We start from the raw sequence: 57,671 nt of genomic DNA, 5'->3' as shown, positions 1-57,671 counted from the left end.
GCAGCGGCACCGAGGTTTTGGCGCTTAACGCATCAACCAATAACAGCGCCTTGCTCGCGGTGCGGTTGGCTAACGTGATTGACGCCGGTTGTTCGGTCGCCAGCGGCAACAACACACCGCGCGCCGCGCCGCCCGCTCCCAGCACCAGTATGCGCAAGCCGGTTAGCGAGCGATGGCGCAGCAAGTCCGCCACCAACCCGGCGCCATCGGTGTTATCGCCAAGCAACGAACCGTCCTTGCGCACCACCAGCGTATTGACCGCACCGGCGGCGGCGCGTTCGGTCAACTCGGAAGCCAGTTCATACGCGGCCTCCTTGAATGGCACGGTGACGTTACAACCTCCACCGCCCGCCGCCACAAAGCTGCGCACGGTGCCATCGAAGTCTTCCAGCGGTGCCAGCAGTCGCTCATAACTGAACGGCGCCAGAGCAAACTGGGCGGCGAAGGCGGTGTGGATTTGAGGGGATTTGCTGTGGGCAATCGGGTTGCCGATAACGACGTAGCGCATGGTGTATGGGGAGAATAAATCAGAGGTGAAGTGTGATTATGAAAGACTGGTGACGCGGTCCTGTCCAGTGCGGCAAGCGAAGGGTTTGACGCCTTGGGTTCATCCCCAGCGCCTCACCCATCTCGCTTTTAACATCCCGGGTTATCGGGATGCCCGTTACCCTTGAACCCAAGGCAAACCGCGACCTTTCCAGCCGTTTCTCTTGCCGCGATGTTGTTGCTCGTCCTTGTCACCCTCAAATCCTTCGAGGATGTTGTAGACCTCGCTGTAGCCGTGTTTGGCGGCCAGCACCGCCGCATCGTGCGAGCGCGCGCCAGAGCGGCACATGAACAACACCACGTTTTGCGGATCGACCTGCGCTTTTAACTGGGTGAGAAACTCCGGATTCAAAGCCATGTCGGGATAACGTTTCCATTCAATCAGCAAGGCATCGGGCACCACGCCCACAAACTGCCATTCCGCATGGGTGCGCACATCCACCACTTTGGTGCCTGGCACCTCGTGCAGCAGCGCAAATGCCTCATCCGGCGTGAGTGCGCCCGAATAAGCAAGACCCGATTCGGCCGCTCTCTGGCGGGCTTTTTCCAGAATGGTGCTAACGGTACTCATGGCTGATTCCTTTGCGTTGACTCTATCTCGTTTTCAAAACGTCAACTGGAGTGGTCCGGGCCAGCGCCATTTGCCAGCCGTGCCACCCAATTTTTTCATGCCGTTTTCTGCATTCTAGCCCTGTTGCGCAGCGCCTGCGTGATTGTGACACGGTGCACGGCATGCACAGATTTGCCGCAACAAAACGCACCATAACGGTGCCTTTCGTTGAATTGCGCACCAAATCGGATTGCATAGGTAAAACCCGCAATAGCCGATTTCTTGTGGCACAATGGCTGTCGGCGGGGTTAACACCCTGGCACACTTTCTGCTTCATAGCGTTCCGACCCGAGCCGGTCTTACTCGAACAAACCTTGCATGGCCGGCGACGAGACAACACTCACTTCAAACTATCTCTTGCACCAAGGAGAGCTCAGATGGCGGTAGCCGACGTACTCAAGCTGATCAAGGAAAACGACATCAAGTTCGTTGACCTTCGTTTCACCGACACTATTGGTAAAGAACAGCACGTAACTGTGCCGTCGCATGTAGTCGACGAAGAATGGTTCGAAACCGGCCACGCATTTGATGGTTCGTCCATCACCGGCTGGAAGGGCATTCAGGCTTCGGACATGCTGCTGATGGCTGATCCGGCCACTGCCAACATTGATCCGTTCTACGACGAACCGACCGTGTTCATGACATGTGACGTGATCGAGCCAGCTACCGGCAAGGGCTATGACCGCGACCCACGTTCGCTGGCCAAGCGCGCTGAAGCCTACCTGAAGGCTTCGGGTATTGGTGACACAGCTTACTTCGGTCCAGAACCAGAATTCTTCATTTTTGATAACGTTCGCTGGAACGCAGATCTGTCCGGTTCGTTCGTCAAGATCGGTTCGGAAGAAGGCGCCTGGGCTACTGGCCTGGAATTTGAAGGCGGCAACATGGGCCACCGCCCACGCCTGAAAGGCGGTTACTTCCCGGTTCCTCCGGTCGACAGCCATCAAGACATCCGCGCCTCCATGGTGCTGGTACTTGAAGAACTGGGCATCCCGGTTGAAGTGTTCCACCACGAAGTGGCAAACGCTGGCCAGAACGAAATCGGCACCAAGTTCAGCACCCTGACCCAACGCGCTGACTGGACTCAAGTTCTGAAGTACGTGGTGCATAACGTTGCTCACCAGTACGGAAAGACCGCTACTTTCATGCCAAAACCTATCGTTGGCGACAACGGTTCGGGCATGCACGTGCACCAGTCGATCTGGAAAGATGGCAAGAACCTGTTCGCAGGTAACGGCTACGCTGGCCTGTCTGAAACTGCCCTGTTCTACATCGGCGGTATCATCAAGCACGCTCGCGCACTGAACGCCATCACCAACCCGGGTACCAACTCGTACAAGCGTCTGGTTCCGCATTATGAAGCACCGGTGAAACTGGCTTACTCCGCCAAGAACCGTTCTGCTTCGATCCGTATCCCGCACGTTGCGTCCGACAAGGGCCGTCGTATCGAGACTCGCTTCCCGGATCCATTGGCCAACCCGTACCTGTGCTTCGCTGCACTGATGATGGCTGGTCTGGATGGTATCCAGAACAAGATCCATCCTGGCGATCCTGCAGACAAGAACCTGTACGATCTGCCGCCAGAAGAAGACAAGTTGATCCCGACCGTGTGTGCATCGCTGGACGAAGCACTGGACGCACTGGACAAGGATCGCGAGTTCCTGACCCGTGGCGGCGTGTTCACAGACGAATGGATCGACTCCTACATCGAACTCAAGCAGAACGATGTGAACAAGATCCGTATGTGGACTCACCCGGTCGAATTCGACATGTACTACAGCCTGTAATCAGCTTGATGTCTGTCTCTGGACAGGCGCAAGCAGGCTACCCAACCCGCTCAAGGCTTTGCCTGGGCGGGTTTTTCATTTTTTGCGCTCAAGACATTAGCCAGCCTCTTGAGTCCTATGACATTTTGATATTCACTAGCTATTCAATGCGCGCCAAAGCCGGGAGCCACCGCCATGAATGTCGCTTTGCAAAATCTGAAAACAGAACTCGAACAATTTGGCCAGGCCAACGATAACGACCAGAGCGAGCGCCCCAAACGCATGCTCAATATCACACGCGATACCGGCGAGTTTCTGGCCGTGCTGGTACTGGCTATGCAAGCGCGCAGAGTGCTGGAGATTGGCACCTCCAATGGCTATTCAACGCTGTGGCTCGCTGAAGCTTGCGGCGAAACTGGCGGCGTAGTCACTACCGTGGAACATGCGGAGCATAAAGTGGCCATGGCGGCGGAGAACTTCGCCCGGGCCGGACTGGAAGGATCAATCAATCTGGTACATGACGACGCCGGACGCTTTCTGGCCGACGCCCACCCGGCCACCTACGATCTCTTGTTTCTGGATTCTGAACGCAGCCAGTATGTGGCGTGGTGGCCGCACCTAAGTCGGGTTTTACGCCCGGGTGGGCTACTGGTGGTGGATAACGCACTCTCCCACGCCGATGAAATGAACGCGTTCAGCGAACTGATCAAAGCCGATATTGAGTTCAAGACCAGCCTTGTGCCGGTGGGCAAAGGCGAATTGCTGGCAGTAAAACTATTGGACTAACAAGGCCGGTTTGGGATAACTGGCGGATTACTTGCTGCTTTCGTCCGAACACAGGAGACACACCGCCTGTCGTTGGTTATGCTCTGAGCAACTTATTTGGCCCGTACTGCATGTTCACACTCAACCTGCCCTCGCGCTCACGACAGCGCTTCTTTTTGCCTTTGATTCTGGCCTGGGTCCTGACCGGCTGGTTGAGCGTGGGCGCCGCTGCGATCCCGGGCGACAACGTGGCCGCCATCTGGCTGCCCAGCGGCGTTGGCGTTGTGGCGTTGTTGGTGCTGGGACGGGCCGGTTTGCTCTGCGTGTGGCTGGCCAGCCTGCTGGTCACCATTCCTGCCACTGCGCAATTGCTGGATCTGAACACCTCCTGGCGCATGGCGATACCGGCGGCGGCGCTGGACGCCCTGCAAGCCTATCTGGCCATGCGGGCGTGGCGCCTGCACGAAGCACGCTATCACGCCAACTTTCTGCGCCAGCCGCAAGATCTACCCTGGTTCTGGCTCTGGGTCTGCCTGGTACCGGTTCTGGTGACCGCGCCCTTGATGACGCTGTTGCAGTGGTTCTGCCACGCGCTGCCCGATGCCTCTACCGCCGGCATCATGCGGCATTGGCTGATGCTGGTGACTTCCAATACCGCCGGCATTTTGCTGATTGCACCGTGTTACGTAATCTGGCGCGATCGCAGCCGCTGGTCACTGCGCTTTTCCTCGATCCACCACTGGTGGTCAATCCTGCTGGCACTGATGATTCTGGCCGGCGCACTGTTGCTGTATCCGCCAGCTCTGGTGCTGCTATTGCCGGTCTTGCTGGCAACCACCATCCGTTATCGCTTGCCAGGGATGGTGATCGCGATCCTGATTTGCGCCATGGCCACGGCACTGGCCACGGCTTATCGCCTCGGTCCGTTTGTGCATGCCAATCCGACCATTTCGTTCGTGAATCTGCAGTTATTCCTGTTCTCGACCACGGTCATGTTGCAATACCTGGCGCTGGCGCAAGAACTGATCAAACGTCACCGCATCCAGCTGGAGTCGGAAGTCGCCGCGCGCACCGAGGCACTGGCCCAAGCCAACGAGCGTCTGAAAGAATTGGCCACCACCGATGAACTGACCGGCGCACCCAATCGTCGCGAGTGGCAGCGCCGCTGCGCCCAAGCCGTGCTGCTGGCCCGACGCCAGGACACGCCGTTGTCGATCTTGCTACTGGATCTGGACCACTTCAAACAGGTCAACGATACCTACGGCCATTTGATTGGCGACCTGATGCTGCGCGCAGTCACCCACGCTTGCCGCGAAAGCCTGCGCGCCAGCGACAGCTTTGGGCGTTGGGGCGGCGAGGAATTTGTGGTGGTGCTGCCAGACACCCCATTGGGTGACGCGCAGCAGGTCGCCGAAAAGTTGCGGCTGGCGATTTCAGCCACGCATGTCCCGCTGGATGGTGGCGAGTACGTGCGCATTACCGCCAGCATGGGCGTGTCGCGCCTGCGCCCCAGTGATGTTGATCTGGACGACCTGCTCACCCGCGCCGATCACGCGCTGTATCACGCCAAAGAATATGGCCGCAATCGGGTGGTGCTGGAAACCGAATTGCCCGCCAATGAATTGCCCAAAAAACACGCCTGACCTGGGCGGGTGCCTGCGGCTACATCATCCGGGCATCCTCACCACGCCAGTTCAGACCTATCCCGGCTACAATGTAACTCCAATTCTCTAATTCCTTCGCCACTTTCGCCCCTCCATGACCATACGTGCTGTCGTTTTTGATTTCGGTGGTGTTCTGTTTGACTGGAACCCGGATTACCTCTACCGCAAACTGATTAGCGACGATGTCGAGCGCGCCTGGTTTTTGCAGCATGTTTGCAATGGTGAATGGAATCTGCAGCAAGACGGTGGCCGTTCTATCGTCGATGCCACGGCCAGCAAGATCAAAGAGTTTCCCGAGCACGCCGAATTGATCCGTGCGTTCTACGAACGCTGGCCGGAATCGCTCAAAGGCACGCTGGTCGAAGGCATCAAACTGATGGAAGACTTGGAACACGCCCAGGTGCCACTCTACGGCCTGACCAACTGGTCGGCCGAGACCTTTCCCTACGCATGGGACAACTACCCTTTCCTGCGCCGCTTTCGGGACATCGTCGTCTCTGGCCGACTTGGGCTAATCAAACCCGACGCAGCCATTTATCACGAGATGTTCCGGCGCATCGCCCGTGATCTGCCCGACTTGCAACCCCAAGAACTGGTATTTATTGACGACAACCAGGCCAACGCCCGGGCGGCGAGTGCGTTAGGTTGGCATGGCATTCATCACACCAGTGCGGCAGCGACCGAAGCCGCGCTACGGACCTTGGGTGTCGCGTTTTGAATCAGGAGCAACCAATGACCGAAATCAGCGCCGGGCCTGCCACACCGCGTGTGAGTATTCGCTATTGCACCCAGTGCAACTGGTTATTACGCTCGGCCTGGCTGGCGCAAGAGTTGCTCAACACTTTCGCCGAAGAACTGGGCGAGGTGGCATTGCAACCCGGCACTGGCGGGATTTTCCTGGTGCATTGCCAGGATCAGGTGATTTGGGATCGCAAAATTGAAGGGCGCTTTCCCGAAGCCAAAGAATTGAAACAACGCGTGCGTGATTTGATCGCACCAGATCGACCACTCGGTCATAGTGACCGGCCGGCTTGAGGCCCGCTGTGGTAAGGTTCCGTCCCATGTCTATTTGTCGTTTGCTACCCCGTTTTGCCGCCATTGTCACACTGAGTCTGCTGGCCGCGTTCGCGCACGCAGATATCTATAAATATGTTGATGCCGATGGCCGGATCACGTTTTCCAATCTGCCTATGCACGGTGCGAGCCGGGTATATACCGACCCGATCCCCATGGGCAATAAAGCGCGCGGCAAAGGCACTGGCGCATCCGGCACCCGGGTTACAGCGCCCAGTCCGGCTGACTTTCCTCGCGTCGACAGCGCCACCCAGAAATCGCGCGATTCCAACCGCAAGCAGATTCTGCAAGACGAGCTGAATACCGAGCAGCAAGCGCTGGCCGACTCCCGCCGGGCGCTCAGCGATGCTCAAGCCAGCCCGGATGCCCAAGCCAATTCCGCCAAATACCAGGATCGGGTGAGTCGCTTGCGTGACAACGCCACGGTACATGAAAAGAACGTGGCCGCGTTGCAACAGGAACTGGCACGCAGTAAATAGCGCTGTCAGGCTGGGCGCACAGAAGTAGCGCCTTCCAGCCGCGGCCGGTTTTATCCGCTTTGGGCATTCAACCAGCCTGTTATCTCCATTCGCGTCGCCAGCTCCATCGCCGTCAGCCATCGTCACCGGCTAGCCCGCGCCGCGATTTGCCCCATCCTGATCAATCCACTGATCTGTTTTTGCGGTGTTAGCTCCCCATCACGGGGCAGTGCACCACAACGACACCTATAATGCACCATATGTGTGCAATACCCAGGTTTCTGGTCCTCAAACCGCCTTGTGCATGCCATCTGCAAGCTGGCCCGCTAATTGCTTGGTTAAGCCGCATGAAAGAAGCCGCGGAACCGGCACACGCCACCACGCATGCTTTACGCCTTGTTCGACGCACGTTTTACATAGACCGCACCCTATGACAAAAAGCCCTACTCCTGCCACGTTCGCTGGACTGGAATTTCTCGATGCTGCGGTATTGGCCACACGCGAAGATGGCGCGCTGGTCTATTACAACCCGACTGCGGCCGATCTGCTGGGTCTGCGTGACGACTGCCTGGGGATGTCGCTGACCGACTGCCTCGGCCCGGACAATCCGGTCGCCCAGGCGTTGTACAACGCCAGTCGCGATAACGTCAGCCTCACCGAACACGAAATCGCGCTGAACACCTCGCATGGCGAAGTCTACGTTTCTCTCACCGCCAGCCCGATTGAAAGCACCGAGGCTGCGGCGCTGGCGGAAATCCGCCAGATTGACCAGCAACGCAAAATCGCCAATGAAGAGCGCCTGCAAGCGCAGCAACAGGCTAATCGCGAGCTGATCCGCAATCTGGCACATGAGATCAAAAACCCGCTGGGAGGCATTCGCGGTGCCGCGCAATTGCTGTCGCGCGAATTGCATGACCCGCAACTGAAGGAATACACGCAGGTCATCATTGAGGAATCGCAACGCCTGCAAAGCCTGCTGGATCGGCTGCTGACGCCGCATCGCTTGCCGCAACTGGCCGAATTGTCGATTCATGAAGTACTGGAGCGCGTGCGCTCGTTGATGCTGGCGGAAACACCCAATGGCTTGGCGATCAAGCGTGACTATGACACCAGTCTGCCCACGCTGATTGGCGATCGCGAACAACTGATCCAGGCCGTACTCAACATCATGCGCAATGCCATTCAAGCCATGGATGGTGTGGGCGAAATCATGCTGCGTACTCGCGTGGCGCGGCAGGTCACGCTCAATCGGCAACGCTACCCGATTGCCATCCAGTTGCAGATTATCGATAACGGCCCGGGGATTCCGGATCACCTGAAGGACACTTTGTTTTATCCGCTGGTGTCGGGTCGTCCGGGTGGAACCGGCATTGGCCTGCACCTGGCGCACACTTTTATCAACCAGCACCACGGCTCCATCGATTTTGACAGCCGCCCGGGCTACACCTGTTTCAACATGCTGCTACCGCTCAATGGTTGGCAGGATTTCGACAAAACCAAGAACAACTAAACCAACCGCTCTGGGAACACCGTTTGCTCATGTCCTGCCCGCAACACGGGCTTTGAACAAGCGGAACCCCAGTCACCACAAGTTACGGAGAATCCATGAGCACTGTCTGGATTATTGATGACGACCGTTCCATCCGCTGGGTCTTCGAGAAAGCGCTGGCACGAGAAAACATTGCCCACGCCGCGTTTGCCTCGGCGACCGAAGCACTCGCCCGGCTGGGCCGCGAAGTTCCTGAAGCCATTGTGTGTGACATTCGCATGCCCGGTGAATCGGGGCTGACCTTTCTGGATCTGGTCAAAAAGGATTATCCCGGCCTGCCCGTGATCATCATGACCGCCCATTCCGATCTGGAAAGCGCGGTGTCGGCATTCCAGGGCGGCGCGTTTGAGTATCTGCCCAAGCCGTTCGATGTTGATGCTGCCATTGCGTTGATCCAGCGCGCGCTGCAGGAAGGTGCCCGCCAGGTCGGCGGCGAAGAGGCGCCGGTAACCAACCCGGATATCCTCGGCCAGGCACCCGCCATGCAGGATGTGTTCCGCGCCATTGGCCGCTTGTCGCAATCGGCCGCCACGGTGATGATCACCGGCGAATCCGGCTCCGGTAAAGAACTGGTTGCGCGCGCTTTGCATCGCCACAGCCCGCGAGCCGCCAAGCCGTTTATTGCCATCAATACCGCTGCGATCCCGAAGGATTTGCTGGAATCCGAATTGTTCGGTCACGAGCGTGGCTCGTTCACTGGCGCAGAAGCGCGGCGCCAGGGGCGGTTTGAACAAGCCGAAGGCGGCACGCTGTTTCTGGATGAAATTGGCGACATGCCTTCCGACCTGCAAACCCGTTTGCTGCGGGTCTTGTCGGACGGCTATTTCTATCGTGTTGGTGGTCAGGCGCCGATCAAAGCGAATGTGCGCGTCATTGCCGCAACTCACCAGAATCTGGAAGAACGCGTCAAACTGGGCGGCTTTCGTGAAGACTTGTTCCATCGTCTGAATGTGATCCGCCTGCGTTTGCCTGCCCTGCGGGAAAGGCGCCAGGATATCCCTTTGCTGGCCAAACACTTCTTGTCGCGCTCGGCTGCGGAACTGGGCGTCGAAACCAAACGCCTATCGGAAGACGCGATGGCGGCACTGAGCGGCTTTAGCTTTCCGGGCAACGTGCGCCAGTTGGAAAACCTGTGTCACTGGATGACCGTGATGGCACCGGGAGCCATTGTTGAAGCGGGCGATTTGCCGCCGGAAATCAGCGAAAGCAATGACACTACCGACGGCATCAGCATGGTGAGTGGCGACTGGCGTGCCGCGCTGGCCTCGGATATCGGCAGTCGTCTGGCCAAAGGCGAAAGCCGGATTCTGGATCAGATCATGCCGGCATTTGAGCGCACGGTGATCGAACGCGCGCTGGCCCACACCGGCGGCAAGCGGATCGAAGCCGCCGAATTGCTGGGTTGGGGCCGCAATACGCTGACCCGCAAGATCCAGGAACTAGGCATGGACAACGAAGTCTGACATAGCACATCTGTAAATCAGGCACCTGCCAGTGCCTGATAAAAACAGATCTTTCGATTTACTCTCTTTGCTCTTTTGTGTTCATGCTCGAATACAGGGCGGCTACCGCAAGGTGGCTGCCCTTTTGTTTTGTTATTGCGCTGCCGCGCCCCGCGTCTTTTCTCCGAATGGCTCTCCCGAGCGGGCCTGGCGCTGGCACTTCCTCGCCTGCATCGCGCCCACCACGGCAACGCGGTATCATGGCGGGCTTGAAAGTCCGGATTACCCCGGACGCAGGTAAAGGACACCCCAAAATGGCAGGACTCACCCCGGCCAGCGCGCTTCCAGTTGAAATCCGCTTGCATAAAGCCTCGCGAACGCTGGAAATCGCCTTTGACGATGGCGCCCGTTTTTCATTGCCGTGCGAGTATCTGCGAGTCAATAGCCCGTCCGCCGAGGTACAGGGTCACGGTGTTGGCCAAGGCGTCTTGCAGACCGGCAAGCGCGATGTGGCGATTACGGGCGTCGAACAAGTGGGCAATTACGCCGTAAAACTGGTGTTCGACGATGGCCACGACTCAGGCCTGTATTCCTGGCAATATCTGTACGAGTTGGGGCGTGACCACACCGCCCGCTGGCAAGAATATCTGGCACAACTGGCTGTGGCCGGGGCCAGCCGCGATCCTGCGGCACATTGAATTGACGAGACTGTGAGCACGCTATGAGCGAAAACACCACGCACTTCGGTTACAAGACGGTCGAGGAATCGGAAAAGGCGCAAAAAGTGGCCGAGGTTTTCCATTCCGTCGCGCAGAAATACGACGTGATGAACGACTTGATGTCGGCCGGTCTGCACCGCGCCTGGAAGTTCTTCACCATCGAGACCAGTGGCGCCAAGGCCGGTGACAAGGTGCTGGATATCGCGGGCGGCACCGGCGATTTGTCCAAAGCCTTTATCAAGAAGGTCGGCAAAACCGGCCAGGTGTGGCTGACCGATATCAACAGCTCCATGCTGGGTGTTGGCCGCGATCGCCTGCTTGATGCCGGTATTGCGACGCCAGTTGCGCTGTGTGATGCAGAGAAACTGCCGTTCCCGGACAACTATTTCAATATCGTCTCGGTGGCGTTTGGCCTGCGTAACATGACGCATAAAGACGCTGCGCTGAAAGAGATGTATCGCGTCCTCAAGCCCGGCGGCCGCTTGCTGGTGCTGGAGTTCTCCAAAGTCTGGACGCCGCTCAAGCCGGCTTACGATATTTACTCGTTCAAGTTGTTGCCATTTATGGGCAAGCTGGTGGCCAACGATGCCGACTCCTACCAGTATCTGGCCGAGTCGATCCGCATGCATCCGGACCAAGAAACCCTCAAAGCCATGATGCTGGATGCGGGTTTTGGCAAAGTCGATTATCACAATATGTCGGCGGGTGTGGTGGCGCTGCATAAGGGCATCAAGCTGTAACGCCCTGCCCGCTGCGCCTTGCTGGATGGATTGTGAATCGCTTTCAACAGACCGGAGTTTCGCCTCATGCTCGCCAGAATCCTGAATCGCATGCTCTCGCACGATGCTGCTGCAGCTGCCGCGCTGGCGAAGTATCCGGGGCGCGTGGTGCGGCTGGTGCTGCCGGTCTTGTCCGGCACGCTCACCATCCAGCCTGACGGCACTTTTGATCGCGCCAGCGGCCCGGCCGAGGCGACCATTACCTTGTCGCCAACGTTCTTTACCACCTGGCTCTTCGACCGTGACGCCGCCAGCAAAAAGGCCGGCCTCAATGGCGACACTGAACTGGCCGCTGCGGTTGGTCAGGTATTGGCCGGTTTACGTTGGGATATGGCGGAAGAATTGTCACAACTGGTCGGCGATGTGGCGGCCCATCGCATTACCTGGCTGGCGGGCAAAATTGGCGGAGTCCCGGGCGCCATTGGCTCGCGGCTGTTGATCGAACTGACCGAATACTGGCGCGATGAAGCACCGCTGGTAGTGACCAAGCGGCACGTCGATGATTTCTGTGACGGAGTAGATACGCTGCGTGACGACCTGGCCCGGCTGGAAGCGCGACTGGAACGGTTGTCGATCAAATCGCTGTAACTGCCGGGCCGAACCTGACCCGCGCAATCAATACTTTTCCCGAGTCGCACTCCTAACGTTACTGACGGCTCAACCCAACAAAATGGATACCCATGCGGATATTCCGCCTCTTTAAAATTGCCCGCGTGGTGGTGCAATACGGTCTGGACGAGTTCTTGCTCGGTCACGAGCGAGTGCATGGTTTGCACAAGCTGGCCAACGTACTGTTCTTCTGGCGCAAGCTCGAGCAACCGCGCGGCGTACGTTTGCGCCTGGCGCTGGAAGCCTTGGGGCCGATCTTCGTCAAATTCGGCCAGGTCCTGTCGACCCGACGCGATCTGTTACCGGAAGACATCGCCAACGAACTGGCGTTTCTGCAAGACCGCGTACCGCCTTTTCCCGGCGATATCGCCGTTGCCGTCATCGAAGCCGGCCTGAAGCGACCACTCACCGAGCTATACGCCGAGTTTGATCGCACACCGGTGGCATCGGCATCCATTGCGCAAGTGCACCGGGCGCGTTTGCCCAATGGTCGTGATGTCGCGGTAAAGGTATTGCGTCCGTCGATTTTGCCGATCATCGAAAGCGATCTGGCGCTGTTGAAGGTCATGGCCGGCTTGGTCGAGCGCCTGTTTGCCGATGGCAAGCGCCTCAAACCGCGCGAAGTGGTGGCCGAGTTCGACAAATATCTACATGACGAACTCGATCTGATGATCGAAGCAGGCAACGCCTCGCAACTGCGGCGCAATTTTGCCAATTCCGACATGCTGATCGTGCCAGAAGTCTTCTACGACTGGTGCGCGCGCCAAGTGCTGACGCTCGAATGGATGGATGGCATTCCGGTCGGGCGCGTGGATGAATTGCGCGCCAGCGGCATCGACCTGAAAAAACTCTCGGTCTACGGCGTGGAAATTTTCTTCACCCAGGTATTCCGCGACGGGTTCTTTCACGCCGATATGCATCCGGGCAATATCTTTGTCGCGCCCGACAACCGCTACATTGCGCTGGATTTCGGCATTGTGGGCACGCTGTCGGAAAGCGACAAACAATACCTGGCGATCAACTTCCTGGCGTTCTTCAACCGCGATTACCACCGCGTTGCCGCGGCGCATATCGAATCTGGCTGGGTGCCCAAAGACACGCGGGTAGAAGAACTGGAAGCCGCCGTGCGCACGGTGTGCGAGCCCATCTTTGACAAGCCGATCTCACAGATTTCGTTTGGCCAGGTGTTGCTGCGGCTGTTTGAGACTTCTCGCCGCTTCAACGTAGAAATCCAGCCACAGTTAGTGCTTTTGCAGAAAACACTACTAAATATAGAAGGGCTGGGGCGACAGCTTGATCCGGATCTGGACCTGTGGAAAACCGCCAAGCCATTCCTGGAACGCTGGATGCACGAGCAGATTGGCTGGCGTGGTTTATGGCGTAATATCAAGCACGAGGCACCGCTGTGGGCCGCCATGTTGCCCACGCTGCCGCGCAAACTCAATGATCTGGTCAGCCAGAATCCGGTTGATCTGATGGTCGCAGGTTATCAGGGGATGATGTGGGAGCAGAAAAAGCGCAACTGGCTGCTAGCCGCCATTGTCGTGTTGCTGGCCACCCTGGTCGCCACCTTGTGGTGGCGTTAACCGCATGAGCGAGGGTTTGCGCTTTGATGCTGCGGGCTGGTGCGCACAAGCGCGTCAGGTGCCCAGCCCCAATTGCGATGCCCGACCTGCGGGCGTTGCCACCGATTTGCTGGTGGTCCACAACATCAGCCTGCCGCCCGGTCAGTTTGGCGGTCCCGCCATTGAACAGTTGTTTACCAACACCATCGCCCCCGAAGACCCGCTGTTTGCTGATCTCGGTTCATTGCGGGTGTCGGCGCATATTCTGATCCGCCGCGATGGCGAACTGGTGCAGTTTGTCCCCATCAGCCTGCGTGCGGCGCATGCCGGCGTGTCTGACTGGCAAGGGCGCGAGCGCTGCAATGACTTCTCTATCGGTGTGGAACTGGAAGGCACCGACCACGTGCCTTTTACTGAATCGCAATATCAATCTCTCATTAGTCTGATTCAGGCACTACAGTTGAACTACCCCCTGCAAGCGGTGGTGGGGCACAACGATATCGCGCCATTGCGCAAGACCGACCCCGGCCCGTGTTTTGACTGGCGGCGTCTCTATGTTGCGTTGCCGCACCTGAAACCGGATTGTTCGGGTGTACAGATATAGGGCGGGGCTATAATCGCGCCGCTTGTTCTTTATGCAATTTTTATACTAATTACCGTTTACGAGACTCTCGCAACATGGGCGCAAATCATAGCCAGGCACCTTCCGCATCCCGCATGGCCGGGCTAACGATGGGTGCGATTGGCGTGGTGTACGGCGACATCGGTACCAGTCCGCTTTACACCCTCAAAACCTGTCTTACCGCGCACGGCAACCTGCCGATCAACCCGGAAAACATCCTGGGTATTTTGTCGCTGATTTTCTGGGCCATCATGATCGTGGTCTCCGCCAAGTACGTGGTGGTGATCATGCGGGCCGATAACCGCGGTGAAGGCGGCATTCTGGCGTTGATGGCGTTGGCCCTGCGCGACATGGACACGCGCTCGCGCAAAGGTCTGCTGCTGATGGGGCTGGGTATTTTCGGCGCCTCGCTGTTCTATGGCGACGGCATCATTACCCCGGCGATTTCAGTGCTATCGGCGTTCGAAGGTATCAGCGTTATTTCCCACACGCTTGATCCATACATCGTGCCGCTCACCATTATTGTGCTGGTGGGTCTGTTCGCCATCCAGCGCCACGGCACCGCCAAGGTCGGCAAACTGTTTGGCCCGATCATGGTGTTCTGGTTTCTCACGCTGGCGGTGATGGGCATCCGCAGCATCGTGCATGCACCCGAGGTGTTTGCCGCGATCAACCCACTCTATGGTGCGCGTTTCGTCATCGACTTCCCGTGGCGCGGCTTCATCATCATGGGCGCGGTGGTGCTGTCCGTGACTGGTGGCGAGGCGCTGTATGCCGACATGGGCCACTTTGGCCAGAAGTCGATCCGCATCGCGTGGTTTGGGTTGGTCTTGCCGTCTTTGGTGCTGTGTTACTTTGGCCAGGGTGCACTGCTGTTGCATAACCCGGCCGCCATCAAGAACCCGTTCTTCTTGCTGGCGCCGCAATGGGCTTTGGCGCCGCTGGTGGTATTGGCTGCAGCGGCAACCGTAATCGCCTCGCAGGCGGTGATCTCTGGCGCGTTCTCCATGACCAACCAAGCCGTGCAACTGGGTTATTGCCCGCGCGTGGATATTGATCACACTTCGGACCAGGAAATCGGCCAGATCTACGTGCCGCAAATCAACTGGTTCCTGATGGTGGCGGTGATTCTGCTGGTGCTGGCCTTCCGTACTTCCGATAACCTGGCGTCGGCCTATGGCTTGTCTGTGTGCGGCACCATGGTCATGACCACCTTGCTGGCGTTCAATGTGCTGGCCAAGGGTCGTACCAAGGGCCGCAAGGTATTGTTCTGGGTGGTGCTGACCGGCTTCCTGGTGGTCGACATGGTGTTCTTGTCGTCCAACATGCTCAAGTTGCCCGATGGCGGCTGGGTTCCGCTGGTGATTGGTCTGATCATCTTTACCATGATGACCACCTGGAAACGCGGCCGCGTGTTGCTGGGTGACCGGCTGCGTGAAGGCGAGTTGCCGCTGCAAGGCTTTGTGGAAAGCCTGGAAGCCTCACCACCGCAACGCGTGGATGGCACCGCCATCTTCATGACCACCAGCTCGGACTCGGTGCCCCATGCCCTGCTGCATAATCTGAAGCACAACAAGGTGCTGCATGAAAAGGTGGTGTTCCTGACCATCCGCACTGCGGATATCCCGTTTGTGGCCAAGCGTGAGAAGGTTGTGGTGCCCAAGCTGGGCGAGAGCTTCTATCAGGTGATCGCGACTTACGGCTTTAAGGAAGAGCCATCTGTACCTGGCATTTTGCGGCAGGTGGAAGAACTGCAACCAGAGCTGGATTTCGACCCGATGCAGACCTCGTTCTTCCTGTCGCGTGAAACCATCGTCGAGGGCAAGTATCCGGCGATGGCGTGGTGGCGTCGCAAGTTGTTCTCCTTGATGACCCGCAATGCCACGCGCGCGACCAGTTACTTCAAGATTCCGCCTAACCGGGTGGTGGAAATGGGGATGCAAGTCGAGCTGTAACTGTTCGGCGTTGCATGAAAAAAGGGCGCTCATCGGCGCCCTTTTTGTTTTCTGTATTTCTGTATCTTTCAGATCAGCAAACCACGGTTAACGCATCTCAAAGATACCGCCGGTGTTGGCGACATCCAGCGTTGCCCGCACTGGCTCCGGAATGTTGCTCAATACAATGCGCCGTCCGGCTGAGCGTTCATGCAGCAACAGCAACATTCCCAAGCCGGCCGAATCCATGCGCTCCACTTCAGCCAGATCAAAATGCAGTTCGGTGATCGCGCCATTCGCCAGCACTTCTTGCGTCACTTGCTTGATCTCGCGCTGCCCTTCCCACGTGAAATTGCCTTTCAACTGGATCTGCGCAATGTGCTGATCCAGGTTCAGTATTGCCTGCACACCATTCTCCATAACGTCTGATTGTTCTAGCGGGTACGAGCCGGTTTCTGGCCGGGCTTGACGGGTAGCTATGCCGCAGCGGGCGGCTGGGCTTGCTGGCCAGCATCGATACCAAACCGCGTACGAGTGCGCCGCAGTGCGTCAGCCAGCTGCCGGGCCTTGCCATTGGTGGGATCGAGCTTGCGTGCCCGCACCAGATAGCTTTGCGCCAGTTCTATGTATTGTTCATTCCAGCCTTGCTGATTGACGCAAGACAATAGCGTATTCACAGCGTTTAGCAACAACTGGATATTGCCATTGCGTGACTGCAACGCATTGATGAACATTTGCGACGCCCCGGCCAGATCGCCGTTGCGCACAGCGGCAACGGCTTCGTTGTTCAAGGCGGTGATATCGCGGGCAACTTCAGCGATCAGCGCTTGGCCGGTTTGGGGCTCACCCAGCGACTGATACAGACTTTCGACGCTGGAGAGGATAGCCGAGTCTTCCGAGGCACTGCGTAGCGCTGTGCGGACCAAAGTCGCGCCCGCTTCCTGGCGACGGCGGGTATAAGCCTGCCGCGCAGCCTCGATCAACACGCCCGGCAGCGGGTCTTCTTGCGCCCGCAATGTTTCGCAGGCATGTTCAAACAGTTCGGCGGAATTCTTGCGGTCGTCCAGTTTTTCCAGCACCGCAGCTTCAATCAATTCGCAGATGGTCTCGACGTTCTCGCCACCACCCGATTCGCGGCGCAAGCGCTGCGCGGTGCGCCGAGCACCACCGATATCGCCACGCTCCAGCTGTACGCGACTCAATTCGCAATAGAGCGACAAATCCGGCCAGAACGAACCACGCGACAGATTCAATGCCTGGGTTAGCGCCGCTTCAGCGACATCCAGCTCGCCATTGCGTTCGGCCAGGCGCCCCAGAGCACACTGACGCTGAGCGGCCAGCGGTGAGCGCTGGACTGCCTCACCCAGCACGGTTTGCGCACCGGTAATGTCGCCCTGAGCCGTGAGCGTGCGCGCCAGCCAGTCATAGGACTCCAGCGCCAGCTCGTGTTCCTGTTTGACCGTTTCAAAACTGCCACGGGCCGCGGCATAATCCTTGAGGCCAAACTGTGCCTTGCCCAAACCCAGGCGGGCCCACGCGCTGTTGCGCAAGGCCAGCGCACTTTCGCTGGTTTGCGCTGCATCTGCGTGCTCGCCCAGCCGCAATTGCAGCTGGGTTTTCATGCGCATGAAGTCGTCGATTTCAGCGGGTGGGCGCTCGGCCATTTCCCGGTCACACGCGCTGATTGCGCCCAAATAATCGCCCGCGCGAACCGCGTTATCTATCGTCCTGAAGCCAGCCTTGCGCCGCTGCGCCCGCGCCAGTCGCATGATCAGGTCAGCGGTGGAAAACGGTTTGAGCAAGTAACCGTCAGGTACCAGCTCGGCGGCACTCATGACTTGCGCATGGCGGCGTTCGCCAGTCACCATCATGAAAATGCATGAAGGCTTGAGCAGATGATGTTGCTGGCAAGCCTCAAATAGATGCACGCCGTCCTGACCGCCGCCCAGATCGTATTCGCACAGCACCACGTCGTAACTGTGATTCTGGATATAACCCAGCGCTGCGGTTTGCTTGCTGGCGTAATCGATAGTGGCGACGCCTGCCTCTGCCAGCGCCATGCCCAGCGCGCTGCGCATCTCGCTGGCCCGGTCAATGACCAGAGCACGGACTTCGATGGCAGCGTCGGAGGTAGTCATTCTTTTACCGGCTCCAGCTTGGCGTAGGCGACGGCCAGCCATTTGGTGCCCAGGTCCTGGAAGTTGACCTGGACATTACCATTGGCACCGCCCTCGTGATCGACCACCACGCCGATCCCGAACTTGGGATGACGCACGCTCATGCCAATGTTCAAGCCATGTTCCGGCGCGCTGGCGCGGGCACTGCGCGGTGTAGGCGCATAACCCTGGCTGTTACCGCTGGACGAAGGTGCGGCGTAGCTGTTCGGTGCGTAACCGCGATTCAGATACTTCAGCAAATCGGCCGGGATTTCATTCAGAAAACGGCTGGCTGGCGCATAACGCATTTGCCCATGCAGCATGCGGCTTTGCGATAGCGAGATATACAGCCGCCGCCGCGCGCGCGTCATGGCCACGTACATCAGCCGCCGCTCTTCCTCCAGCCCTTTCGGATCGGACATGCTGTTATCGTGAGGGAACAGGCCTTCTTCCAGCCCGGTCAGAAACACCGAGTGAAACTCCAGCCCCTTGGCAGCGTGGATGGTCATCAATTGCACCGCCACCTCACCGGCATTGGCCGCATGTTCGCCGCCTTCCAGTGAGGCATTGGCCAGAAACGCGACCAGATCATTGGCGTCTTCAGTAACAAACGAGGCCGCCGCGTTCACCAGTTCGTTCAAGTTGGCCAGGCGCTCTTCGCCTTCTTTTTCGTTCTGGTAAAACTCATTCAGACCAGATAGCGACAACATCATCGACACCACTTCGGGCAGCGGCAAACCTTGCGCTTGCTGGCGCATTGCTTCAATCATCTGGATAAAACGCCCCACTGCCACCGCGCTACGCCCCGTGCCAGCCGTGCAGGCGGCTTGCCACAGGCTGGTGCCTGCAATACGGGCGGTATCGGTGATGGTTTCAACGGTGCGATTGCCAATGCCGCGCGTGGGGAAATTAATCACCCGCAATAAGGCGTTATCGTCATCTTCGTTACTCAGCAACCGTAGATAAGCCAGTGCATGCTTGATTTCCTGGCGCTCATAAAAGCGCAGGCCGCCATAAACCCGGTACGGCAAACCCGCCGCAACAAGTGCATGCTCGACAATCCGTGATTGGGCATTGGAACGATAAAGAATGGCTATGTCATCAAGCGCAATGCCCTCGCGTTGCTGGGCAGAAATTTCATCGACCAGAAAGCCGGCCTCTTCGCTATCGGTGGCGGCCTCATAGAGGCGGATTGGCTCACCGGCATCGTCTTTGGTCCACAATTGTTTTCCCAGCCGATCCCGATTGTGTTCAATCACGGCGTTGGCAGCATTGAGGATATTGCCGTGGGAACGGTAATTCTGTTCGAGCCGGATTACATGTTTAACCGTGTAATCTTTCTGGAAGTCGAGCATGTTGCCAACCCTTGCCCCGCGAAAGGCATAAATGGACTGATCGTCATCTCCGACTGCAAATAAAGCGCTTTCCGGTCCGGTCAGCAATTTCAACCAGGCATATTGTAGCTGGTTTGTATCCTGGAATTCGTCGACCAGAATATGATGAAAACGGCTGCGATAATGGTTACGCAGCGGTTCATTACGTTCCAGTAATTCATAGCAGGCCAGCAGCAATTCGGCAAAATCAACCACGCCTTCACGGCGGCATTGCGATTCGTATTCAGCATAGATCATTCTGAGCATGCGTGAATATTCATCCCATGCTTCAGCCTTGCCGGCACGAATGCCAGCGTCTTTGTTGCCATTGATATACTGCTGGACGGTGCGCGGCGGATAGCGCTCATCATCGACATTCAATGTTTTCATTGCACGCTTGACTGCGGCAAGCTGGTCTTGCGAATCCAGAATGGCAAATGTGGCAGGCAAACCGGCATCACGATGGTGCAATCGCAGCATGCGGTTACACAAGCCGTGGAACGTCCCGACCCACAGGCCACGCGGATTCAATGGCAGCATGCTGGTAATGCGCGCCAGCATTTCTTTGGCTGCCTTGTTGGTGAAGGTCACCGCCAGCAGGCCCGCCGGGCTGATCTGGCCCGTAGAGAGCAGCCACGCAATGCGCGTGGTCAGCACCTTGGTCTTGCCGCTGCCGGCACCAGCCAGAATCAGGGCGTGTTCAGCCGGAAGCTCAACAGCGGCGCGCTGTTCCGGGTTCAGTGAGGCGGTAAGGGGATGAGACATGCCGGCTTTCATTTGCTGAGGGGTCAAGCGAGCATTGTACCGGTGCCAGCAAGGCCACACCAAACAGCTTGCCGGCCAATCCGCACACAATAAAAAAAGGCAGCCATTGCGGCTGCCCTTTTCTAGATTGCGCGGCTAAATCAAACGCGCAAATCGTCCAGCGAGTTACCACCGTTGAGCCAGTCAATGGCCCATTGCGGCTTGCGACCACGGCCCGACCAGGTCTGGTTGTGATCTTGCGGATTGCGGTATTGCGCCTTGCTGGTAGAAGCGGCTTTCTTGCCAATCTTCTTGCCTTCCAGACCCAGTACTTCATTCAGCGAGAAGCCCTTGGCTGCTGCCAGTTGTTGCAATTCGTTGATCAAGGTGACCTTGTCGGTTTCCTTGCGACGAACAATTTCGGTCTCGAGGTCTTTTTGCAGCTTGTACAGTTGTGGCAGATTCAGGCCGGACAAATCCATTTGGTTGCTCCTTGGTTCAGTCAGCAATGGTGTTGGGTTGATGCATTGCGCAAAACCTGCCAGCAGGTAAATCTGGCAACACACCATCAAGTGTTTCCGGTGGTTTAACGCCGGCGTGTGTGTGATTGCGCGCACGGAAGAAATTAATGCATGAACTGATTATGCATGTTGCTTTTTATCTATTCAAGCCCGGATTTTATTTGCCGGCGATAAGCCGGGCAATTATTGCAATTGATCTACCGTGAGGTTAATCAGCAATTGTTTATCCAGAGTTGCATTTTCCGGCCAATGCACAGACTTAAAGCACCGGCAAATTCCGACCGTATCGATTGTAATATCAGCTATGCAGCAGATTAGCCTGGTTACCGTCAGGTTCAAGACCAACGCATTTGGTAATAATTCCCGGAACTCATAAATCTTTAACCTGACGCTGCCAGATTGGCCAGACCGTGCGAGAAAAGCCCGTGCTTGTTTTGTCGATTAGACGGCGCACACTGGTACAATTGCCGCCATCCGAACCTTGTATTGATTGGGAAGCAGTCATGACCGATATCACCGCGCAACAGAAGGCTGAAGTCTTGTCCGAAGCGCTGCCTTATATCCAGCGTTTCTTCGATAAGACCATTGTCATCAAGTACGGTGGCAACGCCATGATTGATGAAGAGCTGAAAGAAGGCTTTGCCAGCGACGTGGTTTTGCTCAAGCTGGTCGGCATGAACCCGGTGATCGTGCATGGCGGCGGACCGCAAATCAATGAACTGCTGGATCGCATTGGCAAGAAGGGCGAGTTCATCCAGGGCATGCGCGTGACTGACGCCGAGACGATGGATGTCGTCGAAATGGTGCTGGGCGGTCACGTCAATAAAGAGATTGTGTCGCTTATCAATAAGCATGGCGGCAAGGCCGTCGGGTTGACCGGCCAGGACGGGCACTTTATCAAGGCGCGCAAGATGTACCTGAAGGGCGCCAACGAAGACGAATTGATCGACATCGGCCAGGTGGGCGAGATTGAAAGCATCGATCCATCCATCGTGGCGCATCTGGATGCGCATGACTTCATTCCGGTGATTGCGCCGATTGGGGTGGATCGCGAAGGCGAGAGCTACAACATCAACGCCGATCTGGTCGCTGGCAAGCTGGCCGAAGTGCTGCACGCCGAGAAGCTGATCCTGATGACCAACACCCCCGGCGTGCTGGATAAAGCGGGCAACCTGCTGACTGGCCTGACCGCCCAGAAAATCGATGAACTGTTCGCGGATGGCACGATCTCTGGCGGCATGTTGCCCAAGATCTCCTCTGCGCTGGACGCAGCCAAAAACGGCGCCAAAACCGTGCATATTATTGATGGTCGCGTTAAACACGCGCTGCTGCTGGAGGTACTCACCAGCCAGGGCGTAGGCACGATGATCCGCGCCGGTTAACTGCTGTATTTCCCTGGGGTGGTTGCAAGCTGGCGTGCGCAGTCTAGATTAATAGAACCTTCGTAGTCGCCCCGGGAGAGCTACATCATGAAGACCGCACATCATCTGCTCGCAGAAAAAGCTATACACGGAACTATCACCGTGAACCCGCAAGCCACGGTTTATCAGGCTTTGCAGGTTTTGGCCGATAAAAATATCGGCGCTTTGCTGGTTATGGAAGCCGACGAACTGGTCGGGATTTTTTCCGAACGGGATTACGCCCGTAAAGTGGTACTGATGGGCAAGACCTCCGCCGGTACGCCGGTTTCGGAAGTCATGACCTCCAAGCTGATTTACGTCACACCCAATACTTCGGTCGACGAATGTATGGCGATCATGACCGACAAGCACATTCGCCACTTGCCCGTGTTGGGGCCGGAAAACGAAGTGCTGGGCATGTTGTCGATTGGTGACCTGGTGCGCGAGACCATTGCGCAGCAGGAATTCACCATCAAGCAACTGGAAACCTATATTCACGGATAACGCGGTTCGCCAAGTCGAGCCCCACCTCACCCAAAGCCGGTTAATAGCCGGCTTTTTTTGCCGCTGCGACTAATGCATAACTCGAAACACCCGGTCTGGCTCTTTGATCTGGATAACACGCTACACGACGCCAGTCGCCATGCTTTTCCGGTGATCGATGCCGCCATGACCCGATTCCTGGTGGAACGGCTGGCTCTGGATGACGCGGCAGCAACGGCCTTGCGGGTAGGTTATTGGCAGCGTTACGGGGCCACGCTGATTGGCTTGCTGCGGCATCATCCACTCATTGATCCGCATGAATTTCTCGCGCTAACGCATCCGCTGGACATCTTGCTAGCCAGCTTGCACCCCATGCCAGGGTTGCAGCGTACGCTGGCGCAATTGCCGGGGCGAAAAATCCTGTTTACCAATGGTCCGCAAGCCTACGCCGAGGCCATTTTGCGCGGGATAGGCGTAGCGTCCGAGTTTGAAGCCGTTCATGCGATTGAACACGGCGGCTTCAGCCCCAAGCCACATATGCGCTCGTTCCGGCATTTACTGCACGCGTATCAATTGCAGCCAGCCGATTGCGTCATGGTGGAAGATACCGTGGCCAATCTGCACACGGCGCGGCGGCTGGGAATGAAAACGGTCTGGTTACGGCGGCATCGCAGTGGTCACGCGAGCGTGGATATCGTATTGCGGCGGCTGGCAGAGTTGCCGGCACGCTGGCGTGACTGGTGCGCCGCGCACGCCCACGACCACACCAGCTAACGCTGCCCTACAAGCTCGCCTCGGTCAGCGGTATCGCTACTTCATCCTTGCCTTTGGGCAACAGAATCGTCGCCACCAAGCCACCCCGTGGATGGTTCGCCAGCAACAGATCCCCACCATGCGCATGCACGATATTGCGCGCAATCCCCAAACCCAAGCCCATGCCATTGCTGTTGGATGAGCGCCCGTGTTCCAGTCGCAAATACGGCTGGAACAGCGACGGCAGCGCTTCTTCTGGCACGCCGGGACCGTAGTCGCGGATGGTCAGTTCGACTTGCGCATCGGTGCGCGTCACCAACACCTCGGCGCGGCCACCATAGAACAGCGCGTTATCCAGCAAGTTGCCCACTGCACGCTTGATTGCCAGAGGCCGGGCAAATACGGTAACCGGGCCACCGGCAAAGGTAGCGTCTTTACCGGCCAGTTGCGCGCCGTCCACCAGGCGTTCAATCAGCTTGTCCAGCCGCATATGCACCGGATTTTCGTGGATATCGGTGTCTTTCACGCTTTGCAGCGCACCTTTGACCATCACATCCAGATCATCCAGGTCTTCGTGGAACTCCGCCCGGGTCTGGTCGTCGTCGAGCATTTCGGTGCGTAGTTTCAAGCGGGTGATTGGCGTGCGCAGATCGTGCGAGATCGAAGTAAACAACCGCTCGCGATCTTCCAGATAACGTTGGGTACGTGCGCGCATGGCGTTAAAGGCACGGGCGGTTTTGATGTATTCGCGGCTGCCGGATTCGGGCAGAGGTACCAGCGGCATACCTTGGCCAAACGCTTCTGCGGCGTTGGACAGCGCGGCAAACGGCTTGGTCATCCAGCGCACCACCAGCAACGACAGCAGCAATACCACACCGACGGTAATCAGCAGCAGCACGATGCGGTCATGCGCCAGCGGCTGATCGCTTTCCATAAAGTACGGATCGGGCATCAACGTTGCCAAGTAAAGCCAGTTGCCCGGTTCAATCTCGGCCTGAATCACCAGAATGGGTGCCGGGCGCGGTTTGACCACCAACGTGTTCTGCACCCAGCCATCGGGCAAGTCATCCAGCGTAATGCCATCATCGGTGACCGGCAGGTTGTCCGGCCAGGCAAAGCCCACCTGAAAATCCAGCAGCTTGGCATATTCGCGATGCAATACCTCCACCACGCGACCACGCACGGCATCGGCCAGTTGCGAGCCTTTAATCTCCTCAATCTTCACCTGATTGCGGTTTACGCTCACAAAGAAGCGCGTGCCGCCCATTTCACGCAACTGGTCGATCAGGATTGGGCGATAGTTGGGCGGCAGGCTGCGAAAGAAACGCAGTGCGGCGGCGGCGCTGCCACCAATATGCTCGGCCGCATCGAGAGCCTCGGTGGCCACTTTCTGGCGCAACTGGCTGGCCCAGATCAGATTGCCGACCACTTGAGTCAGCAATACGCCCATCACCATCACGATGGTCAGTCGCCCGAGCAAAGACGACGGAATCAACCGCCGCAGCCAGGAACGCGGACGCGGACGCGGGGACGACTCAAGCATGGCTGGCAGCAACCTCGGCAGAGAATACGTATCCCGCGCCACGCACGGTTTTGATCAGCGCCGGTTGCTTGCCGTCATCCAGCAAACGCTGGCGCAAGCGGCTGATTTGCACGTCGAGCGAACGGTCCAGCGGCCCCAGATCACGACCACGCGTTTCTTCGGCCAGCACGCTGCGATCCAGAATCTCGCCCGGATGTTCCACCAGATACTTCAGCAACTGAAAATCCAGCCCGGTCAGTTTGACGGTTTCGCCCAGCGGATCGGTCAGCGTGCGTTCCACGGTATCCAGCGCAAAGCCGTTGAACCGATAGAAGCGTGGCGGCGCGCCGTTTTCCACCCCGGCCCGGCGATGAATCGCCTTGATACGGGCCAGCAGTTCGCGCGGATTGTACGGCTTGCCCAGATAATCGTCGGCGCCCAGTTCCAGCCCGACGATGCGGTCGGTGTCGTCGGCACTGGCGGTCAGCATGATCACTGGCATGTTGGAGCGTTTACGGATGTGTGCGCATAAGGCAAAGCCGTCGGTGTCGGGCAACATGACGTCCAGAATCACCAGCGACAACTCATCTTTGTAACGCTCAAACTCGGTCATGAAACTGGCGCCATCGTGCGCCAGCCGGACTTCATACTGGTTTTTCTCCAGGTACGCTTTCAGCAGCGCTCTGGTTTTCTGGTCATCATCAACGACCAGTATCTTGCGAGTCATAACTGTTTCCTTCCTGCGACAGAGCGCGGACTACCGACGCAATGCGGCGCTGTAATTCTGAAGTCGGGATGTGATCATCCATGAAATAACGGCGGATCAGGCTGACTATCGCATCCTTGAGCGCTTCGTCCGTGGCCATGCGATGCACCAGACTGGGCGCCTGCACCGCAGCACCGCGGGCAAAAGCCATCCATGACTGGCGTGCACATGGGTCCAGCGTGGAAGGATCAACATCGCGCCGCACCGGCACCGAGCCTTTGATCCGGTTATAGCCCGCCTGAACCTGCGGCGAAGCCACCAGTTGCGCCAGCTTTTCCTGCGCGGCCTGATTGCCATAATCGCCGGTGAACATCACAAACGTATCAATACTATATAAGTGCGCATCCGCCGTCCCGGGCACGGCGATACAGCCAAACTGGTCGCCCGGCGTCAGCCCTTGCGCCTGCAGTTCGCCTTTACCCCAGTCGCCCATGATCCACATAGCGGCTTTGCCATGCGCCAGATCGCTCGCCTCGTCCTGCCACGGCCGTTCACTCAGTTGTTGCGGCATCCAGCGCTTGAGTTTGCGCAGGCGTTCCAGCGCTCGTGACACTCGTGGGTCAAACCAGGAGTTGGCGTTCCGTCGTACCAGCAGATCACGGTAAAACGCCGGGCCAGTCTCGGACAGCAACAGCGTTTCGAACAAGGTGGCGATTTGCCAGGGCTCGGTACTTTGCGCCAGCGGCGTCACGCCAATGCGCGACAACGCTTCGGCTGCATGATCAAAGTCCGCCCAAGTATGCGGCGGCGCCAGACCCAGCTTGGTAAACAGACCCTGGTTGTAAAACAGTGTGTTGATACGATGAATACCCAATGGCGCCGCCACCACGTGGCCACGCAGGCGAATCAGGCTATTGACCGTGGGGAACAATTTGTCATTCCAGTTGCCCCGCCGCGCTACGTTGTCCAGTTCCAGCAACAAGCCCAGATCGGCCCATTCGGAGATGGCCGGGCCGATCAGCTGTGAGGCATCGGGTGCTTTACCCAGCAGCACGCGGCTTTTCAGTACCTTCATGGCGCCGACCCCGGCGCCGCCCGGAATGGCGGCATCTTGCCAGGTAACGCCTTCATCCTGCAGGCGATCAGCCAGGTAATCGGCCGCTTTGCGTTCGCTGGCAGATGTCCACCAATGCAGTACGTTCACGGCGTCTTGCGCTTGTACTGGCGGACTAAAACACAATGCCCCAACCAGCAATGCGCATGCGCATGCGCCTAGCGTTCCCGGCGGGCGCCACACTCCCCTTGCCCGGCCTGTGTTTATCCCCATTTCCCCTGGCCCCGTGTTTTTTCGTCGCAGAATAACGTAACGATGCAACCTGATTTGTAAAGAAAGATTGCGATTACTTGCGATCTCTAGTTATGCATTTTTTGAGCATCATCGCCAGAACCCTTGATTGCCACAAGCAATTAGCCGGAATAGCTTCATTCCAACGTAATTAAACGTAACAACAGAGCTTACTCACATTGTTAATTTTCACATAATAATCAACATGTTATTTGATTTAACAACGCGGTAACAAGTGCTTTTTGTGTCACGCAAGGGTGGGTGCTAATTTCCGGTCACGCCCCCAGAACATGAAACAGGGGTTCAACCGGATCTGAGGAGATCGACCGATGCAAAGCAAGAACATCATGCGTGGCGCCATTGTCGCCGCGCTGTTGGCTGCAGGTGCTGCCCACGCTGGCACCCTGACCATCGAAAGCTGGCGTACCGATGACAAAGGTTTGTGGGAAGACGTGCTGATTCCGGCATTCCAGAAACACTACCCGAACATTCAGGTCAAGTTCGCACCGACCGCTCCGACCGAATACGATTCCAGCCTGAACGCACGCCTGACTGGCGGCACTGCCGGTGACCTGATTACTTGCCGTCCGTTCGACAAGTCCCTGGATATGTACAACAAGGGCTACCTGGAAAAGCTTAATGGCAAGAAGGGTCTGGAAAACTTCCCGGCTTCGGCCAAGGTAGCTTGGGAAACCGACGATGGCAAAGCCACCTTCTGTGAGCCTATCGCTTCCGTGATCCACGGCTTCTTGTACAACAAGAAAATCTTCAAAGAACTGGGCCTGTCCGAGCCAAAGACCACTGATGACTTCTTCAAAGTCATGGACAAGGTCAAGGCTTCCGGCAAATACACCCCGCTGGCTCTGGGTACCAACGATCAGTGGGAAGCCAGCCAGATCGTTTACACCAGCATTGGTGCTCCGTACTGGAAGGGCGAAGAAGGCCGCAAGGCTCTGATCGCTGGCAAGGAAAAGTTCACTGATCCGGCCTTCGAACAGCCACTGGAAATCGAAGCCAAGTACGCACCGTACCTGGCCAAGGGCTACAGCGCACAAACCTACGCTGACACCCAAAACCTGTTTGCTTCGGGCAAGGCTGCTGTGGTTGCTGCCGGTTCGTGGGATATCGGTTACTACAACCAGAACGCACAAGGCTTTGAACTGGGCGCTTTCCCTCCACCAGTACCTAAGGCTGGCGACAAGTGCTACATCTCGGATCACACCGATCTGGGCATGGGCGTGAACAGCAAGTCCAAGAACAAGGACGACGCTTACAAGTTTGTGGAATGGCTCGGCTCGCAAGAATTTGCTGACCTGTACACCAACAAGGTCACCGGCTTCTTCTCGCTGTCCAACCACCTGATCGCTGTGAAAGATCCGGTTGCCAAAGAGTTCCTCGACTGGCGCAAGAGCTGCGGTTCCACCATCCGTGTGAACGCGCAGATCCTGAACCGTGGCACGCCGAACCTGGAAAACGAACTGTGGAACGTGAACTCGCAAGTTCTGAACGGCAAGCTGTCGCCTAAGGATGGCGCCGCACGCCTGCAGTCCGGTCTGGCCAAGTGGTACAAGCCAGCGCAATAAGCTCTGGCTGATAACTAAAAATATTGAAGTTGTCGCTGTGCTGTTGTTGCGATGAAGGAAACCGGTCGGCGGGATTGCCCCATGAGTCCCGCTCGGCTCCGGCGCGAGGGAGAACGTGCCGGGGCTGCCGGAATCTTGAAGTTGTTGTGTAGTTTGTTCTTCCTCTCCATACCCTCGACTGTGAGTTGGGCCGGCGGCAGTCGCCGCCGGCGTTTTTTTTGCCTGTTTCCCGGAGCTGGCGCAGAGATCCGTTAGCTGCGACTGATCCGGAAATATAAATAATCTGTAAAGGGTTGCCCGCAAGGCCGCCTGCCAGCGACCCCGGCCCCGGGACCAGTGGCAGCACACTTTGTTGGTGATTCAAGGGGAGTAATAGCCATGAAACGTAAGTTTCCCTGGCATATCGCGGTCTTTCTGGCCCCGGCATTTCTGATTTACGCCGTCTTCAGCGCCTACCCGCTGGTTGATACCTTGCGCCTGAGCTTTTTCACCACCGCCGACAGTGGCGCGCAAACGTGGGCCGGGCTGTTGAACTATCGCTCGCTGCTGCTTGATCCATCGTGGTCCGAAGGTTTCTGGGGCGCGATGCGTAACAACTGCAAGTTCTTCCTGGTGCATATGTGCATCCAGAACCCGCTGGGCCTGTTGCTGGCGGCGCTGCTGAGCATGCGCGGCGTGAAGTTTGCCAAGGCTTACCAGACCGCCATCTTTCTGCCCACGCTGTTGTCGGTGGTGATCATTGGCTTTATTTGGCAATTGATCTTGTCCCCGCTGTGGGGCGTGTCCGAAAAAATGATGGGTTGGGTACACCTGCAGGACTTCTTCGCGCCATGGCTGGGCCAGGAAGAAACCGCGCTGTACACCCTGAGCTTGATGTCGGTGTGGCAGTTCGTCGGTATCCCGATGATGCTGATCTACGCTGCACTGATCGCGATTCCCGATGACATCATCGAAGCCGCTTATGTCGAAGGCGCATCGTCATGGCGCATTTTCTGGACGATCCGCGTACCGCTGATTCTGCCGACACTGGGTCTGACCACCATTCTGACCTTCGTCGGTAACTTCAACGCATTTGATTTGATCTACTCAGTCAAAGGTGCGCTGGCTGGCCCGAACTTCAGTACCGACATCTTGGGTACCTACTTCTACCGCGCGTTCTTTGGTTACCAGTCACAAATCGGCAGTCCGACCATGGGCGCCGCAGTGGCCACGCTGATGTTCCTGGTAATCCTGCTGGGCGTGGGTGTGTATTTCTACTTTATCCAGCGCAAGCTGCAACGTTTCAGTTTCTAAGGGAGGCATCAAACAATGGCACAAAACAAAGCTTCCCGTTGGGCTAGCGCGGGTTTTACCCAGGTGATCCTGGCGGGCTACACGCTGCTGGCGTTGTTCCCGATCGCACTGATCCTGATCAACTCCCTCAAAAGCCGCGCAGGCATTTTTGATGATCCACTGGCGCTACCGAACTCCGATACGTTCTCACTGATCGGTTTTCAGAAAGTGCTGCACGAATCGCACTTCACGCTGTATTTCGGTAACAGCCTGACGGTGACGATTACTTCACTGGTGCTGATCTTGCTGTTTGGCGCAATGGCCGCTTGGGCATTGTCTGAATACAAGTTCAAGGGCAGCCGCATCCTGGCGTTGTTCTTTGCTTTCGGCATCATGGTGCCGATTCGCCTGGGCACGGTGTCGATCCTGAAGTTGATGGTGAGCCTGCAACTGGTCAACACGCTGACTGCGCTGGTGCTGGTCTACGTGGCGCAAGGTTTGCCGCTGGCGATCATGATTCTGAGCGAGTTCATGCAGCAGATTCCCAAAGAACTGAAAGAAGCTGCCCGCTGTGATGGCGTGGGCGAATTCAAGATTTTCTTCCAGGTGATCCTGCCGCTGATTCGCCCGGCCGTTGCGACCGTAGCCGTGTTTACGATGGTGCCGATCTGGAACGACTTGTGGTTCCCGCTGATTCTGGCGCCGGGCGATGAAACCAAAACCGTGACGTTAGGCGTGCAGCAGTTTATTGGTCAGTACGTCACCAACTGGAACGCGGTGCTGGCCTCGCTGACTCTGGCCGTACTGCCGGTGCTGATCATGTACGTGTTCTTCTCGCGGCAACTGATTCGCGGCATTACCGCCGGTGCCGTGAAGTAAGCGCCCCAGCCTGCATCGAATACCGAATATGAATATTGCATGAGGCCACGCATGGCCGCATGCCCAAGGAGTTAGCAATGTCCCATGTTTCGCTGAAGAACCTGACCAAGTCCTACGACGGCAAAACCAATGTGCTGTCCGGGATCAATCTGGAAATCAACGACGGTGAATTCGTCGTGCTGGTCGGCCCGTCGGGCTGCGGCAAATCCACGCTCTTGCGCATGGTCTGTGGTCTGGAAGAAATCACCTCGGGCGATCTGGAAATCGATCACAACCGCGTGAACGATCTGCCCCCTGCCCTGCGCGGCATCGCCATGGTGTTCCAGAGCTACGCGCTCTACCCGCACATGAATGTGTACAAGAACATGGCGTTTGGCCTGAAAGTGGCTGGCAAAACCAAAGACGAAGCCGATACCCGTATCCGCAACGCCGCCAAGATTCTGAAGATTGATCACCTGCTGGAACGCCTGCCACGCGAATTGTCGGGTGGTCAGCGTCAGCGTGTGGCGATTGGTCGTGCCATCGTGCGTGAACCCAAGCTGTTCTTGTTTGACGAGCCGCTGTCCAACCTGGACGCTGCGCTGCGCGTACAAACCAGGCTGGAAATCGCCAAGCTGCACCGCGAACTGGAAGCCACCATTGTTTACGTGACACACGATCAAGTCGAAGCCATGACCCTGGGCGACAAGATTGTGGTGATGCACGACGGCCTGATCCAGCAAGCGGGTTCGCCGCTGGAACTGTATCAACAGCCATCCAACCTGTTCGTGGCCACCTTCATTGGTTCGCCCAAAATGAACCTGCTGGAAGGCGTGGTGGAATCTGCGGCGGCAAATCACCTGATCGTGACCTTGGCTGGCGGCCAGAATGTGCGCGCTGAAGTCTACGGCGCCAATGCGACCGTCGGTGATCGCGTTACCGTGGGCATCCGCTCTGAACACCTGTGGGAAGACAGCAACGGCAGCGAACGCTTCTCCGGCACGGTGGATCTGGTCGAACATCTGGGCGAATCCAACTTCTTGTATCTGACCCTCTCCACCGGTCAGAACCTGACCGTACGTGGTCATGGTGATCGTGAAGTGAAGATTGGCGATGCGATCAGCATCTCGGCTCCGTCAGCCGCGTTCCACGTGTTTGATCGGGATGGCAAGGCGTTCAAGCGCCTGAAGCCGGGCAATATGGTTGCCGCCAAACGCGTTGCTTAACCATGCCGCAAACAAAACCGCACTGACTGTGTTGCCCGACCTTGGCGTACTCATTGTACTGTCTGCGGTCAGGCGTCGTGTCAGAGCGCCTTTGTTTGCGGCCTGTTCGTTGAACTGGCCAAAATCAACGCCTTGCGCGATAGTCGTGCAAGGCGTTTTTATTTGCGGCACGCATACACCCCATGACTCACAAACAGTTCTGGCAAGACCCCTACCAGACCCGGCTGCAGACACGCATTACCAGCGTGAATGACGCGTTGGTTACGCTGGAATCCACCATTTTCTATGCCCTGTCTGGCGGGCAGGAAAGTGACAGTGGCACGATTGGTGGGCATATCGTATTGCAAGCCAGCAAAGCCGACCACGATATCGTTTATACCTTGTCCGACAACCATGGCCTGAACGCGGGTGACTCGGTGCAGGTCGAGATCGATTGGGAACGCCGTTATCGCCTGATGAAGCTGCACTTTGCCGCTGAAATCATTCTGGAGCTGATCTACCAGCGCTTGGGGCCAGTGCAGAAAATTGGCGCGCATATCGCCGCCGACAAGGCCCGCATTGATTTTGAATGGCCGCAAAGTATTGCTGGGGAGTTTGCCTGGCTACTGGAACAAGCCAACACCATCATCGCCAGCAATCAAGTCATTCTCAGCGCCTGGAGTGACGAAGCCGCGCAGCGCCGTTACTGGAAGATTGCCGAGTTTGGCGAAGTACCCTGCGGCGGTACGCATCTGCACCGCACCGGCGAAATCGGCGCGATTGCGCTCAAGCGCAAGAATATCGGCAAGGGTAAGGAACGGGTGGAGATTTATCTGGACACCTGTAGCCCGGATTAGGAATCCGGGCTACATGGTGATTATGGCTTCTCGCCGCCGCGCATTCGCAGAATCCGGAATACGCTCGGCAATTGACGCAGGCTGCGCATGACGCGGGCCAGATGCACGCGGTTGGAGACTTGCAGCACAAACGCGATCTGCATAAAGCGATCACCTTCGTGTTCGGCATTCTGCGTGGCAACCGAAACAATATTGGCTTCGGCCTCGGCAATGGCGGCCGAGATTTGCGCCAGCGCACCGCGCGTGTTTTCGGTCAGCACCCGAATCGGTACATCAAACAGACGTGTGGAATCCGGGTCCCATTCCACGTCGATCAGTTTGTCCGCATCAATGCGGCCACGACCGGAAATCTGCGGGCAATCATGCGTGTGTACCAGCAAGCCTTGGTCTTTCTTCACCAGGCCAATAATGGGGTCACCCGGGATCGGATTACAGCAACGGGCAAACTGGATGGCCATGCCTTCAGTGCCGCGAATGGTGACCGAAGACGCCTTGCGGCCGGATGCAGCAGCGGTCGTTTCGTCCTGCCACTGGCCCGACAACTGCAGCAGCCGCTTGGCAACCACCACCGCCAAGCGCTGTCCCAAGCCAATATCCGCCAGCACTTCTTCACGCGTGCGGGCGCTGCTTTCTTTGAGGTAACGATCCCACGTCTCTTCACCCACCGGCACGAATTGCTGATGCAGCGTGGCAAAACCTTGTGCCAGCAAGCGCTCACCCAAATGCACCGATTCCTCAAAACGCATGGTTTTGAGGAAGTGCCGGATATGCGAGCGCGCTTTGCCGGTGGAGACAAAGGTCAGCCAGGACGGATTTGGTTTAGCATGGGCGGCCGTGACGACTTCGACCTGATCGCCGCTCTTGAGGCGCGAGCGCAAAGGCACCAGTTCGTGATTCACCTTGGCGGCGATACAGCGGTTACCGATATCCGTATGCACGGCGTAGGCAAAATCCACGCAAGTCGCGCCCTGCGGCAGGCTCATGATCTTGCCCTTGGGCGTGAACACGTACACCTGATCCGGGAACAGATCGACCTTGATGTGTTCGAGAAACTCCACCGCATCGCCCGATTCGGCCTGGATTTCCAGCAGCGATTGCAGCCACTGGTGCGTCTTTTGCTGCACATCCGAAAAGCTTTCGTCGCCACTCTTGTACATCCAGTGGCTGGCAACGCCGGCATCGGCAATGCGGTGCATGTCTTGCGTGCGAATCTGGATTTCAATCGGCAAGCCATACGGACCAAACAACGTGGTGTGCAAACTCTGGTAACCGTTGGCCTTGGGGATAGCGATGTAATCCTTGAACTTGCCAGGAATCGGCTTGTACAAGGCATGCAATGCGCCAATGGCCAGGTAGCAGGTCGGTACGTCTTTCACGATCACGCGAAAGCCGTAGATATCCAGGACTTCAGAAAAACTGAGGCTCTTTTCCTGCATCTTGCGATAAATGCTGTGCAGGTTTTTCTCGCGGCCGGTCACGCTGGCTTCAATGCCCGAATCGGTCAGCTTGTTACGCAAGCCGTCCAGAATCTTGCCCACCACTTCGCGCCGATTGCCGCGCGCGGACTTGAGCGCCCGCGACAATACCTCGTAGCGATTCGGGTACATGTACTTGAACGAGAGATCGTCCAGCTCCAGGTACACCGCATTCAGCCCCAGGCGGTTGGCGATTGGGGCGTAGATTTCCATGGTTTCGCGGGCGATGCGCTTTTGCTTGTCTGGCCGCATCACACCCATGGTGCGCATATTGTGCAAACGGTCAGCCAGCTTGATCAGGATAACGCGCAGATCGCGCGCCATCGCCAGCAGCATCTTGCGGAAATTCTCGGCCTGCGCTTCCTCTTTGCTCTGGAACTCCAGCTTGTCGATCTTGGACATGCCATCGACCAGATCAGCCACATGCTTGCCGAACTTTTCGGTGAGTTCCAGCTTGGTAATGCCGCTGTCTTCCATGACGTCGTGCAGCAAAGCGGCAGCGAGCGCCTGCGCGTCCAGATGCCAGGACGTGAGGATGGAAGCAACAGCAAGGGGATGCGAGATGTAGGGCTCGCCGCTTTGGCGGCTTTGGCCCCGGTGCGCGGCTTCAGAGAACTTGAAGGCGGCAGCAAGAAAGACGCGATCTTCCGGCTTGAGGTAAGCCGTATCTTCGGTCAGGAAACGATTGGCCGCAGCAATCACCGCTGGCGCTTTGGCGGCCAGATCGGGGACATCAGCTGCGGCGAGTAGCGTTTCCATAAGCAGACACTCCACCCGGCCACCTGAAAACGGCGGCCTGTTATCTATCTAAATATAGAGGAGGTGGAGTGATTAAGCCGGAGAGGCTTACGGACGCGAGCGATTGAGCAGTTCGCGGCCAACCAGGCCAGCTGCCAGTTCACGCAAAGCCAGAACGGTCGGCTTGTCGCGGCCCGGTGCGTCCACTTGCGGAGTAGATCCGTTAGCGATCTGGCGGGCGCGGTAGGCAGCAACCAAAGTCAGATCGAAGCGGTTTTCGATGCGGTTCAGGCAGTCTTCAACAGTTACGCGTGCCATATAAGTTGTTTCTCCAAAATACCGGGGTCGCTCGCACAGTTGCACGGGCAGCCCATAAAACCAAAATGGCCATGACGAAAACCCGTTATGGCCTTGAATGGTGCCTATTGTACCAGATGGCGTCAGGCTTTGAGCGAAGCAACCAGCTCCGCATGGCGGATAGCCTGGCGCTCGCCACGCAGCCGCTCGGCACGCACCACGCTAATGATGTCGCGGACGGCGTCATCAATATGCTCATTGATGATCACATATTGCGCTTCGCCCACATGGCCCATTTCTTCGCGCGCTTTAGACATGCGGCGCTGAATGGCTTCTTCCGGATCTTTGCCACGTGCGCGCAGGCGCGCTTCAAGTGTCTCAATCGACGGCGGCAATACGAACACGCCAACCGATTCGGCAAACAGCTTGTGTACTTGCTGTGCGCCTTGCCAGTCGATTTCCAGCAGGATGTCGCGGCCGTCATCAATGACCGACTCGAGCCACTGCTTTGAGGTGCCGTAGTAATTACCGTAAACCTCGGCCCATTCCACAAAATCGCCAGCGGCAATCATGCGTTCAAATTCTGCACGATCGACAAAGTGGTAATCCTTGCCATCGACCTCGCCCGCGCGCGCCGGGCGCGAGGTATAAGAAACAGATAGCTGAATTTGCTGATCGGCTGCGAGCAGAGCCGCAACCAGCGTGGTCTTGCCGGCACCCGAAGGGGCCGTCACGACGAAAATAGTGCCTTTTGCCATGTAGAAAAACCTGTGGGAAAACTTGTCTTGCAGGTTAGCACAAACGGAAGTTGCTGTTTACAAGCAATGGCGCACTACAAAGCAGACGCACTTTGCGCAGATAAGCGGCGGGATGCTGACAACAAGGGCCACAAAATCGTCGTTTCAGGGGCGGTTGTCAGCAAAGAACAGCGTTACAAGGCAGTTTCATATGAAATCGACTGCACCAAAACCGCAAACTGTCGACTTTTTGCAACATTTTTTAACACGGCTGATAAACGCTGAAAATCGTAGCAAAGGCACCTTGGACTACAGAAAACACCTTAAAAAAGGTCATGTTTTTGGTCATGTCTAGTGTTTTTTCGCTTATTTCTGAGCAAATCGCATAAGGCAATTTACCTAAGAGAAACACCCGACAGGTGTTCTACTGATTCCTGCCAAAGTCGCTGCTGCTTATCGTCAACGCACAGTTTCAGCACAGGCTTACATGCAGTTGCACGTTTTTGAGCCACCCGCTCAGTAACACCGGACAACATAAGCAAACCTAGTAAAACAGCGGGTTTGCCACAGGATACCGGCGCAACAGGCTGAAATGAAAGAAGCCCCAAGGCGGTGCCTTGAGGCTTGAAGAAAGGCTCTGATACATCAGTCCACTTTCCACGGCAGGTTGATGTAGCAGGCACGTATTACTGACACGGCATTTTATGTAGTACGCCGCTGTTTGTTCCCGAATGTAGCAAGCGTCGTGGCAGCGACCCTCGCTATTTTGAGTCCCCGTACACACGGGTTTTAACACTCGAGCAAAGAGAGAGTACCAAAAATGGCATTCAAGTTCCGCATTACCCACTTCGCTGCCGCAGCCATGCTGGCTTCCGGCGCAATGGCGATGGCTGACGATGCAGCACCGACAGCCCTGCAAGCAGTTGTAGGCAGTGTTACTTCCAACGGTTACTTCCGCGCAGGCTTCGGTGAAGCCGGCAAGGGCGGCGCTCAAGAATGTTTCGGCGTTGGCTATGGCAAGTTCCGTCTTGGTAACGAATGCGATGCCTACGGCGAAATCGGTCTGGATATCCCTGTGTTCAACCAATCCAATGGTGCCGTGTGGACTGCACACACCATGGTTAACACCGACATCCCTTACTCCGCTGACTACTGGGACACCAAGCTGGCGTTTGCCCAGAACTACATCAGCGTAGCGCACTGGGGTGACGGCGCGTTGAAGGATGCCGTTCTGTGGGCTGGTCAGCGTTACTACGATCGTCCTGACTTGCACATGCTCGATTACAAGTACTTGGTCGGTGACGGCACTGGTGCTGGTATCGAAAACATCGCTCTGGGTTCCGATGGCGCAATGTTCAGCTACGCCATCATGCGTCCGGCTGACTCGAACGACATCGGCCGCACCTGGCTGGAAAACCTGTTCAAGGTTTCCAACGTCAAGGCAGGTCCTGGCGCGTTCACATTCAACGCTGGCCTGACTGGTGCATGGCACTCTGACACCACCACCACCGTTACAGACGGCGTTGCAACCACAACCGATACACCGCACACCAGCAATGGCTGGTACCTGTCGGGTATGTTTGATCACCCGGTTGGCGATGTTGGCTCTAACCGCATCGGTCTGCAGTACGGCCGTGGTGCGAACGCTACCGGTAACTTCAGCAGCATCAACCAAGGCGCCGCTTCTGACGATTCCACCCTTCAGGTTATCGACAACCTGACTCTGGAACCGAAGAACAGCCAGTGGACCGTAATGGCCCACGCTATCTATCGTGACGACAGCTACTCCGATCTGACTGGTGGCAAGCGCACATGGTGGGCAATCGGTGCTCGTCCTCAATACCACTTCAATGACATCTTCGGTTTCGCAACTGAACTTGGCTACGAATCGTTCAAGCAAGACAACCTGAACATCGGTAACGAGAACATCACCAAGCTGACACTGGCACTGACTGCAGCAGCAGGCAAGGGCGCTTACTCCCGTCCGGAACTGCGTCTGTACTACACCTACGCCAAGTGGAACGATGCAGCTCAGAAAGATCCTGGCACTCCGATGAACGCAGTTGGCAGCAATGGCCATCAGAGCGTTTACGCGATGTCTACTTCGGGTAGCTCGTTCGGCGTTCAAGCTGAAGCATGGTGGTAAGAATCTGACAGCTGTCGCCGCTTGACCAGGTCCGGTTAAAGGCGGCGAGAAGCTAATCGGATGGAGGAGATTTGGCGGCAACGCCAAAGGGATGAAACACAAGCTGGCGGGGTTGCCTGCCAGCTTGTGGGTCACCTCTCAAACCAGTGGCAGGTAAAGCCACACGGCAGTAAATGTAGCACCTCAAAAAGATCGGCCAAATGAGCTGATCAAGACTACAAAAAATAATCATCAGAGACGAAACAAACCAGTTGTGTTTTCAAAGCCTGTGCCACCGGTCTGACCGGTAGCGGCGGACGATTCACGTCCACCTGGGTTGCGTTTACACGCATTGGTTTTGAAAACACCAATTGCGCCATGCCCGTGAGGGACTGGCTCAGTAATACTGCCTTTCTTGCCGGTACAGCTTGTTGTGCCGGGGCGGTCTGCCGCGAGGTAGCAGCAAGAGCACGCTAACTTATATACCCCGATCGTCTCCTGGCGGTCGGGGACTTTTTTTGTCCGCAAGTCCCCCTTCCCTCTGGTTATTCCTGGCAAGACCCAGCCCGCTTTTCATGGCCGCCCGGCGCAATAACGCCGTTTATATGACGCCCATCCGGGTCATCCGACAATCGGCCAATTTCTCAGACAAAAAGGTCAACCTTGTTAACCATTTTTGCCTAAAATGCAAACCACAATGGCGTGACGGGCATAACCCTTGCTTGATCTACGCTGTGCAACGCCCATGCATTGCACCTAACTACCCCGCAGCGGCCACAAGCCATTCCTGCGGATTGATCCATTTTTTCCTACAGGAAAAAAGCATGTCCTCCACCCCGCTTTCCCGGCCGGTTGTACTGGCCACGCTCGCTGCGCTGTTCTGGGCCGGTAACTTTGTCGCCGGACGCGCACTTCACGGTTCACTCTCTCCTCTTACCATTTCGCTTGGCCGCTGGCTGGTCGCACTGGCTTGCATGGCACCGTTCGTTTTGCCCCGCTGGCGCACCGTCTTGCCGCAATTGCGCCCCCATTGGCGTTCGATTCTGGTGCTTGGCCTGTTTGGTATCGCCCTGTGCAATACGCTGATCTACCGCGGTGTAGCGCAAACCAGCGCAACCAATGCAGTCATGCTCAGCGCGTTTATCCCGATGTCGGTTTTGCTAGGCGGCCATGTTTTCTGCGGATTACGCATGACGCTCGCGCAAACGGCAGGTACGGTGCTGTCGTTCTGCGGCGTGGCGTTCATCCTGACCCAAGGCCATCCGGCCGCGTTACTGCGTCTGACGCTCAATCCGGGGGACCTGTGGATTTTGGTCGCGGTGATGTGCTGGGCGGCCTATACCCTGTTTTTGCGCCGCATTCCGGCGGGCGTCGATAAAGTGGCGCTGTTGTTTGCCACTATCGGCGCGGGTACATTGTTTTTGATCCCGCTTGCCGCATGGGAATGGGCTAGCTCCGGGCTACCTCATCTGACCTTGCACAGTGCCGGCGCGTTGGTGTTTCTCGGGGTCTTCCCATCTGTGCTGTCGTACCAGTTCTATAACGTTGCCGTCGGGCGACTTGGCGGAGCGCGGGCGAGCAGCTTCATGCATCTGATTCCGGCCTTCGGCACGGCGCTGTCAATGTTGTTGCTGGGCGAGCAACTTCACTGGTGGCATATCGCCGGGCTGGCGGTCATTCTGGCTGGTGTAGCCGTGGCGAATGGCGCAATGCGCGGGATGAGTATGGTGCGGCAAGCGCCGGTATCGCTACGCTAGTTCACTGGTTTTCTGCTAACAAAAAAGCCGGCTTATGCCGGCTTTTTCATGCGCTCCATGCCTGGTCAGTTACTCCAGATTCTGGATTTGCTCACGCATTTGCTCGATCAACACCTTGAGCGCCATCGACGCCCGGCTGGTTTCCACCGATACCGACTTGGAGCCCAGCGTATTGGCTTCGCGATTCAGTTCCTGCATCAAGAAGTCCAGGCGTTTACCCACTGCGCCGCCCTTGTCCAGAATGCGGCGGACTTCTTCCAGGTGCGCGGTCAGGCGCGACAACTCTTCATCTACGTCGATCTTCTGCGCAAAGACCACGATTTCCTGGCGCACCCGATCGTCATCCATGGTGCCTAGCGCCTCAAGGAAGCGGTTTTTCAGCTTGGTTTCGTATTCCACAACCAGTTGCGGAATACGTGGTTTGACTTCAGCCACGATGGCTTCCATGCCTTGCACACGCTCCACCAGGTGCGCCTTGAGCTTTTCGCCTTCCCGGCCACGACTGGCGCTGAAGTCTTTGAGCACGCCAGTTAGAAGCGCCAGGCACGCTTCGCCCAGTTCTTCCGGTTGCGGTGCAGTCTGGGTCAACACCCCCGGCCAGCGTAGCATTTCACCCAGCTTCAGATCACCGGTGCCCGGCGCCAGTTCTTGCGCCACACGCGAGGCATCAATCAGTGCTTGCAGCAGTTGGCGATCCAGTTTCAGCTCGCCGGCCGAACCCGCATTGGCATTGAAACCAATGCGGCATTCCACTTTGCCGCGGGCCACGCCACCAGCCACTTTTTCGCGGATTGCGCCTTCAAACGCGCGAAACTCTTCCGGCAAGCGCACCGAGAGGTCCAGAAAACGATGGTTCACCGCGCGTAGTTCCACGGTGAGTGTGCCTGCGGACAGTTCACGCTGGGCTACAGAAAAACCGGTCATGCTGTAAATCATTTCAAATCCTCGGGATCAGTTCATATAACTCTTGTTGGTGCCAGCGTGCGCGCTTTTCGTAACGACGAACAAGCTTTGCACGCTTTTCCAGCTCTGCCCAGCGCAGCATAAAACGCCGCACCGTTGCGCGAATAATTTCTGTAAGGCACGCAGTGAGTTACGCGGCCATGGCCTTTCAGTGCCGACTCAAATCAGCATGTCCTGTTGTGGTCTCGCGACACCACGGGCCTTGTTTTCGGGGCCAAACGACCGGCCAGCCAGCCTCTCCCGCCGCCCCGCTTATTCTCGTAAGCAAGCAGCTTTACTTTCGAGAAGCCGCCACTCACAATGCGCCGAGGAACATGAGTATAACAATCCCCCATAATGACAACGCCCAGTAATCAACCGCTGGCACGCGGCTATCAGCTACAGAACTATACGATTGCCAAGCTGTTGTCTGCTGGCGGCTTCAGTATTGTCTATCTCGCGCATGACGAGAACGACTATCCGGTGGCAATCAAAGAGTATCTGCCCAATTCGCTGGTGCTGCGCCGCGAAGGCACGCAAGTGCAGGCGACCAGTGACGAAAACCTGGCGCTGTTTCGGCACGGACTGAAATGCTTCTTTGAAGAAGGCAAAACGCTGGCGCATATCCAGCATATGAACATTGTGCGGGTGCTGAATTTCTTTCGCGCCAACGACACGGTTTATATGGTCATGGAATACGAGCGTGGCCGCACCCTGCAAAAAGAAATCCAGCTTAAGCATGACCGCGAAGGCGTTGATGAAAAACTCATCCGCCACGTGTTCTTCACATTGCTGAACGGCTTGCGCGAAGTTCATCTGAACAAACTGCTGCATCTGGATATCAAGCCCGCCAATATCTACATCCGCAAAGACGGTTCGCCCGTGTTGCTGGATTTCGGCTCGGCGCGTCAGACACTGACCAGCGAACACAATCGCCTCACGCCGATGTACACACCCGGCTTTGCTGCGCCCGAACAGTACGGCAAGAAAGAACCACTGGGACCGTGGACCGATATTTACGGCGTCGGCGCCACCATGTTTGCCTGCATTGCCGGCACCGCACCCCCACCGGCCGATGCCCGCCTCAAAGAAGACAAACTGCAGGACTTGTCGGTTCGTTATGGCGACCGCTATTCGCCCGAACTGCTATCGCTGATCGACCGCTGCTTGCGCCTGAACGCCGATGAGCGCCCGCAAAGCGTGTTACAAGTGCAAAAACAGCTGGCCGAAGCCGCATCGCGCCCGGCCCGCCGCCGCAGCATCATTCATCAATTGCGCCGTACCTGGCAATCCATCACCACCAAACCAGCCCGAGTGACCGAATGAAGTTTTCCATCTACCAGGACAGCCGCACTGGCGGCCGTAAGTACAACCAGGATCGCGTGGGTTACTCCTACAGTCGCGATGCCTTGTTGCTGGTAGTGGCCGATGGTATGGGTGGGCATTTACACGGTGAAGTCGCGGCGCAGATCGCCGTCGAGCTGCTGACAGACCAGTTCCAGAAAAAAGCCCAGCCTTCGCTGGATGCGCCTTCGCAATTCCTGGCCGACGCCTTCCAGCGCGCGCATGAAGCCATCTTTCATTACGCTGCCAACCATCAACTGGTTGAGGTGCCGCGTACCACCTGTGTCGCCTGTGTGATTCAGGATGGCATTGCGTACTGGGCCAACGTCGGTGATTCCCGCTTGTACCTGGTACGTCAGGGCCGCGTGCTGGCCAAAACCCGCGATCACTCCAAAGTGCAGCGCATGGTGGAAGAAGGCAAGATCACCGCCGAAGAAGCGCTGGTGCATCCGGAAAAAAACAAAATCTACAGCTGCCTGGGCGGCTCTTATCCACCGGAAATCGAACTTGGCGGCAAGATTGCGCTGTCTGATTCAGACTCGGTCCTGCTGTGCACCGATGGCTTCTGGAGTTCGGTAGAAAACGACGAACTGACCCAGTTCTTGTCGGCTTTCCCGGTGTTGTTCTCGATTCCGCAGTTGATGGATCGCGCCGATCTGCGTGGCGGCAAATTTGGCGACAACCTCACCGCGCTGGGCATCAACTGGCACGATGACGACGACGAGAGCGTTTCCAGCTCGGCGTTTGTGTCGACCCAGAAACTGGATCAAGTCACCATCGCCACGCACGTTGATCCCATGGATATCAAGAAAACCGGCGAGATCACCGAAGCCGATATCGAAAAAGCGATTGCGGAAATCCAGACCGCCATTTCGCGTTATTCCAAATAAGCATTCACCGCTTACGCACCCGAAATAATTACTTGTCTGCGGCGCGCCCGTCGTAACGCCGTCCGCTGGGCCGCGCACACGGTATAATCCTTTGATTATTCAACAAGGACTGCCGCATGCGCCCATCCAACCGCCGCCCCGACCAACTGCGTGAAGTGCGCCTCACCCGCAACTACACCCGTCATGCCGAAGGCAGCGTACTGGTTGAATTTGGCGACACCAAGGTCATTTGCACCGCCACGGTCGAAGAATCGGTCCCGTCATTTCTCAAAGGCAAAGGTCAAGGCTGGGTGACTGCCGAATACGGCATGCTGCCGCGCTCCACCAACAGCCGCATGCGCCGCGAAGCCGCACAAGGTAAGCAATCTGGCCGCACGCAAGAAATCCAGCGGTTGATCGGTCGCAGCCTGCGCGCCGTGGTTGATCTGGAAAAACTCGGCGAGCGCCAGATTCTGGTGGATTGCGATGTGATCCAGGCCGACGGTGGCACACGTACCGCCAGTATTACCGGCGCCTTCGTCGCCGTTACCGATGCCATCAATGGCTTGATCGCCGCTGGCAAGCTCACCGAAAGCCCATTGCGTGACCATATCGCCGCGATTTCGGTCGGTGTTTTTGGCGAGACGCCGGTGCTGGATCTGGACTACCCGGAAGACTCCGCCTGCGAAACCGATATGAATGTGGTCATGACCGGTAAGGGTGAGTTTGTAGAAATACAGGGGACCGCTGAAGGCGTACCTTTTAGCCGCGCCGAAATGAACGCGTTGCTGGATCTGGCCGAGAAAGGCATTCGCGAATTGATCGTTTTGCAAAAAACGGCTTTGGCCGCGTGAACCACATCTAACTCAACTTTTTGCCATCCGGCGCGCAGCGCGCCGGATTTGAATGCATCAGGAAGCCGTTTTGAATTTGCTTGAACCATCGCCCCCGCTCACTCCCTCCCGCCGTTACAGCATCGCTCCGATGCTGGATGGGGCTGATTGATCTATAAAATCCATACTACACAATCACTTGCAAAAAAATAAGTGACAAGTAGCACCAATCCGAACGGGGAGCGTTGAGCTTGGGCAGATTGCCACCGAGCTGCTGCCCCCTCAGTGACGATGGAACATCCCTTAAAAAGCATTATGCGACCAAGGCTATCATTGCGGCATCGCGACCTTCATAGTGCTCATGTGCAGAGTGCGGGAGCGATATAGGAGATGGATGGTTCCAATTCGCGACCTCACACTTCAGCCTCGTAAAAGAGCCAACATTTCCCCTTTCATTGCTTGACTCGCGCGAAACCGGCCTCTCCCAAATGCATGCCGGCGACCAAAAGCCCCTCGGAACTGACCATATCCAGTGGTCGTGATCGGAGTGGCCGCCCCAGACAAGCAGGCTCTGGTCGCGGGATCCGACAACTTATGCAATGTGTCCGTCGGTATGTCCTGAGTGGCATTGCGCTGATCCTCGCAAGCACTTCCCCTTCATTTAATCGAACGTACGCAACTTGTTGCTATAGTCGTCGAATATCTGACGCGCGATCAGGAAATTACCGCGCGCCCGATCGCTGGTAAGGGCCAGATTTGCGTCATCCCGCCAGAATTTGAGCTCGCGCTGATGCACCGCCAGTTCCGCATTCGGAAAAGTCACTTGCCCGGCTGCCTTCATCAGCCCGCCCACATGGTCGGGATGGGCGTGCGTGAGCAGGGTGGTATCGATTGCGGATGGCTCGATGCCAGCCAGCAATAAATTAGCCCGCAGCCGCCCGACCCATTGCTTGATACCGCCAGCGCCATCACCGACAAGAATGTTGCGCCCCGCGCGGCGTATCACGTAGCCGTTGATATGTATCACAGCGGATTCATTCTGATACCGGGGCTGTCCACCGTGCTTAACCTGGTGTCCATCAAGGCCGGGCCAGCCCACCAAGAGTTGATCCCCCAACCATCCTTCGAAGTGGTAGTTGAGTTTCTCAACTTTCATCTTTCCTGTAGATCGGTCGATCATGGATCTTTCCCCGATACCACCCGCCACTTCGAGCTCAATTACAAAATAGCGTTCCATATTGCTCACCTAACGGCGGATTAAAATTGGCACCATATTTCCCATCCAGCTCAGTTGCCTTTTGCAACAACTCCGCTTTCGTTGGAGAGGTATCAGAGCGCGAGCAATGCGCTCTCCTGAGACCGGCTTCTTGAGGATTTCAGGCATTACTACAGTTGTAGTCGCCATTAAAAGCGCCAGTACTTCTGAAAACAAACCTTCCTTTGAACCGAAATAACGGTTGACCAACATTGCTGTAACCTCTCTCCGGACTGCATCGGTTGGCACCGCGCAGATTGATGGGAGAGAGGGGGAGACTGACTGAGTAGGGTTTGACTCATTCCGCGATACGACCGAAGCGCTTGGGGAGCCACTAGTTGTGGCGGCACGGCTGGCACCGTGTTCCGAAAGGTTGGAGCGTTTGCGAAGATATGTGGTTGGGCTTGGCGGCCCGTTGTAGCGAAGTGCCGTCATTCCCGCTAGGCAGTGGGGATGACGAACTCTGACCTTGGCCGGTCAGATAGCGAAATCAGGGTAGATTAAGGAGGTAATTTTCTGTTCTCTCTCATGACCGGGTATCAATCTCGATACCCGGTTTGTTTTGTGTCATTTGTGATGGTTAGAATATCTTTTCAACCAAATCCGGCGAAGCAATGTCCCGCACATGCCGGAACGCGCTCTCTATAGCCGTAATATCTGCGTTGGCCACGCCGTACTCTTCAAAGAAAACCTTCCACTCGCGTACCTTGGACCAGACGGCGGCAAAGTGGGTGACGGCTTGCGCCTCACTCAAGCCGAAGGCCGCGCAAGCCGACAGTGCATTGTCCAGGGTAGCCAGTTTGCCCTGTTGGCCAACGCCCAGATGCAGTTGCCGCTCTTGGGCAACACCCGGGCGAGGCATGACGTCATACAGCGGGCTGAGTCGCCAACCCTTCAGCCCATCGTCGTAGATGAAGCCATGATTGCGCAAATGGTCGTCGTCATTGCTTACGAAGATGTTGAAGACCATGCGGCCAAACAGTTCAGAGAGATTGAGCGCCACCATGTCAGGATGGATGTAGGTGCGAACACCTTGGGCGATGTCCATGTACGACTTCAGTCGCGACTCTTCCTCAGAGCATCCCACCAGCGTCAATGCGCTGATAAAGGGAATGCGGCGCTCAAGCGGCCCATCACCAGGCTGGGTCAGCATCCATTCCCGTGGCAATGGCGTCGTCGCGGAATCGGACCAATAGCGGTCGAAGCGGTGAATCAGCATGACACTGCGACCACCCACGTCCACGCAACCCACAGGCGGCACGGTAAGACCGCATTCTGCAGCGAGGCGTAGCGCGGCCATTTCGACTTTAGGCATGTCGAACCGGTCAGTTCGGCTCCGAAACTTGGCCAACTGCAGGCAACCGTTTTCGTCGCGAACCGTTGCCTTCGGGCGGGCACCGCCCAGCGCGGTACCGTCAGTGAAGATGGCCTCCAGTCTCGCCGGTACCTCTTCGCCAGCCTCGATGCGGTCTGCCGCCTCCATCAAGTAGCCTAGACCAATCTCGGAGTTAATCCCGTTGAGTATGGGGGCATTACGGTCGCGGCGGATATCCAGCGCACCGACCCGGTTGCCGCCCGCCTCAAGCAGATACGTGGACTCAGGCAGGCTGTTCACCGGCGCCTTCAGCTTGGATTCAATGACCCTGCGGCCCCATGAGTCGGGGGAGGCATCACGGATGCCACCAAAGAAGGGCAAGCGATTGGCGGGAAACAGCACGTTGCCCTCAACCTGATGGAGATGGCCCAAACTCAGGCTCACCGGGTCTACTTCAATGCGGTATTGACGCTGGAGATAGCGCAAACCATAAGCAAATTCGGAGGCCACCAGAGTATTACCGTCTTCGGTGAGCGTCAGCAAGCCGCACGGCTCGAACGCATCGCCAAGCCATGCGAAGGTGGTGAGTTTGGTTGTTCTGGTTGCCATGTGCGGTCCTTAGAAGTCGAGTTCGTCGCGTTCGGACTGTGAGAGCACGCGCACGCGCTTTGTCTTCTCCCGGTCGGCAAGGCTCAGCAGGGCGGGGTCATCCTCGGAGAGCAGCGACAGCAGGGATACGCCCGGCGCGATGGCATCCAGGTACCGTAGAAGCTGACCTATGGCCAATGCGGGGTCGCCGCTCTCAATGCGCGATGCCGTGCTGCGCGCGATGCCGGCACGCACGGCGGCATCGGCCTGACGCACCTTTCGCGCAGTGCGCAGCCGGCGCAGCTTTTCGCCAATCCCGACCATTTCCTTGGTCAGTGCCGTGCTCAACAAAACGTTCTGTTTACCATTCATGTCCGCCAAACCAGTCTGCATCGATTTAATGTCCGATATCACGAGCATAGCATGTGGTCAGATGGCGGGTGATAAATGTGCGTAAAAACGGATGTTAACTCTTTAATGTCCGATATTGCGGACATTTTAATCAAAGACCCCATATTCCCGCCCGCCACAACGGACACGAGAGGCAACGCGGCCGAAACCCCGAAATAGAAGCAGTGCGGATTCTTGCAGAAATTGACCTGGTAAGTCGTTTGCGGCCATAAGGAAGCTCTGCTTACCGCAACAAACACCTTCACACTTCGATTCAGATGTTCCTCTTCGCGTATCACCAAAATATCTGTCGGCATTCAACCGGCTGTTTGCACCGGACTTGCGATCACGCCCGAGCAGCTCAATGAATCGCGCTTAACAAAGCAGGCGCGCCAAACTCCACCAGCTTGCCGTGGGAGCCATCGAAGTATCGCTGCCAGAATTGCTGCAAGGCACGCATGGTTTGCGGATCGCGATAAACCCCTTTTGCAGCGGTATCTTCCACGATCAACCCAGCGCCAAGCACGTAAATCTCAGCCCCTCCGAAGTCACCGGTCAAGTTGTTATCGGCCACCCGCCTGGTTTCCTGGTCGGGATTGATTTTGCGTACTACCCGTTTGGCATAAAAGCTGGAAATCGAGGAGTTTTCCAACATGTCGGATGCGATCAGCACGATTTTACGTTGCGCACTGGATGCCTTAACCTGGCGGGAAACATCCTGAATACTGGCAAGAACATCTGATTTGCTGATTTCATTGCCATCACCATGAAATGCCTGGCGCAGCGCATTACCCGCGAGTGTTTGTACCGTTCGCACCTGATATGCCTCGCACTGGTCGTAGCGTGCCAGCGCGGTTTTACCGATATCGTTGCGGGTAGCCGGCTCAAGCGCGGGATCAAGCTCGGCGTGAACCAGCTCGTTGGTGTAGTGTCCCTGGGTATAGGCTGAGAAAGCGTAAATAGAAAGCGCATTTCCCGAAACCAGCAAAGGCTTGATGTGATCCGCAATGGACTGTTTCAGATCGGCATTGAAGGGTGTGGTCTGGTCGACCATGACAAACACTTCGATCGCCGGTGCGGTGGTTGGTACCGGCAGTTTGGCGAAGGTGAAGCAACTGCTCAGGGCGTTGGCCGGGCCAGCCGCGCTCGCCACCCCGGCAACGCCGGACAATAGCAGCGCGACCGTCAGGTTGCGTAGCATCATGGTTTGGCATCTCCGTCCAATTCAGCTAATTGTGCTTTCAGGCGTGCGATCTCCGCCTGGCGCTCATCCTGGGCAGCCTTGGCCTGTTCGCGTTCAGCCAGCTGCTGGCGCAACCGAATCAATTCATCGTCTGCATCTGCAGTTACTGCAGCGGCAACGGGAGTAACAACGGGTTCTGCGACAGGTACGGCCGGAGTGACCTGGGCAATCGGTGCAGCCTCGACCACAACGGCTGGCGCTATTTTCCTGGCAGTGGCCATGTCGTGGCTGGAGCGCGTGTGGTCGCGCTCGCTCTCGCGGTCACGCAGATCGCTGGCCCGCTCCATATGCATGAAATCAGTAAAGGTTTTGCTGGTATGCACACCGCGCGTGCCGCTTGAACCATTGCGATCCATCATGCGTTGCTGCAGACCTTCCAGCCGTGCCTGGGCTGCATCGGCAATCTCGCTGTAATGCGCACGGACGTCAGCATAGCTGGAGTAACGACCGCGCCCGATTGCCTTGAAGGCCAGATCACTTTCCCGCCCGGCAAAACCCCACTTAAAGCCAAACAAAACGCCCAGCAACTGCAAAAACACAAAGATAAATGCCAGTACGATGAATGTGCCCCAACCGCCATGGCGGTCGATATTTTCTTCATCCTGCTGCGCGCGGGTGTTGGCATCGTTGTTTGATTTCACGTCATCCGGTGGCAACGCGTTGCTGGACATATCCAGGCCGCTGTTGGCAGCCGGCTGTGCCAGTGTGCTTTGTTCGCCCACGACTTGCTGATGCAGCATTTTCTCCAGCACCTGGCCGCGTACATACGTAGCGCCAATTGCCACAAACAGAATGAATACGGCAGTGCCGATCGTCACAATGTACTTGGCATGGCCGCCGACGCGGTTCGCCAGTTGTGTGTAGTGAGGAGTGTCATCATCCAGGTTCTGTGAACGCGCCAGCGCAATATCGCCCGACTGAAAATCATGGCTGCGCTGGTTATCTTTCCAGCCACGGCGTGCTGCAGCAATCTTGCTGGACACATACAACTCATGACCGGAGAAGTGCGTAAACGCGACCAGTAACACCGAAATCATGAAGGCGATACCCACCGCACCCATTTGTTGCAGATTCTCGCTGGCGCCGGGAATCGTATAACCCGCCAGCACGTAGCTGAAACCCATGGCTTCAATGAAAACCAAAGCGCAAGTCAGCACCCAGATCAAAAACGGCGTGCCCCGACGTCCAAGGTCGCCCGCTTTGGTCAGATAAGTGATCTTTTCGTTGAAATCATGCTCATCGCGGATACGGATGAATTTTTTGTAATCACGGCACAAGGTCAATTCGGATTTGAACCAGCCATTGTCGCCGGCCCGATTGGCATCCCGAGCCAGCCGTGCAGTGGCCCCAATGACGGGAAAAGCATACCAGGTGTTCATCCACCACCATTTCACTTTTTCCCAAAGGGTGGCGATAACGACCGCAGCGAGCAGGATGCTGACAATGCTCCATGCTGCGTAGGGGTAGGTAGCAAAAAACTCTTTCATGATCTCTCTATCTCACTTGAGCATTTTGGGATGGAAGTCAGCGACATATAAGGCCCCGGGCAAGCCGTATACCAGCTTGCCGCTCTTGGCCTCAAAGCCACCATTGGAAGGAAAAAGGATGTCCAGGCATTGCATGCCTTGAGAACCACCGGCGAACACGCGATAGAGGATCCCGTTGCTGCCCTGGTAGGTATTCACCGCCGGACTCGATTGCCACTTCGGCTTGGCCGTGGTGCGTTTGTCCGGGTTGTAGTTGGTGTATACCTTGAGTTCTGGCGGATTGGCGGGCGTAGTCCCGTCTTGCAATACCGACAACTTGTTCAGCACGATTAAATGGCCGTTCACCTCATCATGCCAGGTCGTACCGTACAAGCCTTGCAAATGCTGATTGGTGGTGTATTCCCTGTCGTCTTTCAACGCTTTGACGCTACCAATCACGCGTGGACGATCCTGGTCACAGCGCGCCAGAAACGGAGTATCGGCATAGGCTTTGTCGATCAGCTTGAAGCCACTGTCTTGCTGGCGCACCATGCCCAGATTCACCGTTGCCAGTTGCGGCGTAAGTGGCTGGCCACCAAAGTTGATTACATTCGCAGGCAAGCCACCCGCCGTCGGAGAAGGCGCCGCAGCTTTTGCCGGCGAGCCGGAAATCGAAGCGTTGGCTGGCGCTGGCTTTACCGCAGCCACGCTCGCGGGTGCAGTGGTCTTGCCGGTATGGTGCCTGGTTGGGGTTGCAGCCGCCTTGTTGCTGGTCGGCGCGCTGTCTGCGCTCTGTTCGCTGGCACTCGCAAGCGTGCTGGAACGATAGAACTCATATCTTGGCTTGCGGGCTTCAATGAACTGGCGGAAGTTATCTTCGCCGTAAATCTCAACGAATTCCACGCGCCGATTCTGGGAGCGTCCTTCCGGCGTGCTGTTATCCGCAACGGGATAACCCTCGCCAGCCCCCTGGAAATACAGACTGGCCGCGGGGACTCCTTGCGTTTTCATGAACGCAGCAACCACTTTGGCGCGCCGTTCGGAAAGGTCCGCGTTCCAGCGCGATGAACCGGTATCGTCGGTATGGCCAACCAACAGAAGCCGGCGTGTACTCATGGTCTTACGCCAAGCCGCAATTTTGACTGGATCAGTGAGCCCTGCTGGAGGGTTCACATTCGCATATTCACGCGCAATGGCAGTGAAGTACTCAATGGCACGCGGTGTCAGCTGGTCCGAATTGGTTGCGAATTGCGCACTATCGCCATTGTTGTCGCGCAAGGACATGCTCATCCCCTGCGTGCCAGCACCGCCGGTGCTTCCCGCCGTGCCGGTGGCACCACCAGCAGTTGAATCACCCTGCGGATCCACTTTTACAAATGCAACGTCGAGATTGTATTGCTTGGCAATTTTCGACAACTCGCAGCGCTTGTGATCCATATCTGCGCCAATCAGTCCGCCCGCCAATGCGCCAAGCGCAACGCCACCCAGTACAGCCGCAGCTTTCCCGTCGCCCAACTGCTTGCCGATCACTCCCCCAAGCACAGTGCCAACCACCAGCCCCCAGTTACGCGCGGTATCTGCACAAGGGTCATCGCTGGCAAAAGTCCGCTTGAGCAAGCTTTCCTGGCCGGATGATTGGCCGGTTTGCGGGGCTGCACACCCTGTCAAGCTAAGCGCTAGCGCGAGACATGTAATCTGCTGAAATTTTCCATTCAGTATGTAAGTTTTATCAGCCATGTTCATCATAAATATCTTATATATGCATTTATGATTACATAACAAGACATCAAAATCGAGTGTCTGTGCCAGTGTGTTGTGGTTTACGCAATTTATTGTTAGTTTCGGATAAGCTTTATATTGACGACTTGATTACAAAAATAATTACGCGACGGCTCATTCTTCCCAAGGCTGACGAGCGCTGGTAGCGATGAAGGTGCGGGTAAGGGCATCGAACAAAATCTCGTGGCTCAGCGTGGGCCAGGCGCCAACCCGGAAGGCGCGACTGACTGGCGCAGAACTCCGGGTAGGCAGCCAGCATCTGGCGTAAATAACACCGATGAGAAGCCGCGCCTCGCTCAAGTAAACCCAGACAGGCTCACTTGGTTCGAAGAGCAATGGCACTAAGGCTGTCTGCGTGGCATGCATCGCGGATGCCGTGCGCCACTGCCGGATAGCCACAACAATTTAAAGCATCGACTACCAATGATGAAGGTTTCAGGGCTTTTCTCGGAAACCTTCACAAAGGGTCGAGGATGTACAAAGAGTGTGCCCAGAAATTGGTGCATACCAGGTTTGCATACGAAGCGAAAGTCCAAGACCAGATGAATTTTCGCTTTGGCCGAAGAGCGGTCTCGGCTAACAAAAAAAGCACCCGAAGGTGCTTTTTTCAATCTAGTGCAGACGATTTTTGTAGCTTATTTATCTCCTCATATCACTTTTTGGAGCGCCGTTGTTGTCACCGCCTTTCGCGGAAGCTGCGTTTGAGTACGCTTCGCCTGAATCTCAAGGCGTGGACTCCTCAAACCTGGAAAAGATGCTGCGATACCTTGCCCATGCAAGCCATGAAGACTTCAGGCGGGATGCCGTAGTCCTCCGAGTTACACAGCGAGGACTACGGGTTACTGCTTAAACGGCTTGCGTGTCCTGCTATTTTCAGTCGAATACTTTGCTGTACATGGCACGAACCCATTCGCCGAATACCGGACCACGAAGGTAAGGAATCGACACGTCGGCATTGCCTGAACTCGTGAGCCCATTCACTTCTTTGCCAGAGATGAACCACGGACCGCCGCTACTGCCCTGAGTGAGGTTGCCTGACATTTGTTGCACGGAAGGCAGATTGCACACCATCGCGTCACCCATGCTTTGCCATTGTTGCTTTCCGTCATACGGGTAGCTCGGAATCGCATTCGCAGGGTAGCCCATTGCCGTCCAGATTTTGCTGCCCGCTCCGTATACGAGCTTGACGATGCCTACTGCATCCCCCACGCCCTTGCCGACACTATTGGCATGCACGGTGCAGAAGCTCAGATCATAGGCATCGCCTTCTTCGTTATCCGGCCAGGCCCCTGGCCAGAATGGCTGTTGAATTGCCCACTTTCCGAAAGGCGCATTCCCCGCTTGATACGCAGGCACAAAGACGATGTCTGATGCGGCTTCTTTTTTGTACAGGACGCAGTGAGCGGCCGTCATGATGCCATTTTTGCTGACAACAAAAGCCGATCCGCAGCGGTCGATTCCACCCATTACGAAGAACAGCTTGCCTACCATGAGATGAGGGAACGTCTTTGGATCCGCGACCTTCGACGTTGTAAAGGCGTCTACCAGTTCCGGACCGTCCACGGCTGGGTCGGTGTAGAAGTATTTCGACACGTTGGCATCACCCCCGGCCAGTGAGGTCGGCACATCGGGGTACTGCTCTTCGGCTTCAGACCATCGATCAACCGGAAGCGCATTCTGCATGCGCTCAGGCGTCCACAGTGCATCAAGATCGCCAATTTCTTGCTGCTGCCCTGGGACAATGTCGGCCCGATCCACACCTTCTTCCATCCATGGTCCGGATGGATACAGATTCGCATCGACGCTATACCAGACAATGGACCAGCTGTAGCCACGGTCGTAGTCACTTTTAACCCAGACATCGCCTGCACTTCGGCCAAGGATCTGATCGCACCGCTTTTCCCAGTCGCCGCCCGTTCCGTCAGCCCAGTTGCAAATAACGTCGCACCCGACAAGCACCCTGTTTGAATCTCGATAGCCAAACACATGCTCATTCCAGCCGATTTTCCATTTTGCCTCGACGTGATCGGAAGCGCTCGTCACAGACACGCCAGGAAGGCTTGAGCTTTGAAAGCCGTACGTCCATCGTACGGTGCCCTTGTCCGCATCAATTCTTTGATTTCTCGCTGGCTCAGCTTTCGCGGCTTCAATCACCATGGTGAAGAAGGTCTGCCGGTTATTGATCTGCCGCAGGTTTTCGAGCAACTCCTCTGTTTCTTTGGTGAGTAGCCCGATCATTTCGGTATTCAGGGGAAGCTTCGCCTGGTTCGCTTCGATTTTGGATTCGAGCTTGCTGTAGGTTTGTTCGACCCCGGACTTGCCGAATTTTGGGCAGGTGCCATACATCGAACGAACGAGCCAGAACCGGTTGTACAAATATGAAAGTTCATAAAAGACATCGGGGTCGATTGGCACTTCTGCGGAAATCGCGGGGTCGATCATGCAGTAGTGCCGCATGCACGCTTCAATATTCTGCATGCCAGTTTCTGCTGCCTTCGTGAACCATGGCAGAAGGTCGGAATTGACCGTGTCAGGGGTCCACCCTTTCTCCGGTGGCGGCGGAAGCATGCCTGCAACGGTCGTTCTTATGCGAATGTTGACGGTGGCATTGCACTCTTTGGTCGCCTTCTCGAAGGCTGCGGCGCCTTCAGCAGTCATGACCTGCGGCACCTCAGCGGCAAAGGTCTGGGAAAACTTGTTGCGCTGCTCGACTGAGGTAAATTGGCACTGGTACATGGCATACAGCGAAGCAGCGCGGCGGTAGCCTGCGACAAAATAATCGCCGTATTTGTCACGGAAATCCGGGCCGGGAACAACGGCAAGTTCGTATTTATCGGCCACCGAATATTCCGTTTCTTCATAAGAAACGGTGGCAACGAGGGTGACCGACAATTCTGAAACCTTTAGCTCATCAAGAAATGAGGTACTCGCCGAAACTGTCACCCCTTCCATGTTGTAAGCACCCTTCACAGAGCCACTCACCGTACTTTCAAGATCACTTTCGGCCTTGATTAATGCATATTTGAAGGTGGAGTCGACGATTTTGCTGGGCACGACTGTAATCGGTTTGACTGCGGATGCGCGCAGCTGCCCCGTTACGGCATTGACGCCCAGTCCGAGTTGGTACTGCTTGCCCCATCGGCGGCCATCCACTGTGGAGTTAAGCAACGTAGTTGGTAATGAGCTGTGGAATACTTTCATTTTTCAAAATTCCTCTGTTGCCGATAATCGAAAACACGGACCATGCGCAGCGCCCCTTGTGCTTGCGGCAGGCAAGCCATGGGCGATGCGTGACTGGCGAATCAACCAGCAAGCGGGATTACAGTCGGACGGGGGACACGCATGGCTTTGTGTCTAACTTGGAGTGCCGTGACCTGCCAATCGATATGGCATTGGATAGAAGCGTAGGAAACCAATCACGCTAAAAATATGCCATTGATTACGTATTGGTTTCGCACCATAGATGCCAATTCAAGGATTGAATGAGCTGCCACTTTTGCCATGCCGGTTTCTCTTTGTTTGTCGGCTGTGCGTGGGCTGACGCCGCGGAATTGGGCGATATTTTTCGAAGAAAATCCTCGACACGCATAGGCCAAGGTGGTCAATTCAGCAGCTGTCAGAGGTGACAGTGTGGGTAAAGTCTTTAAAACCTGGCGGATCAGATCGACAGAGAGATTGCTACAGGCCAAAGACACCGCATTATTCAGGCCCAATTTTTTTTTGATGCGACTGGCATGGCGCCGAACGGTATCAATTGAAATGCCAAGTTCTCGAGCGATTCGTGGGTAGGCATACCCTTCGGCCACCAGATGCCAGATGTTGGTTTCTTGGGGCGTCAGTGATGCGGGTTTCGCGCCGGCGGCCAACATGCATTGGACCTGCTATGTCGGAGACCGCTCACAACGGAAGATTACGTAGCGCTTGAACGCGCTGGGCAACATCGTGACTGGAGCGAAGGTTAACTGGACACGTTATGCACGTATTACCGAAACTTGGAGGGGGATTGAGGTTACCCATCTGCTGTCACGATGGACATTGGCACAGATAAAAAGGAAGGCAAGGAGCTGAAGCTGGACGGCACCAAACCGGAACGCGGTGTGCCGACGGCGACTGCATCAATCCAAAAGCTGATTGAATGATGCAGGATTGGCTTTGATCAACGACGGGATGGAATCAATGCCGCCATGAGAAAAATCTCGAGGCTATTGGATTTCTGAAACCACGAGCCGAAACAAAAAATGCCGCAGAAATCCACCTCTTCCAGGGCGACGCGCTGCGTCGTGAGGATGGCCGATATCCCGCCGGTTCTATTGGTGCATTGGCTGCAGCCGGCCGAAGCAGATGTTGGCAGCCATCACCGCCAATGGCCGCAACCGACCCGCAGCAGACCCACCGAGACAGGGCGTTTCCTACTCTGAGCGGTACTTCCAGCTATAGGACTGGACAGCCGACTTGTGATGCCTTGTCAAACGGCTCCTGCCCTGTTTTGATTTGGTACATAGTCAACTGGGCTTGGCTTCCGGGTATGGACCAGATCATAAATTCTCTCACGTTCGCCTTCTGATATTTGGCGTCGTAAACCAACCGCACTTCGTTTGGAAAACAGGACGATGCGATTAGAACAGAAGATTCATATTCTCCGTATTGAGCCATCGAAGTCTGGGCTGCGGAAATGAACTGATCTCTGGTGATAGACGCCTTCATTGCGGCGGAACCCAAGTCGTACAGGTCCGTGTAGTCGTGTTTGCCATAGAGCTCACGGAATTTTTCAACGGCGTTGAGTGCTTGCGCCTTATCTTCATCGAAGGACCCTGCCTTAACATGCGCATCACAAGCAGACAGCGCTGCAGCACACAGCAACAAAAGAATCTGATATCGATAGTGTTTGCACATGGTGGAAGTGCTATTGCAGAGCGTTCTGATCATTTTTGAAATGGGGAGGAGTGGGCACCCGTTTATGAGCGCAAACATCTGTTATTAGTGAGTTAATTATTCCGTCTGCTCCTGGCCAACAGCGATCAATTTAGCACACAGGCCCCAATTCCAGCTTAGGCCGACGAGCAGCGGTTAGTTGGTCGGGCTTGGCAGCAAATCGGCCTTTGCGGCCGTTGATGCCACTGGGCTAGTATGGCTGCTACCCGCCAGAAGCAGACATTGACCGCGGGGACAATTAGTCTGTATAGATTTCAGGGTAAGTGAGGAACGGAATGATGAACCTGCTATCAATTGCCAGCCATAAATCCAAATACAGCAGTGGCTTCTACCCGACCTTTGCCATTGACGGGGTACCTCTGGAGGTTTGGCTGCCCAGGCAGAACCCAGCTGCTGAGTTCCACCTCATAGCAGCCCACTCAGGCTTGCACAGTGATGAGGATAACTCGTTGATATGGAATCGGATATATTCCACTGCGCCTGGTTGGAAGACTTTGGTGCCCCTACTTGTCTGCCCTGATGACCTAGATTTGACCTGCACAGTTATTGTCGCAGAGCAGTGCGCCCTGGTCTGGCCCGGCCTCAACGGACACCGGGTTAAGCACTGAGTGCTGAATTACGCAGCTCGAATTCCGCCGGGGTCAGATACCCCAGCGTCGAATGGCGGCGATGATGGTTGTAAAACCGGATGTAATCGAACACATCC

At 56.5% G+C, this 57,671-nt stretch carries 50 protein-coding genes (1 of these 50 running past the window's edge); 27 read left to right on the top strand and 23 right to left on the bottom strand.

Features of this window, described 5'->3' with window-relative positions:
- Both aroE and P4L78_RS15440 read right to left on the bottom strand, forming a co-directional pair.
- Positions 1-508, bottom strand: partial view of a shikimate dehydrogenase gene (gene aroE / locus P4L78_RS15445; RefSeq protein WP_309328722.1) — the 5' portion only. Its footprint begins 311 nt before the window's first position; only the first 508 of its 819 coding nucleotides appear in the window; it begins with the start codon at positions 506-508; the stop codon falls past the left edge of the window.
- A gap of 156 nt (positions 509-664) precedes the next feature.
- A complete protein-coding gene (locus P4L78_RS15440; RefSeq protein ID WP_283147986.1) occupies positions 665-1,117 on the bottom strand; it encodes a rhodanese-like domain-containing protein in 453 nt (150 codons plus the stop codon).
- Positions 1,118-1,533: 416 nt separating this feature from the next.
- Between P4L78_RS15440 and glnA the strand changes: the two genes are divergently transcribed.
- The 14 genes from glnA to P4L78_RS15370 all read left to right on the top strand — a co-directional run bounded on the left by glnA (position 1,534) and on the right by P4L78_RS15370 (position 16,123).
- Positions 1,534-2,943, top strand: coding sequence for a type I glutamate--ammonia ligase (gene glnA, locus P4L78_RS15435; RefSeq protein ID WP_283147985.1), 1,410 nt, complete (start codon positions 1,534-1,536; stop codon positions 2,941-2,943).
- A 174-nt stretch (positions 2,944-3,117) separates the two neighbouring features.
- On the top strand, positions 3,118-3,708 hold the full coding sequence (locus P4L78_RS15430; protein WP_309328721.1) for an O-methyltransferase: 591 nt from the start codon (positions 3,118-3,120) through the stop codon (positions 3,706-3,708).
- 110 nt (positions 3,709-3,818) lie between these two features.
- Positions 3,819-5,330, top strand: coding sequence for a diguanylate cyclase (locus P4L78_RS15425; RefSeq protein WP_283147983.1), 1,512 nt, complete (start codon positions 3,819-3,821; stop codon positions 5,328-5,330).
- A 115-nt stretch (positions 5,331-5,445) separates the two neighbouring features.
- On the top strand, positions 5,446-6,069 hold the full coding sequence (locus tag P4L78_RS15420) for an HAD family phosphatase (protein WP_309328720.1): 624 nt from the start codon (positions 5,446-5,448) through the stop codon (positions 6,067-6,069).
- Between the two features lie 14 nt (positions 6,070-6,083).
- Positions 6,084-6,386: a SelT/SelW/SelH family protein gene (locus P4L78_RS15415; RefSeq protein WP_283147981.1), complete on the top strand. Its 303-nt coding sequence runs from the start codon at positions 6,084-6,086 to the stop codon at positions 6,384-6,386.
- Between the two features lie 26 nt (positions 6,387-6,412).
- Positions 6,413-6,904, top strand: coding sequence for a DUF4124 domain-containing protein (locus P4L78_RS15410; protein WP_283147980.1), 492 nt, complete (start codon positions 6,413-6,415; stop codon positions 6,902-6,904).
- A gap of 409 nt (positions 6,905-7,313) precedes the next feature.
- Positions 7,314-8,393: a nitrogen regulation protein NR(II) gene (glnL, locus tag P4L78_RS15405; protein ID WP_283147979.1), complete on the top strand. Its 1,080-nt coding sequence runs from the start codon at positions 7,314-7,316 to the stop codon at positions 8,391-8,393.
- Positions 8,394-8,488: 95 nt separating this feature from the next.
- Positions 8,489-9,895, top strand: a complete 1,407-nt coding sequence (gene ntrC, locus P4L78_RS15400) for a nitrogen regulation protein NR(I) (protein WP_283147978.1) — start codon at positions 8,489-8,491, stop codon at positions 9,893-9,895.
- Between the two features lie 293 nt (positions 9,896-10,188).
- A complete protein-coding gene (locus tag P4L78_RS15395) occupies positions 10,189-10,572 on the top strand; it encodes a DUF971 domain-containing protein (protein WP_309328719.1) in 384 nt (127 codons plus the stop codon).
- Positions 10,573-10,595: 23 nt separating this feature from the next.
- The gene (gene ubiE, locus P4L78_RS15390) at positions 10,596-11,333 is read left to right on the top strand and encodes a bifunctional demethylmenaquinone methyltransferase/2-methoxy-6-polyprenyl-1,4-benzoquinol methylase UbiE (protein WP_283147976.1); all 738 of its coding nucleotides are present in this window, start codon (positions 10,596-10,598) and stop codon (positions 11,331-11,333) included.
- Positions 11,334-11,399: 66 nt separating this feature from the next.
- Positions 11,400-11,960, top strand: coding sequence for a sterol-binding protein (locus P4L78_RS15385; protein ID WP_309328718.1), 561 nt, complete (start codon positions 11,400-11,402; stop codon positions 11,958-11,960).
- A 92-nt stretch (positions 11,961-12,052) separates the two neighbouring features.
- Entirely contained in the window at positions 12,053-13,567 is a 1,515-nt protein-coding gene (gene ubiB / locus P4L78_RS15380) for a ubiquinone biosynthesis regulatory protein kinase UbiB (RefSeq protein ID WP_283147974.1), read from the top strand.
- Positions 13,568-13,571: 4 nt separating this feature from the next.
- Entirely contained in the window at positions 13,572-14,150 is a 579-nt protein-coding gene (ampD, locus tag P4L78_RS15375) for a 1,6-anhydro-N-acetylmuramyl-L-alanine amidase AmpD (protein WP_283147973.1), read from the top strand.
- Positions 14,151-14,224: 74 nt separating this feature from the next.
- Entirely contained in the window at positions 14,225-16,123 is a 1,899-nt protein-coding gene (locus P4L78_RS15370; protein ID WP_309328717.1) for a potassium transporter Kup, read from the top strand.
- 87 nt (positions 16,124-16,210) lie between these two features.
- Here P4L78_RS15370 and P4L78_RS15365 read toward each other — a convergent pair whose 3' ends face one another.
- From P4L78_RS15365 to P4L78_RS15350, 4 genes are all read right to left on the bottom strand, one after another.
- Entirely contained in the window at positions 16,211-16,510 is a 300-nt protein-coding gene (locus P4L78_RS15365; RefSeq protein ID WP_283147971.1) for an STAS domain-containing protein, read from the bottom strand.
- A 68-nt stretch (positions 16,511-16,578) separates the two neighbouring features.
- Entirely contained in the window at positions 16,579-18,240 is a 1,662-nt protein-coding gene (locus P4L78_RS15360; protein WP_309328716.1) for a response regulator, read from the bottom strand.
- Complete coding sequence (locus P4L78_RS15355; RefSeq protein WP_309328715.1) at positions 18,237-20,396, bottom strand: UvrD-helicase domain-containing protein; 2,160 nt, start codon at positions 20,394-20,396, stop codon at positions 18,237-18,239. Before P4L78_RS15355 ends, P4L78_RS15360 begins: the two co-directional genes overlap by 4 nt.
- Positions 20,397-20,536: 140 nt before the next feature.
- Positions 20,537-20,857, bottom strand: a complete 321-nt coding sequence (locus P4L78_RS15350; protein WP_283147968.1) for an H-NS histone family protein — start codon at positions 20,855-20,857, stop codon at positions 20,537-20,539.
- Positions 20,858-21,399: 542 nt separating this feature from the next.
- On the opposite strand from P4L78_RS15350, the gene argB reads away from it, so the two are divergent.
- The 3 genes from argB to P4L78_RS15335 all read left to right on the top strand — a co-directional run bounded on the left by argB (position 21,400) and on the right by P4L78_RS15335 (position 23,553).
- A complete protein-coding gene (gene argB, locus P4L78_RS15345) occupies positions 21,400-22,278 on the top strand; it encodes an acetylglutamate kinase (protein ID WP_283147967.1) in 879 nt (292 codons plus the stop codon).
- Positions 22,279-22,365: 87 nt separating this feature from the next.
- Positions 22,366-22,800, top strand: coding sequence for a CBS domain-containing protein (locus P4L78_RS15340; RefSeq protein WP_283147966.1), 435 nt, complete (start codon positions 22,366-22,368; stop codon positions 22,798-22,800).
- 72 nt (positions 22,801-22,872) lie between these two features.
- The gene (locus P4L78_RS15335) at positions 22,873-23,553 is read left to right on the top strand and encodes a pyrimidine 5'-nucleotidase (protein ID WP_309328714.1); all 681 of its coding nucleotides are present in this window, start codon (positions 22,873-22,875) and stop codon (positions 23,551-23,553) included.
- 7 nt (positions 23,554-23,560) lie between these two features.
- Here P4L78_RS15335 and P4L78_RS15330 read toward each other — a convergent pair whose 3' ends face one another.
- The 3 genes from P4L78_RS15330 to P4L78_RS15320 are packed head-to-tail and all read right to left on the bottom strand — an operon-like array spanning position 23,561 to position 26,964.
- Positions 23,561-25,075, bottom strand: a complete 1,515-nt coding sequence (locus P4L78_RS15330; protein WP_309328713.1) for an ATP-binding protein — start codon at positions 25,073-25,075, stop codon at positions 23,561-23,563.
- Positions 25,068-25,781 (bottom strand): response regulator, encoded by a 714-nt coding sequence (locus tag P4L78_RS15325; RefSeq protein WP_283147963.1) that lies wholly within the window; start codon positions 25,779-25,781, stop codon positions 25,068-25,070. Before P4L78_RS15325 ends, P4L78_RS15330 begins: the two co-directional genes overlap by 8 nt.
- Positions 25,756-26,964, bottom strand: coding sequence for an ABC transporter substrate-binding protein (locus P4L78_RS15320; RefSeq protein ID WP_309328712.1), 1,209 nt, complete (start codon positions 26,962-26,964; stop codon positions 25,756-25,758). Before P4L78_RS15320 ends, P4L78_RS15325 begins: the two co-directional genes overlap by 26 nt.
- Positions 26,965-27,434: 470 nt before the next feature.
- On the opposite strand from P4L78_RS15320, the gene P4L78_RS15315 reads away from it, so the two are divergent.
- The 5 genes from P4L78_RS15315 (at position 27,435) to P4L78_RS15295 (ending at position 32,880) form a co-directional block, all read left to right on the top strand.
- The gene (locus P4L78_RS15315; RefSeq protein WP_283147961.1) at positions 27,435-28,688 is read left to right on the top strand and encodes an ABC transporter substrate-binding protein; all 1,254 of its coding nucleotides are present in this window, start codon (positions 27,435-27,437) and stop codon (positions 28,686-28,688) included.
- A gap of 378 nt (positions 28,689-29,066) precedes the next feature.
- Positions 29,067-29,981, top strand: a complete 915-nt coding sequence (locus P4L78_RS15310; RefSeq protein WP_283147960.1) for a carbohydrate ABC transporter permease — start codon at positions 29,067-29,069, stop codon at positions 29,979-29,981.
- A 15-nt stretch (positions 29,982-29,996) separates the two neighbouring features.
- Positions 29,997-30,839 (top strand): carbohydrate ABC transporter permease, encoded by an 843-nt coding sequence (locus P4L78_RS15305; RefSeq protein ID WP_283147959.1) that lies wholly within the window; start codon positions 29,997-29,999, stop codon positions 30,837-30,839.
- A 77-nt stretch (positions 30,840-30,916) separates the two neighbouring features.
- Complete coding sequence (locus P4L78_RS15300) at positions 30,917-32,044, top strand: sn-glycerol-3-phosphate ABC transporter ATP-binding protein UgpC (RefSeq protein WP_309328711.1); 1,128 nt, start codon at positions 30,917-30,919, stop codon at positions 32,042-32,044.
- A 182-nt stretch (positions 32,045-32,226) separates the two neighbouring features.
- Complete coding sequence (locus P4L78_RS15295) at positions 32,227-32,880, top strand: alanyl-tRNA editing protein (protein WP_309328710.1); 654 nt, start codon at positions 32,227-32,229, stop codon at positions 32,878-32,880.
- Positions 32,881-32,900: 20 nt separating this feature from the next.
- On the opposite strand, the gene P4L78_RS15290 is transcribed toward P4L78_RS15295, so the two are convergent.
- The 3 genes from P4L78_RS15290 to gmk all read right to left on the bottom strand — a co-directional run bounded on the left by P4L78_RS15290 (position 32,901) and on the right by gmk (position 36,148).
- Positions 32,901-35,114 carry a bifunctional (p)ppGpp synthetase/guanosine-3',5'-bis(diphosphate) 3'-pyrophosphohydrolase gene (locus tag P4L78_RS15290; RefSeq protein WP_283147956.1) on the bottom strand — a complete coding sequence of 738 codons (2,214 nt, stop codon included), beginning with the start codon at positions 35,112-35,114 and terminating at the stop codon, positions 32,901-32,903.
- Positions 35,115-35,201: 87 nt separating this feature from the next.
- Positions 35,202-35,411, bottom strand: a complete 210-nt coding sequence (rpoZ, locus tag P4L78_RS15285) for a DNA-directed RNA polymerase subunit omega (protein WP_283147955.1) — start codon at positions 35,409-35,411, stop codon at positions 35,202-35,204.
- Positions 35,412-35,533: 122 nt separating this feature from the next.
- Complete coding sequence (gene gmk / locus P4L78_RS15280) at positions 35,534-36,148, bottom strand: guanylate kinase (protein ID WP_309328709.1); 615 nt, start codon at positions 36,146-36,148, stop codon at positions 35,534-35,536.
- 799 nt (positions 36,149-36,947) lie between these two features.
- Between gmk and P4L78_RS15275 the strand changes: the two genes are divergently transcribed.
- Together P4L78_RS15275 and P4L78_RS15270 are read left to right on the top strand one after the other, a co-directional pair.
- Positions 36,948-38,273 carry a carbohydrate porin gene (locus P4L78_RS15275; protein ID WP_283147953.1) on the top strand — a complete coding sequence of 442 codons (1,326 nt, stop codon included), beginning with the start codon at positions 36,948-36,950 and terminating at the stop codon, positions 38,271-38,273.
- An 803-nt stretch (positions 38,274-39,076) separates the two neighbouring features.
- Complete coding sequence (locus P4L78_RS15270) at positions 39,077-40,009, top strand: DMT family transporter (RefSeq protein WP_283147952.1); 933 nt, start codon at positions 39,077-39,079, stop codon at positions 40,007-40,009.
- A 69-nt stretch (positions 40,010-40,078) separates the two neighbouring features.
- On the opposite strand, the gene P4L78_RS15265 is transcribed toward P4L78_RS15270, so the two are convergent.
- Complete coding sequence (locus tag P4L78_RS15265; protein ID WP_283147951.1) at positions 40,079-40,945, bottom strand: YicC/YloC family endoribonuclease; 867 nt, start codon at positions 40,943-40,945, stop codon at positions 40,079-40,081.
- A 363-nt stretch (positions 40,946-41,308) separates the two neighbouring features.
- Between P4L78_RS15265 and P4L78_RS15260 the strand changes: the two genes are divergently transcribed.
- The 3 genes from P4L78_RS15260 (at position 41,309) to rph (ending at position 44,018) form a co-directional block, all read left to right on the top strand.
- Positions 41,309-42,277, top strand: a complete 969-nt coding sequence (locus P4L78_RS15260) for a serine/threonine-protein kinase (RefSeq protein WP_283147950.1) — start codon at positions 41,309-41,311, stop codon at positions 42,275-42,277.
- The gene (locus tag P4L78_RS15255; RefSeq protein WP_283147949.1) at positions 42,274-43,185 is read left to right on the top strand and encodes a PP2C family serine/threonine-protein phosphatase; all 912 of its coding nucleotides are present in this window, start codon (positions 42,274-42,276) and stop codon (positions 43,183-43,185) included. The genes P4L78_RS15260 and P4L78_RS15255 overlap by 4 nt, the downstream gene beginning before the upstream one ends.
- A gap of 116 nt (positions 43,186-43,301) precedes the next feature.
- A complete protein-coding gene (gene rph, locus P4L78_RS15250) occupies positions 43,302-44,018 on the top strand; it encodes a ribonuclease PH (RefSeq protein ID WP_309328708.1) in 717 nt (238 codons plus the stop codon).
- A 640-nt stretch (positions 44,019-44,658) separates the two neighbouring features.
- On the opposite strand, the gene P4L78_RS15245 is transcribed toward rph, so the two are convergent.
- The 10 genes from P4L78_RS15245 to P4L78_RS15200 form a co-directional block, all read right to left on the bottom strand.
- On the bottom strand, positions 44,659-45,234 hold the full coding sequence (locus P4L78_RS15245) for an MBL fold metallo-hydrolase (RefSeq protein WP_309328707.1): 576 nt from the start codon (positions 45,232-45,234) through the stop codon (positions 44,659-44,661).
- Positions 45,235-45,832: 598 nt separating this feature from the next.
- The gene (locus tag P4L78_RS15240; RefSeq protein ID WP_309328705.1) at positions 45,833-47,176 is read right to left on the bottom strand and encodes a HipA domain-containing protein; all 1,344 of its coding nucleotides are present in this window, start codon (positions 47,174-47,176) and stop codon (positions 45,833-45,835) included.
- A gap of 9 nt (positions 47,177-47,185) precedes the next feature.
- Positions 47,186-47,527, bottom strand: coding sequence for a helix-turn-helix transcriptional regulator (locus tag P4L78_RS15235; protein WP_309328703.1), 342 nt, complete (start codon positions 47,525-47,527; stop codon positions 47,186-47,188).
- 379 nt (positions 47,528-47,906) lie between these two features.
- Positions 47,907-48,749, bottom strand: a complete 843-nt coding sequence (locus tag P4L78_RS15230; protein ID WP_309328702.1) for a hypothetical protein — start codon at positions 48,747-48,749, stop codon at positions 47,907-47,909.
- Complete coding sequence (locus tag P4L78_RS15225) at positions 48,746-50,275, bottom strand: hypothetical protein (protein WP_309328701.1); 1,530 nt, start codon at positions 50,273-50,275, stop codon at positions 48,746-48,748. The genes P4L78_RS15230 and P4L78_RS15225 overlap by 4 nt, the downstream gene beginning before the upstream one ends.
- A 12-nt stretch (positions 50,276-50,287) precedes the next feature.
- Complete coding sequence (locus P4L78_RS15220) at positions 50,288-51,871, bottom strand: OmpA family protein (protein WP_309328700.1); 1,584 nt, start codon at positions 51,869-51,871, stop codon at positions 50,288-50,290.
- Between the two features lie 1,035 nt (positions 51,872-52,906).
- Entirely contained in the window at positions 52,907-55,234 is a 2,328-nt protein-coding gene (locus P4L78_RS15215; RefSeq protein ID WP_309328699.1) for a hypothetical protein, read from the bottom strand.
- Positions 55,235-55,449: 215 nt separating this feature from the next.
- Positions 55,450-55,902, bottom strand: coding sequence for a LuxR C-terminal-related transcriptional regulator (locus tag P4L78_RS15210; protein ID WP_309328698.1), 453 nt, complete (start codon positions 55,900-55,902; stop codon positions 55,450-55,452).
- Positions 55,903-56,464: 562 nt separating this feature from the next.
- On the bottom strand, positions 56,465-56,926 hold the full coding sequence (locus P4L78_RS15205) for a hypothetical protein (protein WP_309328697.1): 462 nt from the start codon (positions 56,924-56,926) through the stop codon (positions 56,465-56,467).
- 636 nt (positions 56,927-57,562) lie between these two features.
- The coding region (locus tag P4L78_RS15200) for an IS3 family transposase (RefSeq protein ID WP_309328651.1) at positions 57,563-57,671 on the bottom strand (109 nt) is incomplete at its 5' end.

The organism is Silvimonas sp. (assembly GCF_031291215.1).
Classification (GTDB): Bacteria; Pseudomonadota; Gammaproteobacteria; order Burkholderiales; family Chitinibacteraceae; genus Silvimonas; species Silvimonas soli.
This window is presented reverse-complemented; position numbering and strand designations above follow the sequence as displayed.

What these genes read in the sequence shown, in the direction of transcription:
- P4L78_RS15440 (WP_283147986.1), bottom strand. Translation starts at nt 1,117, where the DNA reads ATGAGTACCGTTAGCACCATTCTGGAAAAAGCCCGCCAGAGAGCGGCC.
- glnA (WP_283147985.1), top strand. Translation starts at nt 1,534, where the DNA reads ATGGCGGTAGCCGACGTACTCAAGCTGATCAAGGAAAACGACATCAAG.
- P4L78_RS15430 (WP_309328721.1), top strand. Translation starts at nt 3,118, where the DNA reads ATGAATGTCGCTTTGCAAAATCTGAAAACAGAACTCGAACAATTTGGC.
- P4L78_RS15425 (WP_283147983.1), top strand. Translation starts at nt 3,819, where the DNA reads ATGTTCACACTCAACCTGCCCTCGCGCTCACGACAGCGCTTCTTTTTG.
- P4L78_RS15420 (WP_309328720.1), top strand. Translation starts at nt 5,446, where the DNA reads ATGACCATACGTGCTGTCGTTTTTGATTTCGGTGGTGTTCTGTTTGAC.
- P4L78_RS15415 (WP_283147981.1), top strand. Translation starts at nt 6,084, where the DNA reads ATGACCGAAATCAGCGCCGGGCCTGCCACACCGCGTGTGAGTATTCGC.
- P4L78_RS15410 (WP_283147980.1), top strand. Translation starts at nt 6,413, where the DNA reads ATGTCTATTTGTCGTTTGCTACCCCGTTTTGCCGCCATTGTCACACTG.
- glnL (WP_283147979.1), top strand. Translation starts at nt 7,314, where the DNA reads ATGACAAAAAGCCCTACTCCTGCCACGTTCGCTGGACTGGAATTTCTC.
- ntrC (WP_283147978.1), top strand. Translation starts at nt 8,489, where the DNA reads ATGAGCACTGTCTGGATTATTGATGACGACCGTTCCATCCGCTGGGTC.
- P4L78_RS15395 (WP_309328719.1), top strand. Translation starts at nt 10,189, where the DNA reads ATGGCAGGACTCACCCCGGCCAGCGCGCTTCCAGTTGAAATCCGCTTG.
- ubiE (WP_283147976.1), top strand. Translation starts at nt 10,596, where the DNA reads ATGAGCGAAAACACCACGCACTTCGGTTACAAGACGGTCGAGGAATCG.
- P4L78_RS15385 (WP_309328718.1), top strand. Translation starts at nt 11,400, where the DNA reads ATGCTCGCCAGAATCCTGAATCGCATGCTCTCGCACGATGCTGCTGCA.
- ubiB (WP_283147974.1), top strand. Translation starts at nt 12,053, where the DNA reads ATGCGGATATTCCGCCTCTTTAAAATTGCCCGCGTGGTGGTGCAATAC.
- ampD (WP_283147973.1), top strand. Translation starts at nt 13,572, where the DNA reads ATGAGCGAGGGTTTGCGCTTTGATGCTGCGGGCTGGTGCGCACAAGCG.
- P4L78_RS15370 (WP_309328717.1), top strand. Translation starts at nt 14,225, where the DNA reads ATGGGCGCAAATCATAGCCAGGCACCTTCCGCATCCCGCATGGCCGGG.
- P4L78_RS15360 (WP_309328716.1), bottom strand. Translation starts at nt 18,240, where the DNA reads ATGACTACCTCCGACGCTGCCATCGAAGTCCGTGCTCTGGTCATTGAC.
- P4L78_RS15355 (WP_309328715.1), bottom strand. Translation starts at nt 20,396, where the DNA reads ATGTCTCATCCCCTTACCGCCTCACTGAACCCGGAACAGCGCGCCGCT.
- P4L78_RS15350 (WP_283147968.1), bottom strand. Translation starts at nt 20,857, where the DNA reads ATGGATTTGTCCGGCCTGAATCTGCCACAACTGTACAAGCTGCAAAAA.
- argB (WP_283147967.1), top strand. Translation starts at nt 21,400, where the DNA reads ATGACCGATATCACCGCGCAACAGAAGGCTGAAGTCTTGTCCGAAGCG.
- P4L78_RS15340 (WP_283147966.1), top strand. Translation starts at nt 22,366, where the DNA reads ATGAAGACCGCACATCATCTGCTCGCAGAAAAAGCTATACACGGAACT.
- P4L78_RS15335 (WP_309328714.1), top strand. Translation starts at nt 22,873, where the DNA reads ATGCATAACTCGAAACACCCGGTCTGGCTCTTTGATCTGGATAACACG.
- P4L78_RS15330 (WP_309328713.1), bottom strand. Translation starts at nt 25,075, where the DNA reads ATGCTTGAGTCGTCCCCGCGTCCGCGTCCGCGTTCCTGGCTGCGGCGG.
- P4L78_RS15325 (WP_283147963.1), bottom strand. Translation starts at nt 25,781, where the DNA reads ATGACTCGCAAGATACTGGTCGTTGATGATGACCAGAAAACCAGAGCG.
- P4L78_RS15315 (WP_283147961.1), top strand. Translation starts at nt 27,435, where the DNA reads ATGCAAAGCAAGAACATCATGCGTGGCGCCATTGTCGCCGCGCTGTTG.
- P4L78_RS15310 (WP_283147960.1), top strand. Translation starts at nt 29,067, where the DNA reads ATGAAACGTAAGTTTCCCTGGCATATCGCGGTCTTTCTGGCCCCGGCA.
- P4L78_RS15305 (WP_283147959.1), top strand. Translation starts at nt 29,997, where the DNA reads ATGGCACAAAACAAAGCTTCCCGTTGGGCTAGCGCGGGTTTTACCCAG.
- P4L78_RS15300 (WP_309328711.1), top strand. Translation starts at nt 30,917, where the DNA reads ATGTCCCATGTTTCGCTGAAGAACCTGACCAAGTCCTACGACGGCAAA.
- P4L78_RS15295 (WP_309328710.1), top strand. Translation starts at nt 32,227, where the DNA reads ATGACTCACAAACAGTTCTGGCAAGACCCCTACCAGACCCGGCTGCAG.
- P4L78_RS15290 (WP_283147956.1), bottom strand. Translation starts at nt 35,114, where the DNA reads ATGGAAACGCTACTCGCCGCAGCTGATGTCCCCGATCTGGCCGCCAAA.
- rpoZ (WP_283147955.1), bottom strand. Translation starts at nt 35,411, where the DNA reads ATGGCACGCGTAACTGTTGAAGACTGCCTGAACCGCATCGAAAACCGC.
- gmk (WP_309328709.1), bottom strand. Translation starts at nt 36,148, where the DNA reads ATGGCAAAAGGCACTATTTTCGTCGTGACGGCCCCTTCGGGTGCCGGC.
- P4L78_RS15275 (WP_283147953.1), top strand. Translation starts at nt 36,948, where the DNA reads ATGGCATTCAAGTTCCGCATTACCCACTTCGCTGCCGCAGCCATGCTG.
- P4L78_RS15270 (WP_283147952.1), top strand. Translation starts at nt 39,077, where the DNA reads ATGTCCTCCACCCCGCTTTCCCGGCCGGTTGTACTGGCCACGCTCGCT.
- P4L78_RS15265 (WP_283147951.1), bottom strand. Translation starts at nt 40,945, where the DNA reads ATGATTTACAGCATGACCGGTTTTTCTGTAGCCCAGCGTGAACTGTCC.
- P4L78_RS15260 (WP_283147950.1), top strand. Translation starts at nt 41,309, where the DNA reads ATGACAACGCCCAGTAATCAACCGCTGGCACGCGGCTATCAGCTACAG.
- P4L78_RS15255 (WP_283147949.1), top strand. Translation starts at nt 42,274, where the DNA reads ATGAAGTTTTCCATCTACCAGGACAGCCGCACTGGCGGCCGTAAGTAC.
- rph (WP_309328708.1), top strand. Translation starts at nt 43,302, where the DNA reads ATGCGCCCATCCAACCGCCGCCCCGACCAACTGCGTGAAGTGCGCCTC.
- P4L78_RS15245 (WP_309328707.1), bottom strand. Translation starts at nt 45,234, where the DNA reads ATGGAACGCTATTTTGTAATTGAGCTCGAAGTGGCGGGTGGTATCGGG.
- P4L78_RS15240 (WP_309328705.1), bottom strand. Translation starts at nt 47,176, where the DNA reads ATGGCAACCAGAACAACCAAACTCACCACCTTCGCATGGCTTGGCGAT.
- P4L78_RS15235 (WP_309328703.1), bottom strand. Translation starts at nt 47,527, where the DNA reads ATGAATGGTAAACAGAACGTTTTGTTGAGCACGGCACTGACCAAGGAA.
- P4L78_RS15230 (WP_309328702.1), bottom strand. Translation starts at nt 48,749, where the DNA reads ATGATGCTACGCAACCTGACGGTCGCGCTGCTATTGTCCGGCGTTGCC.
- P4L78_RS15225 (WP_309328701.1), bottom strand. Translation starts at nt 50,275, where the DNA reads ATGAAAGAGTTTTTTGCTACCTACCCCTACGCAGCATGGAGCATTGTC.
- P4L78_RS15215 (WP_309328699.1), bottom strand. Translation starts at nt 55,234, where the DNA reads ATGAAAGTATTCCACAGCTCATTACCAACTACGTTGCTTAACTCCACA.
- P4L78_RS15210 (WP_309328698.1), bottom strand. Translation starts at nt 55,902, where the DNA reads ATGTTGGCCGCCGGCGCGAAACCCGCATCACTGACGCCCCAAGAAACC.
- P4L78_RS15205 (WP_309328697.1), bottom strand. Translation starts at nt 56,926, where the DNA reads ATGTGCAAACACTATCGATATCAGATTCTTTTGTTGCTGTGTGCTGCA.